The following is a 57,671-nucleotide window of genomic DNA, read 5'->3' on the forward strand; positions in this document are numbered from 1 at the left end:
AATTGTCAGAATGGCTCATTGAAAATTATCGAATTTCTGTAAGCAGAGCTTGTATGTGTATGTTATTGGCTCGGTCGATATATTATTATACATCCAAACCTAGGGAAGATCGTTTGCTGAGAATGCGGATACATGAAATTGCCAATACACGTATTCGATTTGGTTTTAGAAGAATCTGCACAGTGCTTCGTCGCGAAGGATTTGCTGATAATCATAAGCGAATTTACCGCATCTATAAGGAGGAAGGCTTGAATTTAAGAAGAAAGCGTCCTCGCAGGAATAGATCAGGTGCTCATCGATTAGAACGAGTAGAAAACACAAGTATTAACAAGGTTTGGAGTATGGATTTTTTGCAAGATGCATTGTATAATGGAACGCGATTTAGAATTTTAAGTGTAGTGGACAACTACAGTAAAAAATGCTTGCAATTATTCGTAGGCAAATCGCTTAAGGGACAGGATGTGGCTGACCAATTGGAGCAAATAAAACAGGATGAAAATTGTATTCCAGATCGGATTCAATGTGACAACGGTAGTGAATTTATTTCCAAGGAGGTGGATAGATGGGCATATGAAAATAAGGTGACTATTGATTTTTCTAGACCAGGAAAACCCACAGACAATCCGTATATTGAGTCGTTTAATGGAAAATTTAGAGATGAGTGTCTTTCCATCAATTGGTTCTTAAATTTAGAGGATGCGAAAGAGAAAATTGAAGCATGGAAATGGGATTACAACCTTTTTCGACCACATAGTTCATTAAATAATTTAAGTCCGCAAGAATTTATTATATTACATGAAAATAACCCCGAAACTCCAGTTTAGGTTGTACATACCACGGGGAGCAGGTCAGCAGTCACTTAACTACAATGCAAACCTCATCATTATATCGTAGGCAAAGCAACTTAGATGTACTAAAAATTGTATCGAAATCGGAAATCAAGCCAAATCGCCTGTACTTAAATTTTATTTGGGAACATTTAGGATAAAAAATGACCGAAAACTAAACGTTTTGAGGATTTTCCAGATTTAGAGTAAATCTAGCGTTAGATGTGTTATATGCGTTATTTCGCATATCATTTCAACTGAAAAAGCGTTTTCTACTTTTTATTGTGGTTAGCAAGAAACTCGGAAGGCGTTAGTCCCATAACCTTTTTGAAGGCCTCAACAAAATTAGCGCGTGAAAGGTAGCCGCATTGTAAAGAGATAGACTCTAGTGTTAATTGATCTGCATGGCCCGCGTTAATTAACTCGACGGCATGCTTGATACGTTGTTCATTTTTCCACTCGTTAAAAGTCAAATCATACTGATGTTTGATGTAATAAGAAATTTGATGAACGGGTAGTTTTGTTCCATTTGAAATCATATTCAATGAAAATCCAGCTGACAAATAGGGCTTTGTTTCGATGTACTCAGTGAATAATCGATCAATTTCAACCAGATCATATTTCGCAGCTTCAGGATCCAATGTAGGATTCTTTTTTCTCAATGAACGGAATTCCGGCTTTGACTTTTCGATAAAATACTTCTCAAAAACTAATTTGGGGTGAAACAAAGCTGTCAAGATAAACATCGCATTTAGGAATCGTGGAGATGCAATTAAGGTATTCATGGCACCTACACTTCCAAAATAGGACCTATTGCTTGGATTAATATTAATTCCCACGTAGATAAACATACCATAAAATCCAAAACCAAATAGAAAGCACATACAATAGTATCCATAATGATAACCTTGTGCATTCCTGATACGAAAATGATTGGAACGAAAACTATTGAAAAACATTTGAAAACTTAATAGCAAATAAAGAAACGATTGTGTCATTCGAAAAACGACATGGAAATAGTAAGGAACTAGCAATGTGGGTACATTAAAACCGATGGAATGATCATTTAAAAAGGCATTGACAAAGGCATTTTTTTCGGCATCTCCCATATATAGATAGGGAGATGCGTTAATGAAAAACAGTACAGAAGGTAAAAAATGGAACAGATATTTCTTCCTAAACTTAAAATTGGGTTGGAATACGGAGGCAAAGTAAAGGTAGAGTAAGGGGCCTGCCGACATATTCATCAGCACCGTGAATGGATATATCCTGGTAACAAGCCAACGAAACTCCGATGATAAAAATGCAAAAGAGGTTATTGCAAAGAATGAATGACAAAAAATAAAAAGTGCTAAATAAAAATTGGAGCCAAATCGCTCCGCACGATTTAGAAAAATTAATATAGATAGTACTATACCAAGTATGGTTACGAAAAATATCATATGATTAGAACACTAAATAGGAGCTGTAAATAATATAAGGCAATAAACAAATCTCAAAACTAATATAGGTCAAATTTGACCTTAGCCAAAAAAAATGTTTTCCAAAATGCACAAATACGCTCAAACAGCTTAATTAATTATTAAACGGTCGATATTTCTTTACGACATGCTCAAGTACATCCTTTTTGTAGAATAAAACTAACTTAAATTTCCCTTGGGTATAATTTTCTGCTTGATCAAAAAAATGTTCGGAGTTTGGATCTCCGCTTTGGCCACCGGCCAACAAACTATAAGCTTTTACCTTAGGCCCAAATTCAATCGCTGCGACAAAACTATTTCCATTCACACCATACCACTTCTTAGATCCCATATAGGGCTTACTGGTGTAGGATGGCAACTGTCCCCAAGCGGAAGAAGTAAATGCCACAGGAAGACTTGGCTTCAAATCATCGAACATAACGCTATTCGATATACGTTGGAACCGGTTGACTTCTCCCCAAGCTATTTTCCATGTTCCAAATTGCTGTTCTACATTCAATTTTACCTTCAACAAGGCGTCCAATAAAACGTCTGATGTTGCTTCATTCGCAAATCGAGTAAAATTAATTACCGGATCTGTTTCGCCACCAAAAGTTCTGATTTTCGGAATGGAGGGGAGAAGTAATGAAGCCCAACGGATTGCCATATGTTGGGAAATCGAATTTACCTGTGCATTTCGATCCCAGGCCGCAAGGCTGTCGACCAATTCTTTCAATTCAGGTCTAGGACTTTTCGCATGGGCATTTATTAGACTAGGAATGAGCACATCAAAAGCCGCTAAATGTCGATCGTAACCAACCTTGATTAAATCATTTACATCTAAGCTGGCCCGACTTGAAAATAAGCGAACCGCATTTTTATCCCGGAAGTTTTCTCCATCCGGTGCCATGTAAGACGGATAATTCGATCGTAAAGGACTTGCGCTACCCGAAACGGTAAAAGGTGTCGAATTGCAATTTTGAATCCAACCGGTAACGGGGTTTACTACATGAACTAATTCGTTCACCGGATGTAATCCTTTCCAATCATTTGCTGAGCGCGTTCCATCCTGCACGAGCCCCCAATCTTTTTTAGGATCTCGAATAGGCACAAAATTCCCATGCCAATAGGCTATATTTCCTTTATTATCTGCATAAACCGTATTATTGGAAGTATTGGCACGCATGTCCATCACCTTTTGGTAGGACTTCAAACCTGTAGTTTTGGTTCTCAACCAACTCTGCTCCAGACTTAGCAATGAGCGATTATAGGAACGGACCGAAATCCATTTTCCATCCCGTTGGGCCATAACCGCACCTCGATGCGTAAAATAAGCGCTAATTTCGCGCGGTTTAATTTCACCTTTTACTTGCAAACTGATTTTTTTGATTTGCATTGGACGCCAATTACCGTCCAACAAATAATAGGGGATACCCTCACGCATTTCGACTTGCTCCTGATACATATCGGATACATCCACTTGGCTAGACGTATGCATCCATCCACCATATTGATTGAAACCCTGATAGACAAAAAATTGGCCCCAAGTAACCGCGCCATACACATTCATCCCAGCCTCACTATTCACATGTATCTCTGGACGGAAATAAAATGTCACATGGGGGTTAATATACAATAGCGCATTTCCCGATTTGGACAACGACTTTCCCACTGCAAAACCATTAGAACCCGTTAAATCTTCATCGGCAACATGTTCTCGTTGCGACGCGATAGCGGTATTTAAGCCATAAAATGCACCAACTTCTTTCTCCGTAACATCTCCAGTAGATATCGCTCCAATCGAACCATCCGTCCATAGTAAGGGATACCAGGGTTCAAAGTGCGTCAATAAGGCAGGTTTAACTTCGGGATGTTTGAATAGGTAATAATTGATCCCATCTGCGTAAGCGACCAACAATTTCTTCAGCCAGTCAGGACTTTTTTTATAATCTGCTTTAGCCTCAGATGGATCAATGATTAATCGCAAGTATAAATCATTCGCTAACTGTTTTTCTCCATCCACCTCCGCTAATCGGCCTAATTTTTCGATGTAATTACGTTCCACACGAGAAAAATCATCTTCACATTGCGCATATAACATTCCAAAAACAGCATCCGCATCCGATTTTCCGTAAATATGCGGAACGCCAAAATGATCCCGGTAAATCGTGACACGTTTAGCTTGTGCCTGCATTCTTAAAAGTTCAGGGGAGGCGACGATTTGCAAAGAAATCAGCAAAAGAAAGATTAATGTTTTCATAGCAATCAGTGATGTAAACAAAAGTATCTTTTTTATTGAATCTACCTACCTTGAACAAAAAAAAAGCACGCCGAAGCGTGCTTTAAATCAATTAAATGACACTTATTGAATTTCTAAATATGCTCGCTCAATGAGACCATTTTCTTTAGCAAGTCCCTGAACTCCAGTCACTAAGCTACTTACTCGGCGAGTGACTTTTTTCGTTTTACCTTCATGTGAAAAACTTAAAATTAAATCGAAGGGTACTGCCGATGAAATTTTGGTTTGCAACAAAAGATTTGCAGGGGGGCCCTTCATTTCCTTATCGGCAGCTAATAAAGTTTCTAAAACCTTGCCCGTCGTATCTGCCACCTCTACGGTAACACCCGAAAATGCAGTTTCTTTTCCTTTTTGAATCAATAAAACAACGGCATGCCCTTGAGTTGAATCCAAGGTTTTCTTTTCAGCGAAATTAACCGTTTGGGGACGCTTATCTCCACTTGCAAAAATACGACCAAATTCAGCAACAGGTTCTAACACTTCAGTGACGGATAATACTAAAATGATTCCCGTAATTAAAGACGCAACCACTAATTCCTTTTTAATTGAGCCACTTTTGCGATCTTTTGAATAGGCTTTGATAGAATCCCAATTGTTCAAAATATGAAATATCGCAAATCCAATAAAGACCAAACCAAAAATGGTGTGAGTCATTTCAATGAAATGCGCCTTTTGTTTGACAAAGAGTAAAATACCTGTCATCGACAAGAGAACAAATGCGATGGCAACGCTTAAACTAATCAGGTTTTTGTTTTTCATGGGTTTATTTTTTTTCAAAATTGGTAACAGAATATTAATTTCAGGTAACAAATTCGACAAAATGGGGAAATTCTCCAACATAAACCGACAAATAGGTATAAAAACTTGGTACATGTCTTTTTAACTTGCAAGTCTATTTAAACCTATCCTTTTGAAACATATATACTTATTATTCTTATTGGGAATTTCGTTCCTAGGCCTAAGCCAAAGTACACCTAAAGGGAAACTTAGCGGCCAAATCATGGAAGCCAACACCCAAATTCCAATTCCTTTTTCAAGCATCCGCATTCAGACTGACAAGCCCGTTAAATTGATAACGGGGGCTATTGCCAACGAAAAAGGGGAATTTAGCCTAGAAGTAAACCAAGGAATTTATGATGTAATCATCGAAAGTGTAGGCTTTGAGATGCAGACACTTAAGCAAATACAAATTAGTAAATCAACGAACTTAGGTCAAATTGAAGTTAAAGCTAGTACACAAACCTTAGCAGAGGTAACCGTTAAAGGTCAAAAATCTAGCATGGAGCTATCACTAGATAAGCGAATCTTCAATGTGGGAACTGATGCAGCCAATAAAGGAGCTACTGCCGCGGAAATTTTAGGCAATTTGCCATCGGTCCAAGTCAATGGAGAAGGTGGTGTTAGCCTTCGTGGAAGTGAGAACGTACGTATTTTGGTTGACGGTAAACCTTCGACGTTAGTAGGTATTAACGGTTCTTCGGGATTACAATCTTTGCAAGGAAACCTCATCGAAAAGGTTGAAATCATCACAAATCCTTCCGCGCGTTATGAAGCAGAAGGCATGGCTGGAATCATAAACATCGTTTTAAAGAAGAATCAAAACCAAGGATTTAATGGTGCCATCGAATCAACATTGGGTTATCCTGAGAATTTTGGAGGCACTGCGATCATTAATTACCGGAAGAACAAATTGAATTTCTTTTTAAATTATGGCCTATTCTACCGCAGAACACCCGGAAGAGGAAATTTATATCAAGAAGTTTATACGGGTGAACAAACCAATTACCTCCAACAAACCAGCTCGAACAATGTCACGGGATTAGTGAATAACATCCGAGGTGGAGCAGACTACTTTTTTAACGACAAAACAATTTTAACAGGATCCTATATTTTCCGAAGTACACATGTTCGTCGAATTACAGATTTCTACTATTTAGATTACCGTAAATCCTTGAGCAGTCTTTATTCGAATACGTATCGCCAACAAGACGAAAAAGAAACGGAACCAAATGCTGAATATGCCTTAACTTTTAAGAAATCCTTTGCGAAAAAAGGGAAAGAGTTTACTGCAGATTTGCGGTATTTGGACTACTGGGAACAGTCAGACCAAATTTATACGCAAACAAGTCGTTTCGGAGACGGTTCTCCATATCCAGCAAATTCATTAGTCCAAAAGGCTTTAAATGATGAATATGAACGTCAATGGATTCTTCAAGCTGATTACACGAACCCCATCGGAAAAGATGGTAAAGTGGAAACGGGTTTACGAACTAGTTTCCGGGACATGACAAATGATTATACCGTGACGCAACAGCAAGCGAATGGCAGTTTTACCGTCATGCCAGGATTACAAAATTTATTTGTGTACAATGAAAATATCTCTGCAGCCTATTTGATTTTAGGGAATAAAAAGAACAAATTTTCTTATCAATTTGGACTTCGTGGTGAATTAACTGACATTCAAACGGAGTTAAAACAAACGCAAGAAAAGAACCCTCGGAACTATGCAAACCTATTTCCTAGTGCGCATTTCACCTATGCAGTGAATGCGAATAGTTCATTCCAATTAGGTTATTCACGCCGGGTTCGTAGACCTACCTACAATGAACTAAGTCCTTTTGTGACTTTCTCTGACAACCGTAATTACTTCTCCGGAAACCCAAATTTGAACCCTGAGTTCACAAATTCATTTGACTTAGGACATTTGAAATATTTCGATGCGGGAAGTTTAAGTTCGTCAATTTACTATCGCTACACAACGGGTAAAATCGATCAAATTAGAACCGTAGACGCACAAGGATATTCGAAAAGTTTACCTCAAAACTTCGCGGACCAACAATCCATGGGAATTGAATTAACGAGTTCATTTAATGTTTCGAAGGCTTACAAGGCAGATTTGAGCTTCAATGGATTTCGAGCGATTATCGATGCAAGTAATATAAATGCCAATTATCTCGTGGATACTTATTCTTGGTTTGTGCGACATACCTCAAGAATAAAAGTAGGATCAGGGATAGATGCACAGGTACGTGCCAATTATGAAGCTCCCCAAAAAACAGCTCAAGGAACACGTGGAAATATCGCTTGGGTTGATTTATCTGCGACAAAAGATGTGATGCAAGGTAAAGGAACTTTGAGTTTAAATGTCCTTGATGTATTCAATTCCAGAATCATGCGTACAGAGACAAATGGAGGAACATTTTACACAAACCGCGAAATGCAGGGCAGATTAAGACAAATAAATATTACTTTTAACTACCGATTTAATACCACCAAGCAAGCGGCGAAACAGCGTCGCAGCATGATGGACGAAGAGAATTAAGCTTTAAACCTATGAAACAAAAGATTTTATTAGCTGCAGGTCTGATGCAGTTATTGGCGATTGCATGTACAAGCACCCAAGAAAAAACCACGTATCAAGTCATTTTTGAGGATCAAGATCAAATCGCAGAACGTGCAAAAGCTGCCAAAGAGAAATTACCAATTAAAATCACCCCCGGCATGGTTATTACCCGTTGGGCTTCCGATAGTTTAGCACCCGATCCTGTTGCAATTGATATTGATGACCAAGGCGCTATATACTTGAATAGTACCAACCGAGGTAAAGTATCTGAATTTGATATTCGTGGGCATCGGGATTGGATGACTGAATCCATTGGATTTAAATCCGTTGAAGATCGCAAAGCATTTTTGCATAAAACATTCGCACCTGAAAACTCAGATAAGAACGCTTGGTTACCTGATTTAAATGGTGATGGCATTCATGATTGGCATGATTTAACCATTGAAAAAGAAGAAATCTGGAAACTAGAAGACAAGAACGGGGACGGATATGCGGATCAAGGAACGCGCATATTAAATCAATTTAATCAAGAAGTCACAGACGTAGCCGGCGGATTATTGGTTCGCAAAAAAGATGCATTCGTTGCTGTGGGACCTGATTTATGGCGTTTGGATAATACAAATAAGAAAGGACTTTGGACAAATGCCAAATCAATCGCCACTGGTTTTGCCGTGCATATTGGTTTTGGTGGGCATGGCATGTCGAGTGTCATTGAAGGACCTGATGGAAAAATATACTGGCAAATTGGTGACATTGGTGCGAACATCACAACCGTAGATGGACGCAATTTACCTAATCCCAATTCGGGCGTATTAGTACGTTCAAATCCTGATGGAACCGACTTTGAAATTGTCGCATACGGTATTCGAAATACGCATGAGTTTGCTTTTGATCACTATGGAAATATCATCAGTTCAGATAATGACGGCGATCATCCGGGTGAAAGTGAGCGTTTAGTTCATATTGTTGAGGGAGCGGATATTGGTTGGCGTTCCAACTGGCAATATGGTAAATACACGGATCCGAAAAACAACTTATATAAGGTTTGGATGGATGAAAAATTGTATTTGCCTCGTTGGGAAGGCCAAGCAGCCTACATCATTCCACCGATTCGCAATTACCACAATGGACCAACGGGGATGGTTTTTAATCCGGGAACGGCATTGGGTAAGAAATGGCAGAATAAGTTTTTCTTGGTTGAATTCGTGGGCAATGCGAACAATTCACACATTTGGGCTTTTGATTTAAAGCCAAAAGGTGCATCGTTTGATTTCAAATCTGAAGTGGATGTGGTAAGTGGCATTTTACCTACGGGGATTCGATTTGGTCCAGAAGGTGCATTATATGCGGCCGACTGGGTAAATGGTTGGGATGCGAAAAATTTTGGACGCGTTTGGAAATTGGATGTAACAGCAGAATCGAATGATTTGGCCGCAGAGCGTCAAAAAACGAAGGAATTAATTCAAATGGATTATGCCAAAGCACCTGTCAGCCAATTAAGTGAATTATTGTTTTACGGCGATATGCGGGTTAGACAAAAGGCTCAATTTGAACTTGTGGCACGAGGAGAGTCCAGCATATTAAACCAAGCAATCAGTCAAAAAGACAATCAATTAGCGCGTGTGCATGGAATTTGGGGGATAGGCCAACTGGCGAGAAATAAGCCTGCTTTAAACGAAACATTGGTTCCTTTAATTCAAGATGCTGATGAGGAAATACAAGCGCAAGCAATTAAAGTATTGGGGGACAATAAATTCAGTTCAGCTTCAGCGTCTATTATTCCTCGTTTAGCATCTAGCACACCGCGTGTGCAATTCTTTGCCGCACAAGCTTTAGGTAGAATGGGAGCTTCCCAGGCGGTAAATCCATTACTTGATTTAATCAAACAAAATCAAGACCAGGATGTGTATTTACGTCATGCGGCTGTATTAGCATTAAGTCGGATAGGGCAGGTGGAACCAATTGCCGCATTAGCTACATCGACAAATCGTTCTTTACGCATTGCAGCCGTATTGGTATTACGTCGAATGAAAAATCCGGCTGTTGCACAATTCCTACAAGATTCAGATGAATACATCGTTACAGAGGCCGCGCGTGCAATTCACGATGATGAATCGATTGTGGAAGCATTGCCGGCCTTAGCTCAGACTTTGGCAGTGAACAAATGGACAAGCGAAGCGTTAATTCGTAGAGCTATCAATGCCTGTTTACGCGTAGGCACAGCGAAGGAAATTGACTTATTGGTCGCTTATATTCAGCGTCAGGATATTCCGGATGCATTGCGTGCAGAAGGTATTGCGACTTTAGGTACCTGGGGAAATCCATCGGTATTAGATCGTGTGGATGGTCGCTACAGAGGCCAATTGGATCGGAAGTCGGCAGATGTTGTTGCCAAAGTTTCAGGGATCATTCCTAGATTTTTGAATAGTAAAAACTTAGAAGTATTGACAGCAACGGGCCAATTAATCGCTGAATTAGGGATTCAAGATGTTAAATCGGAGCAGACTCAGTTATTCCTAAATCATCCAAGCCCGAAGGTTCGTGCAAGTCAATTAAGTTCGCTTATCGCATTGAAAGACCAAAATCTACCTTTATTGCTTACAAAAGGTATTGAAGATATAGACCGAAATGTGCGCGCTTTGGCATTAGGATCCTTGGATAAAATTGCCATTTCGAAAAGCCAACTTCCTGGCATCATTAATCCTATTTTTGAGAAAGGTAGCGTACCTGAGCAACAACAATTATTACAAAGTATTGCCAAAATGCCTGCTGATCAAACGCAGGATGTTTTGGCCGATTTAATTGCTCGGATGGTTGATAATAAATTACCAGCAGGTATTAAATTGGATTTAATGGAAGCCGTAGAAGCGACTAAATCGGAGATGTTGGTTGCCAAATTGGATGCTTTGAAAACCAAAGGAACTTTGACAGATGAATACAAAGACGCATTATACGGTGGAAATTTACAAGTAGGAAATGCTATTTTCTATCGTAATCAATCGGTTGAATGTATTCGTTGCCATAATGCAGGAGGAGAAGGAGGTGTCGTAGGACCCTCATTAAAAGGTATTGCCAGTCGCTTATCCCGTGAGCAAATTTTACAGGCCTTGATTGAACCTAGCGCACGAATTGCCCCCGGTTACGGAATGATTTCGTTGGTTTTAACCGATGGCCAAGAAGTAACGGGAACGGTAATTCAAGAGACGGAAGGGGAAATTCAATTGAAAACGAGTGAGGCAGAACCTTTACGCATTGCTACGGCTCGTATCAAATCGCGCGAGAACTATCCGTCAAGTATGCCACCAATGGGCTCTTTGATGAGTAAGCGTGAGATTCGTGATGTGGTGGAGTTTTTGTCGTCATTAAAATAGAAGTTAGACGTTAGACGTTGGATGTTAGACGTTAGACGTTGGACGTTAGTCGTTGGACGTTAGACGTTGGACGTTGGAATTGAAAACCTATTGTAGAGACGCGATACTTCGCGTCTTTATTTAGGTGAAAACCAGGAGTGAGGAGTAAGAGGTAAGAACTGGTGGTAATAATACCTTCGGACTAACAACAGACTAGAGACTTCGGACTGACCACTGACCACTGACCACTGACCACTGACTCCGGACTGACTACTGACCACTTCACTCCGGACTTCGGACTTCGGACTGGTCACTGACCACCGACTACTCGCAACTATTAACAAACCTTAACATCAACTAACTCGCCATTTTTTGCTTATATTTGCACCATGCGTTTGTTAAAACTCTTCATATTATTTGTTTCTGTGTGCTTCTTTACGACGGTAGCGTCGGCAAAGCAGGTATTCGGTTTACAAGAAGTAGCATCAACAAACAACCAAAAACAAATTAAAAAAACAGAGCCTAAAGAGCTCTCGTTCATTAATTTAATTTTTGAAGAGTCGGACAATAGCGAAGATGAAGATGATTCTGATGAGCTTAGTTTCTTCCTTTTACCCCTTTCGAGCGAATTTACCTACCCACAAGTGGGGGCGATTGCCGTAGCAAATGCCCATCTTACCTATTCGAAGGTAAACCACAATTCAACTCCCTTATTTATTCAATTCAGGAATATCAGGCTGTAAGAGTTCCCATACAAGGAATCCTTTATTCATTCGCCTAAACTAGTGGAATTATTGCCACGATATTCTTATGCAACACAAATTTGATTTGCATCAAGTGATTCATGAATTGAAACACTTTTTGCCAGCACAAGCTCCTCTAATGGATTTTGTGCATCATAATACTTTACATGCTTTCCAAAAATTACCTTTTCACGAAGCCTTAGAAACGGCACATGTGAAACTAGGCTATCAAGTATATTTCCCTCTAGAGACGTTTCGCGCCTTGCACCAAAATGGCCGTATCTCAGATGAAATCATTGATCGTACGATAGCTCAAAAAAAGGGAAAAGAACAAGAAATTTGGAAAGGGAAATTACTTCACGGACAATATAAGGCCGTGGATCATGCGCGCGTGGGTGCCATGCGAGGTCTATGGAAGAAGCAATACAACATTGATTTAGATTCGTTAGTGCATCCAACTTTATTTCGTTTGCTTGGAAGCTACCTCGATCAAGGTATTTCTATATGGAATTTTCCAATTGACGATTTATCGTTCTTAGATGCAATTCGTAAACTTGAATCGAACAGTTGGATTAGTATTTTCAAAATGAAAACAAGCCGCGCCTTGTTGTTAAATGAAAATACCCGAATTCAAGATATTTTAGTATTGTTAGTTGGCAAAAACGATGCATTCTACGAACAATATTTATATGACCAACAATTCGCGCACCAAGGCTGGTCAGGGATGGTATCCACGGTTGAGGACCTTCCACAAACTCTATTAGATAAACGCCAGATCAAATTAGAGGAATTAATTCTGTTGGAATTATTACTCGAATTAGATGCGCTTGATCATAAGTTAGGATCTGAATGGAAGCCCTTGGATCAGCATCTAACAGAAGCTATTCCAGGATTACATGATCCGATTATTCGCTCTGAACAGATGGAAGTATTGTCACTTTGGCAAGAAGCATTTGAATGGACTTATTATGATCAGGTATTAAAAGGTATCCAAGCTGAACGGATTGAATACATCGCCCCGCATCAGAAATCTTTCCAAAGTTTATTTTGTATCGATGACCGAGAATGTTCATTCCGACGTTATTTGGAAAACATTGACCCTTCATGTTCGACCTTTGGTACACCGGGTTTTTTCAATGTTGAATTTTTCTACCAACCGGTTGGCGGGAAATTTTACACCAAATTGTGCCCAGCTCCTGTAACTCCTAAATACCTGATTAAGGAAATTGGAGAGGATAAAAAGCGTCCGACAGACCTGCATTTTTCTAAGCATAATCACAATTTTTACAGCGGTTGGCTTTTCTCACAAACCCTTGGATTTTGGTCGGCAGTCAAGTTATTCATCAATCTCTTCAAACCAAGCATGAGTCCAGCGACTGCATCTTCTTTGCGTCACATGGATAAGTTTTCTGGTTTACAGGTCGATTTTGATGCGTTGCATGCGGAGGAAAATGGACTCCAACTCGGCTTTAAAATTGACAAGATGGCGAATCGGGTTGAAGCACAATTACGTAGCATTGGCTTAGTTGACAATTTTGCTCCCATCATTTATGTGGTAGGCCATGGCGCGAGTTCCGTAAATAATCCACACTATGCAGCCTATGATTGTGGGGCTTGTTCAGGACGCGCTGGATCTGTAAATGCACGTGTGATTAGCCAAATGGCCAATAAACCGGAAGTTAGACGCATCTTAGCGGAGCGTGGGATACATATTCCTGAAACGAGCATTTTCGTAGGAGCTTTGCATGATACGACACGAGATGAGGTTGTTTTTTATGACGATCAAATTTCTTCCCCGGAATATAAATCCATGCATGCAAAACATGAGGAGGTATTCCGTAAGGCATTGGATTTAAATGCCAAAGAACGCTCAAGACGCTTTGAATCGATTAATTCAAAAGAATCTCCTGCATCGATCCATGAAAAAATTCGGACACGTTCGGTTTCCATCTTTGAGCCGCGTCCAGAATTGAATCATGCGACAAATGCCTTAGCTATTGTGGGTAGACGTGAATTATCGAAGGGCTTATTCTTGGATAGGCGCTCGTTTTTGAATTCCTTCGACTACCGTGTAGACCCAGCGGGCGATTACTTATTTGGTATTTTAAAGGCAGCTGCACCGGTATGTGGAGGAATTAACTTGGAATACTATTTCTCACGAGTAGATGGAGAAAAACTAGGTGCTGGCACCAAATTACCACATAATGTCATGGGATTATTTGGCGTAGCGAATGGTATTGATGGGGATTTACGTCCTGGATTACCTGCACAAATGACCGAAGTTCACGACCCTGTTCGTTTATTACTTATTGTAGAGCACTTCCCGGAAGTCGTTTTAAAAACGATTCAAAGAGCGCCGGAAACCTATGAATGGTTCATCAATGATTGGGTCAAATTGGTCGCAGTTCATCCAGAAACAAAAGCATTATTTGTTTTTGGAGGCGGAGAATTTACGCCTTATGAACCATTAGTTAAAAACTTGGAGGTGATAAAAGATGTGGAATCTGTCATCGAAAGCCATCAAGAGAATTTTCCTGTTTACTTATTAAATCAAGACTAATATGACCATAAACACCTTATTGCCCTTATTTATTTGGGTACCGATTGTAGGTTTTTTGGTAAGTCTGATCTTACCTAAAAACAATGAACGGCTAATCTCCGGAGCAGCCTTCATAACGATGACGATCCAAATGATTGCTGCAACGATTTATGTAGCAGATTGGATATTGACAGGAGCAAATACCTTTCAAGTAAAGGAGATCATCTTGTTTCAAAACGAGGATTACATTTTCCAAATTGATTTCTTGTTTGACAAAATCACGGCTGTTTATTTGCTTGTGGGAGCTTTGTTGACCTTCATGGTGACGATGTATTCGCGCACTTATTTACACCGTGAAGCCGGTTATAAGCGCTTTTTCAATACAACCTTGTTCTTTTACCTCGGATATAGCATAACAACTTTATCAGGAAACTTAGAGACCTTGTTTGTGGGTTGGGAAATTTTAGGAATTTCCTCTTTCTTATTGATTTCCTTTTATCGGGAACGCTATTTACCCGTTAAAAATGCCGTGAAGGTATTCTCGATTTATCGAATAGGGGATGTGGGCTTAATTTTGGCAATGTGGGCAAGTCACCATTTGTGGGGGCAGAACATCACGTTTTACCAATTAAATAATGCGGAATTAGTGCACGAACAATTGCAGCAGCATAGTTTCATTGGCGTATTTATCTCCGCGATGATATTATTGTCGGCAGCTGCTAAATCTGCTCAATTACCCTTTTCGTCTTGGTTACCACGTGCCATGGAAGGTCCTACGCCGTCAAGTGCTATTTTTTATGGAAGTTTATCTGTTCACATAGGGGCATTTTTGTTGTTGCGAACATTTCCATTTTGGGAATATCAAAGTTCGGTGCGCATCTTAATTGTTGCCTTGGGACTCTTAACAACCCTGATTGCTACTGGTATTGCTCGTGTACAATCATCGGTAAAAAGTCAGATTGCCTATGCCTCGATTGCACAAATTGGCATTATTTTCATTGAGATAGCATTAGGTTATGAATCGCTAGCTTTATTCCATTTTGCGGGAAATGCATTTTTACGTACGTACCAATTATTGGTTTCCCCATCCGTGGTAAGTTATTTGATTCGTGAGCAATTCTATTCCTTTGAGCCACGTGCGAAAACGATAGAGGATTCATTTCCCAAGCGTTTACAACATAGTATTTACGTATTGTGTTTGAAAGAATGGAATTTGGATACAATGATGTACGAGTACTTCTGGAATCCATTGAAATGGGCAGGCAATAAATTGAATTTCATTAACGGAAGAAGGTTGATGTTGTTCTTTATTCCTGCATTTGCTTTGGGATTTTATTTGATGAAGCAAACGCATTTGTTGCCAGAAAACTTACAGGAAGCTACTCCCGTGGTATTTGCTTTTTTTGGATTGATCCTGGTTTTCAAATCCTTTACGCAAAGACATTCCGTTCGTTTAGCTTGGATATTAGTGATTATGAATCACTGTTGGATCGCGCTTGCAATCTCATTCAATGAAAAATTTGATCAATTAGAAAATGTCCTATATCTAAGTGGAATCCTAGTCGCAGGTTTGATCGGGCATTTAACGCTTCAACGCTTATTCCGCATCGAGGGTAAAATAAGTTTGAGTCGTTTTCAGGGACTTTCTGAGACACATCCCAAAATAGCTTTGGTCTTTTTATTGGCTTGCCTCGGATTGACAGGCTTTCCAATTACCCCAGCATTCATTGGTGAAGACTTAATTTTCTCGCATATCCATGAAGATCAATTTGCTTTGGCGGCTATTGTGTCGTTGAGTTTTATTTTGGATGGCTTAGCCGTTATCCGCATTTACGCGCGTGTGTTTATGGGACCAAATTCCAAAACGCATGCTGAATTTTCAAATCGCTATTTTTAAAATACCTTACCCATGAAAAACAAAAATATAGTACCTCAAGATGGCTTCGCGGGCCTAAAAGAAAATTTCGCTAATGATGCAACCTCAGGGTTCATCGTATTTTTATTGGCCTTGCCACTTAGTTTAGGCATTGCCAAAGCATCTGATTTCCCACCGATTATGGGATTGATTACCGCCATTATTGGGGGTATGGTTGTGAGTTTCTTTGCTGGCTCCCGATTAACGATTAAAGGCCCTGCCGCTGGCTTGATTGTCATTGTTGCTGGCGCTGTGAGTGAATTTGGCGGTGGCGAAACCGGTTGGCATTTAGCCCTTGGAGCCATGGTCGTTGCGGGCATTGTGCAAATCCTTTTCGGCGTTTTCAAACTCGGAAAATTAATGGATTTCTTCCCTTTGTCGGCCGTACATGGTATGTTGGCAGCCATCGGATTAATCATCATCGGCAAGCAAATTCCGGTTTTATTGGATGTAAATCCTGCTTTGACGAAAGGGAAGGAGCCTTTGGAATTGTTTGCATCTATTCCAGAATTTATTGCGAATTGGGATCCTAAAGCGACGTTAATCGGTGTAATTAGTTTAGCTATCATGATGGGCTGGCCATATATTAAGAACAAGGTCATCAAAAAGATTCCTGCACCATTAGTGGTTTTAGCTATCGCTATTCCTGCGGAATTGTATATGGATTTTCAAACAACGGAGCCTAAATATGCGTTAGTTCATATTGGAAACTTGATGGATAATATTCACATTAATGCAAGTTTTGATGGCTTTGCACAAACGGGCACCTTCATCAAATATGTGATCATGTTCGCTTTGGTAGGTTCTTTGGAATCATTATTGACCGTGAAGGCGATGGATATGTTGGATCCATTTAAACGTAAATCAAATGCGAATAAGGATTTAATTGCAACCGGAATTGGTAACACATTTGTTGCATTTTTAGGTGGATTACCAATGATTTCAGAGGTAGCGCGTTCATCGGCCAATATCGCAAATGGCGCGAAAACCCGTTGGGCTAACTTCTTCCACGGATTTTTCATTTTGGTTTTTGTATTATTAGCCTCCCATTTAATCGAGTTAATTCCCAATACAGCTTTGGCAGCCATGCTAATTACAGTAGGTATTAAATTAACCCATCCCAAAGAATTCATTCACACCTTGAAAATAGGAAAGGAGCAATTACTCATTTTCATCGTGACTATTTTATTCACATTAGGAGTTGACTTATTAGTTGGTATAGGCGCCGGTATCTTAACCGAAATTTTGGTGAATTTATTTAATGGAAAACCTTTAAGTGCCATTTTCAAAGCACCTACACAGGTATCCTTTACAGATGAAGCATATTTAGTAGAAATATCAGATGCCGCTGTATTTACCAATTTCTTAGGTATCAAACGAAAATTAGAAGCAATTCCACCAAGTTTTCAAGTGACGATTGACCTGTCAAAAACACATTTGGTGGATCACTCGGTGATGGAGAACTTGGAACATTTCAAGCATGATTATGAGCGTGAAGGTGGAACAGTGAACATCGTCGGATTAGACGCACACCGAGCCGTTTCTGAGCACAAAGCCGCTGCACGCAAGAAAGTCAAATAGATTATAAAATATTGAGTTTAATGAATGTCGAAAAATACGTCTAGTTTAGGCGTATTTTTTTTGGGACGGTGGACATTAGGTAAGAATTAAGAGTTAAGAGTTAAGAACGAAGAGTTAAGAGCGAAGAGGTAAAGAAACCTTCGGACTAACAACTCCCTCCGGACTTCGGACTAACGACTCCCTCCGGGCTTCGGACTGACAACAGACCACTAACTACTGTCTCCAGACTTCGGACTAACCACTCACTCCGGACTTCGGACTTCGGACTAACGACTCCCTCCGGACGCCGGACTGACAACTGACCACTGAATACTGTCTCCAGACTTCGGACTCCGGACTAGTATCTAGCGACTACCGCCTACAACCCTGCAATAATTTGATTTTTTTTGAATATATTGAAGACAATTTAAACCTATTGCATGAAACGTTTTATTGGGCTCACAAGCTTAGCCTTTGTTCTTAGCTATTTTTCAGGTTTTGGCCAAGTTTGTATTTCACAGGCTGAAAGCCAACAAATGCTGAAAGAACAAGTTTTGCCATTGTCTACTCAAGGCAATTCAGGCATTCAAATCCATGCAAATAACAAATTCCAGACCATTGATGGCTTCGGTTATACGTTGACAGGGGGTAGCGCCCAACTGATTTTGGCACTAGCGCCTACACAAAGGCTTGCCTTATTGAACGAACTTTTTGGAACAGGAAAAAATAGTATCAATATTTCCGTTTTACGCATTGCAATTGGGGCTAGTGACTTAGATGCCAATACGTTCTCCTATGACGATGTACCTTCAGGCCAAAAGGACGAAAATCTTGCACATTTCTCCCTCAAAGCATCTGAAAAGGATTTAATCCCTTTGATGCAAGCCATCAAACAAATCAATCCGAGCATTAAATTCATGGCGACTCCTTGGTCTCCTCCATCTTGGATGAAAGATAATCAAGCCTCCAAAGGTGGTTCACTATTACCTCAATATTATGGGGTTTATGCCCAATACCTTGTCAAATACCTGCAATCCATGAAAGCACTCGGCTTAGAAATGGATTATTTGACACCCCAAAATGAACCTTTACATCCCGGAAATAATCCGAGTTTATTGATGCTTGCAGCCCAACAAAATGAATTCATTAAAAACCATTTAGGGCCAGCATTTAAAAAGGCGGGATTGAAGACCAAAATTTTGGCCTATGATCATAATTGCGATAAACCGGAGTATCCGATTGAAATTTTAAATGACCCCATTACGCGCCAATATGTGGCAGGATCTGCCTTTCATTTGTACAATGGGGATATTTCAGCCTTGAGTGTGGTTCGTAAGGCACATCCCGACAAAGAAGTGTATTTCACAGAACAATGGACAGGAGCAAAGGGTGAATTTGCCGGCGATTTCAATTGGCATATCAAAAATATCATCATCGGATCACTCTTGAATGATGCCAAAACTGCTTTGGAATGGAATTTGGCGAATGATCCGCAATGGGGACCGCATACGCCCGGTGGATGTACGGAATGCAAAGGGGCAATTACCATTCAATCAGACGGGACACTTATTCGAAATCAAGCCTATTACATTGTAGCGCAAGCTTCTAAATTCATCCCAACGGGATCTCAACGAGTTGAAATGTCTGGACTACCTAAAGGATTAGTTGGCGTTGCGGCCTTACGCCCCGACAAACAAGTGGCGGTACTACTGCAGAATGAAACAAAAGATATGATTAAAACGACAATTTCCTATTATTCAAAACAATGGGCTATTGAGATTCCTAAGGAAGGAGTGGCAAGCATGGTTTTGAGGTAAGAGGTAAGAGTGAAGAGTGAGGCAATTGACTTTGGACTTTAGACATTAGACGTTAGACGTTAGACGTTTGACGTTGGACGTTTGAATGATTATCATGTAGAGACGCGATACCTCGCGTCTTTCCCTCAGGCTGAAGCCTGAGGTTTAATAAAACTGATTTCCTTAGGCTAAGGCCCAGAGCAATAAAAAAAAGATTTACAAAAGACTAGCGACTAGTGACTAGCGACTGAAACCTGAAATAACCTATGAAAACATTCAACATCAACCGTCGCCATTTCCTAAAAGGCGCATCCGCAAGTTTGGCATTATCCTCTTTTGGAGCCTATGGACTTGATTTAGTAAATCCGTCTAAACCGCTAAAAGTCGGTTTAATCGGTGCAGGTTGGTATGGGAAAAGTGATTTGTTCCGACTGATGCAAGTCGCTCCCGTGGAAGTTGTTGCGCTCTGTGATCCCGATCGACATATGTTGACGGAAGCGGGTAAGCTCGTTGCTGCCCGACAAAAATCCCGTAAGACACCACGCTTGTACGGGGATTACAAGAAACTTTTGGCAGAAAATGTCCTGGATATTGTCTTGATTGGTAGTCCGGATCATTGGCATCCTCTGCAAATGATTGATGCAGTCAAAGCGGGAGCTCATGTTTATGTTCAGAAACCCATTTCCGTCGACGTTTTAGAAGGGGAAGCCATGGTAGCTGCCGCTCGGAAATACGGGAAAACGGTACAAGTTGGGACCCAACGAAAATCAACACCTCATATCATCGAGGCCAAAAACAAAATCGTTGATACGGGTATGTTGGGTAAAATCGCACATGTGGAAATGTATTGCTATTACCACATGCGCAATAATGGAAATCCTCCGGTTCAGGCGGTTCCAGACTTCTTTGATTACGAAACTTGGACAGGTCCTGCACCCATGCGCCCTTATGATGGTTTACCTCATACGCGCTGGTGGAGAACGTTTAATGAGTATGGTAACGGTATTATGGGTGATATGTGTGTTCACATGTTTGATACTACTCGTTGGCTTTTAGGTCTTGGATGGCCCAAACGCATCTCTTCCGAAGGAGGAATTTACGTCCAAAAAGAAGGCAAATCGAACATCGCAGATACCCAAACAGCCGTTTTTGAATATGATGGCTTGAATTGTGTATGGCAACATCGAACCTGGGGTACGCCGCCAGACCCAGAATATCCTTGGGGCTTAACGATTTATGGCGAAAAAGGGACTTTACGTTTAAGTACCATGCAATACGATTTTACTCCTGTGGATCCGAAAGGCCAAAAAATCCATGGTACATGTCTATTTGAACGTGAAAAATATCCGGAGGATTTAACGGAAGATCGCATTGAACTCAATGCCGCCCCGGCCACGCGCTTACACATGCTTGATTTCTTAGCAGCCATCGATAAAGGAACTAAACCGATTGCTGATATTCAGGAAGGACATATCTCGACGGCATCCTGCATTTTGGCAAATGTATCGATGAAATTAGGCCGACCGCTTTCCTATGATCCCACTACAAAAACGGTTTTAAATGATCCAGAGGCAACAGCCTTATTAGCAAGAACCTATCGCCAACCTTGGTCGAGAAATGAACTAAACGCATGAAAAAACTAATCCTCGCTTGTTTATTAGTCCCTAGTATCGCTTGGGCACAAAACGGCCTCCAATTATTGGAGAACCTAAAGCGCATTGAATCAACAGGCACTGTGCTTCATGTAGCAGCACATCCCGATGATGAAAGCACACATATGTTGGCATGGTTCGCCCAAGAACAACACTGGGAAACCAATTACTTTGCATTCACACGAGGTGATGGAGGCCAAAACCTTATTGGAGACGAACAAGGAATCCCTTTAGGACTAATCCGAACGCAGGAATTGTTGGCTGCCCGCCGAATCGATGGGGCCAACCAATACTTTTCACAGGCTTTTGATTTTGGATTTTCAAAGTCGACCGACGAGGCTTTGAGTTTTTGGAACAAAGAATTAGTCCTTTCTAACTTGGTATATGTCATTCGTAAATTACGCCCAGACATTATATTTACGCGTTTTCCACCGGATTCGCGTGCGGGACATGGCCATCATTCAGCATCTGCGGCTTTAGCGATTGAGGCCTATCAAGCTGCGGCTGACCCGAAACGTTTTCCAGAACAATTGAAAGGAGATATTAAACCATGGAAAGCCACGCGCTTATTATGGAATACCTTTCGATTTGCGGGAACATCAACAGTTTCAGAAGATCAGTTTAAGGTTCAAATTGGCAATTTCTTGCCGAGTATTGGACAAAGTACGGGGGAATTGGCGGCTTTGAGTAGAAGCCAACATAAATCACAGGGCTTCGGATTTGCTGTGGATCATGGAAAATCAACCGAATATTTTCAAACCTTGGCAGGAATTGCTCCCAAAAAATCGATTGATGAGGGGGTTGTCGATCACTGGCAAAGTAGTGCGGCAGGAGCGGAGATTGAGCGCATGATTTTATTGGTTATTCGAAATTACCAAGCTGAAAAACCCTATTTAAGTATACCCGACATGATTCAGGTTCGTCGGGCTATTAACAAATTAGGGGATTCCTATTTGCAATCGAAGAAGATTAAGCAAATCGATGAATGGATTGTCCAAGCAGCTGGCATTCATTTTGCTGGCAATACCAATCGGGGAACAGTAGCGCAAGGCGATCCATTGAATATTAAAACGGAATTCATTGTTCGCAGTCCGATTCACTTGGGGAATTTACGCATTTCAGTAGGGGAGAAAGACACCTTATTCAAAGAAAGCATCATTCCTTATACGCGAATGAATTGGTCTTCAAACCAAATCGTTAGACAATCCATCACGCAGCCATATTGGTTGGTGAATACCAAAGAAACCGGCCATTTTGTGGTTAAAGATCAATCAAAAATCGGTCAAGCAGCACCCGATCCGGCGATGTATGTTCAAGCACAATTTACAATTGAAGGCGAGCAGATACAGGTGAGTCGGCCGGTACAAGAACTTGTCGTAGATCCGGTTAAAGGGGAATATTTCCAACCGATAACGGTTACACCTCGAAGTGTTTTCCAGATTAATCATCCGAATATTTTATTGCCTAAAGGTTCAGGGGAAAGTAAATCATTGGAAGTGCAGATTAAGGCTATAGGCAAAATAGAGGCTGGCCGAGTACGCGTTTTAAATCAAGCGGGGGAGACCTTGGGAACCTTGGCATTGGACAACGGAATTGAGGCAGGAACAAGTCAAAATTTGGCATTTACTGTGCGTGAAAAAGATCAGAAATTTGATGGAAAAGAAACTTGGCAATTGCGTTTGGCTTATGAAACAGCGCAAGGAAACTGGATTGATTCGTTGCAAATGGAGAGTATCAATTACCCACATATTCCGGTTCAACGCTACTTTTCACCTGTTTCGGTAAATCTGTTGCACATCGATTTCAAGAAAAATGGAAAACGGATTGGCTACATCAAAGGGGCTGGAGATAAAGTTCCGGAGAGTTTAGAGCAGATGGGCTATCAAGTGGATTTCTTGCAAGAGGCCGACTTGAAAGCGAGCCATTTGGCACAATATGATGTGGTGCTGACAGGAGTTCGTGCGCACAATACCTTGGATTATTTGGGAAATGCACACGCCGAATTGATGAAGTATGTGGAGCAAGGCGGAAATTATGTGGTTCAATACAATACAGCAAGCTTTGTTGGGCCACTCAAAAGCACCGTTGGGCCTTACCCTTTAACCATTTCTCGGAATCGAATTACGAAAGAAGAAGCTACGCCAAAATTCTTGATGGATCATGCGTTATTTCATGCACCTAATGAAATTACGGAACGTGATTTTGACAACTGGATTCAGGAGAGAAGCATTTACTTAGGCGAATCGAACGATACACATTATCAATTCCCTTTAGCCTTTACGGATCCGGGTGAGGCAGAGCAAAAAGGAAACATTGCGGTTTGTCGGTATGGAAAAGGCCAATTCATCTATACAGGATTAGTTTTCTTCCGGGAATTACCGGCGGGAGTTCCGGGGGCCTGGAGGTTGATGGCCAACTTGTTAGACGTTAGACGTTAGACGTTAGACGTTACACATTGGACGATGGACGATGGACGATGGACGTTGGAAGTTGGACATTGGACGTTAGACTAGGTCTTTAGAGTTGCGTCCGCTTCTTTCCCTAGGCTGAAGCCTAGGGCTATAAAAAACTTAAAACCCCAGACTTTAGTCTGGGGATAAACAAAAAAGATATGTTACATCACAGTGTATTCTTAACATTCAAGGCAACAACCTCCGAAGTAGAAAAAGCCTATTTCATAGCAGAATCAAGAAAATTAGCCCAAATTCCGGGCGTTATGAACCTTAAAGTATTAGAAGAATTCAATGCAACAAACCCGTACACACACGGCCTAGGAATGGATTTTGAGGATCAAGCGGCCTATGATTTGTATTCGAACCATCCTTTGCATAATCAATTTGTGCAAGAGGTGTGGTTACCACGGGTGGAGAAATGGCAAGAGATAGACTATAGAGAGGTTTGAGGTAAGAGGTAAGAGTTAAGAATTAAGAGTGAAGAGTGAACAGTGAAAACAGACTACTAAAACAGTCTACTGACAACTGACAACTGACAACTGACAACAGACAACTGACAACAGACAACTGACAACTGATTTCCATGATTCAAATTTTTCAAAATTCCCTTCCATACGCCGAAAAAACGGCCATCATATCCGAAGGTAAAACATATTCCTACACAAATTTACATCAGGCATCGGCCAATTTTGCTCATCTACTGTTGGATGATTCAGATGATTTAGCCGAGGGTCGCGTGGCCTTTATGGTGAATCCGGGCTTCGATTATGTTAAAGTTCAATGGGGTATTTGGCAGGCAGGAGGGATCGTGGTTCCCCTTTGTTTGAGTTATCCCTTGCCATCATTGCGATATACAATAGAGAATTCAGGGGCCTCCGTCATTGTTGTTTCACCTGAATTTGAAGGTATGCTTGCTGATTTAGCCCAAGAACTGAAATGTCGGTTCATTGTTTTGGGCAAAAACGACACTGCGAAACATTCGAAAAAGCTGCCTGAAGTAATCGATGAGCGCGGTGCCATGATTCTTTATACGAGTGGTACGACGAATTTACCTAAAGGTGTGGTTAGTACCCATGGCAATTTAAATGCTCAAATTTCTTCACTGATTGAAGCTTGGAAATGGACATCTAAGGATTCGACGGTTTGCGTATTACCATTGCACCATGTACATGGTGTGGTTAATGTTGTTTCCTGTTCATTATGGGCAGGAGCGAGCTGTGAATTCATGCCAAATTTCAGCGAAAAAGCTATATATGAACTCATTGAGAATCAAAAAATCAATGTGTTCATGGCGGTTCCAACCATCTATTTTAAGTTAATTACGTATTGGGAAGCTTTGGCAAAAGATAAACAAATTGATTTAACGAATGCCTTGGCGAAGCTCCGACTAATGATTTCAGGTTCAGCGGCATTGCCCGTTTCTGTGATGGAGCGCTGGAAAGAGATCTCAACGCATTTACTACTAGAACGTTATGGCATGACGGAAATAGGAATGGCTTTGAGTAATCCTTACGATGGACCACGCGTAGCGGGACATGTAGGTTATCCATTGCCTGGTGTTTCAGCACGTTTATCCGAGGAAGGTGAGATTCAAATTAAGGGACCTACAGTCTTTAAGGAATATTGGAACAAACCTGAATCCACAGCAGAGTCCTTCACCGAAGACGGTTGGTTTAAAACGGGGGATATCGCCGCGATTGATGAATTGGGAGGATATCGTATTTTAGGGAGAAATTCGGTCGATATTATTAAATCTGGGGGCTATAAGATTTCAGCTTTGGAAATAGAAGAAGTTTTACGCCAATATCCTGGAATCTCAGATTGTTCCGTTGTTGGATTACCTAATGACGAATGGGGCGAATTAGTTGCTGCCGCCATTGTAACAAAAGGTCCAGTGGATGAAAAAGCGTTAAACACTTGGATGCGGGAACAAATGCCTGCCTATAAAAGTCCTCGAAAATATACCGTATTAGCCGAATTACCGCGCAATGCCATGGGCAAAGTGACGAAAAAAGATGTTGTTAACTTAATTCAATAGATATGTTATTACGTGGAGTAGCCCTTTTGGCGGGTTGTTATATCATTGGCCAAATCATTGGCGAAAGTTTAGGTCATTACTTGGGAATCAATAACAATGTGGGGGGCGTAGGATTTGCCATGCTTTTATTAATCATTGCACAAAACGAATTAGAAAAGCGCGACTTATTTCATGTAGAAATGGGTGAGGGGGTAATGTTTTGGAGCAAGATGTATATTCCAGTAATTGTGGCGATGTCATCCATTCAAAATGTGCGTGTAGCTTTCAACAATGGGTTTTTAGCCCTTTTAGCTGGAATTCTACCCGTGGCGATTTGCCTCATATTTATGCCAATTTTATCCAAATCAAAGAATAACTAACATGGAATACATCATCGAATTATTGGATAAAAATGGATTGATTGTGGCATTTTTGGTCACAGGTATCATGGTTTATTTTTCAGAAGGGATCTCGGTCAAATTAACCAATAAAAAACTACCAGGTTCAGCCATCGCCATTTTCATGGGATTGGTTATTGCGTACCTAGGTGGAATATTGACAGAAGGGAAAAGCGGTATCGCGGATATTCCAGGATTAACGGGCTTTAAAGTGATGGGAGGGCCCATGTTCCGCGACTTTGCCATCGTTTCCACGGCCATGGGCGCTAGTTTTGCCGTGATTAAGAAAACGGGGTCCGTAGGTATCTTGTCTTTATTCCTAGGAGTAATCTTTTCATTTATTGCTGGAGTTGGCATTGCTTACGCATTTGGGATCACAGATGTGGAAAGTTTAACGACAATTGGTGCGGGCGCTTGCACCTTTGTGGTAGGTCCTGTTACAGGAACCGCAGTAGGAGCAAGTTCAGATATTATTGCAATTAGCATCGCGGCAGGAGTGGTAAAATCGATTCTTGTGACGATTGGAACCCCTTTTATCGCACCTTATATTGGCCTGAACAATCCTAAATCTGCGATGATATTTGGTGGCTTGATGGGAACCACAAGTGGCACGGCAGCAGGATTAGCCGCGACAGATCCCAAATTAGTTCCTTATGGAGCGATGACAGCAACGTTTTATACGGGATTGGGATGCTTGATGTGTCCGTCGGTGTTGTATTTTGCGCTGAAAATTATTCTGTAGAGACGCGATACTTCGTGTCTAAATCCCCAGGTTAAAACCTGGGGTTATAACCCTAGGCTTTAGCCTAAGGACTATCGAGCCAACGCCCGCAATCCACCCCCAATCACCATCACAGCTGCATAAAACGTAAAGGCCAAGGTAAACAATCCATCCGCAGCTGTTTGGCCAAAAATGTGGTAAGGCGCCCAAAGCAATACAAGCGTGCTGATAAATAAGATGCCAATCAAAGCAATTTTAATCCAGTTGTTCCGACGCGTTTTTTTCAATTCAAAGGCCAATAAAATTCCTTCACTCACATAGCTGAAAAGGAAAATAATCAATAGACTGTAGGCAAGGGTTTTGATGCTGTTCATATTCATATCTGTTTGTTTTTCTTGAACCAAAATTAGATTCATTGTCCGCCAAAATTTGGCGACTTACGAGGAATTTACGATATTGGTCAAAAAAAAGATGCACCCATCCGAACGCCTCCGCGAAATCAATGGCCTCCTCCTGCAAAAGTCCTTTCAGGTGAATCATCAAACGGTTTCCGCTTATTTAAACGAGTATTTTGACATTTCCAACTATGCAGAACGCTCATTCAGTCGGGACCTGAAAGAACTCAAAGAACTCCTGCAAATTCGCTATCCCCAATTACACGATACGGCTGGAGAACTCATCAAATTTTCAAGGGGACAGAATCGATTTTACCTGATTCGAGATGATATTTCGGCATTTCCGAGTATCTCCGACAAAGAACTCAGCCAAATCGCCTCCACGATTGAACAGAATAAACACTTGTTCAGTGGGGGAGCAGGCGAGGGACTTGTCAATAAATTGCGAGCAATCGCTTTGGAAAACAGCATGGCACGCCATCATGAGATCTTAGGCTGGTCGGCGATTGAACTCGTGAAGGATGGGGAGCGCTCAGGCGCCGACTTAATGCCGATCATTTTGGAAAACATCTATGCCAAAAAAGTCGTTCTTTTCACCCATCGTGGTTTAGCAACGCACTCGAAACAGAAACAAACACTCGGTCTGCCCGTCCTATTGAAAGAATATAATAACGGTTGGTACACCGGTTGGTATGTCTTATTCCAACCCGTCGAAAAAGGCGCAACACAAATCAAAGTAGACATCGACCAACTCCAGTTGTATGCGCTCGATCGAATTGTTCAGGTAAGTAAAGTGCAAGATCAACCCCGCGTGCGTATTCATCCAGAATTCAGACCTGCTGATTATTTCAAGAATTGCCTGGGTTTATTCCGCAGCAAAAGTCTCAAAGCTCAAACCATTCGATGCCAAATAAACAAGGATAATTGGATGTTGAACTACATCGAGAAATACCCCATACACACAAGCCAAGAAATAATACCTGAAAATGAAAGCGCAGTCAGGGTCCAATTGAATGTAGAAATAGACCAAGAAGTGGAAAATTTCTTTTTACGTTTCGCGAAGGAAATACGGGTTTTAGAACCCGAATCCTTGGTGGAGAAAATTAAACGGGGAATGGAAAAAGGAATCGAAAACTACAAAAACACGTCGGCAGGTAATTGAAAAAAATCTCTTAGCTTTTTGGCCATCTTCAACGTTATCTCGCGCTTACCTGAAAGAACAGCTGATACATGTCCTTTGGAACCAATCAAAGGAACTAAATCCTTGGATTTGATTCCCATTTCATCCATTTTTTGAATAATCACTTTAATGGGATCCGTATTTAGATAAGGATAATTCCGATCATCATAATCCTTAATCAATACGATCAATAACTCGAGCTCATCGAGTAATGGACCTTCTTCCTCCGTATGAAAAATCTGCATCATGCGTTTTGCGGCTTTTTCATAATCTTTATCGGTTTTTAAAACTTTCCATTTCATAACATTACTTTTTAATAATTTGGGGGGCAAAGGAGATTCGTTCAGCATCAATTGAATCATAAGATTGGTGGTTTCCAAACCAAATGATATAACAAGCTCCCTGAATAAAATTCATCGAAACAATCAAACGATAAGCATTTCCTTTTATATTGAATACAACGCAATTATTTCCAATGATACTTGCGGAACGATAAACAGCCTTGATTTCATTAAAGTTTGAAAACTTATGTAATGCAAATTCATGATTCCAATTAAATAATGCATGAGATGCATCAGGGTATGATTGCATGTAATGATTAATCGTTCTTTTAAGTAAAATCTTCATAGCAAAATTACCACAAAGTTTGCAAAATGCAAACTAATTTAAATCTTGCATGAAGATAAATACTAGGCTAAACGAATGATCAATTAAAACTGATAATCTAAATATTTATCAATTTATTGAAGCCAAATCCCCTCATCGAACCGAAGAGATTTCGCCTTCGAATAATCAATTCCTTTACCAGAATCGAGTATAAATTTCAAACCCTGCCAAAGATGATTTTGAAAAACAGGATCCTGGTAATTTGACTTATCATGTCCGAGTGTTGTCACCCAAACATGGCCACCCTGAAAATTTTGCGTCCAAACAGCAGGAAAATATCCCTTAAACGAACCGGCGTGTTGATTCACAAGCTCCGATTGCTTTCCATCCAAACTGCTCAAATCATGCATCATCAATACCTGAATGCCGGGATATACCTCTTTCCCAAAATAACATTCATCCTCCTTGGTCCATGACATAGGCACGTCCTTCATGGATGGATGCGATGAGGCTATGTTGATTATCCGAAAAGGCTGAAATTTGGCATGCCAGGAGAAGGTTTCGCCAACGAGCATTTTGAACCAGGTCCAATTGCGTTCCGTACCTGTCACGGAATGGACTCCAACAAAACCGCCTCCGCCTTCGATGTAGCGTCGGAAAGCCAAGCGCTGGGCATCCGTAGCAAACACATCATTATTCGTACTCGTGAAAATCAGTGCCGCATATTTCGCCAAATTCGCCTCCGCAAACACCGCAGGATCATCCGAAACATCAACCTGAATCTGATTTGTCTTGCCTAAACCTTGAAAGCAAGCTACGGCAGCTGGAATATTATCATGCACGTAGCCAGGGCCATTTTTGGTATAAACCAAAACACGTGGTAAAGGCTTAGCAAGGCCACTAAAAAATGCAAATAGACATAAAATTAGTAATCTCATAAGATTAGGGTTTAACGCCGTATTGGTCAACTAAGTAGATAATAGCGGCAATATTAATGGCTCCCAGTAACAATTCCCGCTTATTCACATTTTCGAACACATCCGTCTTGGCATGGTGTAAATCAAAATAACGCTGGCTGTCCGGTACCAAACCTGCAATAACAGTACTCGGATTAACTTTAGCCAAAGGCCCAATATCCGTTCCACTTCCTCCAAATGTCACCTCACAACCATAAGGTTTTAACAGCGACGACCAAGATTGAAATTTCTTAAATGCCTCCTTAGATGCCGTCATACCAATCGACCGAGGTGTAAATCCGCCCTCATCACTCTCCAAGGCCAAGATGTGATTCTCATTATTCAATTTTGCTTGATTCGCATATTCATTGCCTCCGCGTACTCCATTCTCTTCATTGGCAAACAACACAAAACGTATCGTACGCTTAGGCTTATAATTCAATGCCTTCAACACACGTAATACTTCCATCGTATGAACGACACCGGCGCCGTCGTCGTGTGCACCTTCGTTGACATCCCAACTATCCAAATGCCCACCTAAGGTAATGTATTGATCAGGAAACACAGACCCTTTCAATTCCGCGACCACATTTTGATCATTTACATCGGGTAAGAATTGACCATAGGTTTGCAACTGAACTTTCACCTGACTTTTCTTGGCTAAAGCATACAACATTTTCGCATCGTTTGGCCCCAAAGCAACTGCAGGAATCTTGGGATATGCTTCATCATATACCATGCTACCCGTGTGAGGTGCATTATCAGGCGCCGTACTAAGCGAATGAATCATAATACCAAGCGCTCCATATTTAGCGGCACGAGAAGCGCCCGACCGACGATAGGCTCCGCTTTCCCCATAAGCACGAAAAGTCTGAATTTTCGTTTCATCAAAGGCACTGTGGAAATACACAATCTTGCCTTTCACCTCATCCTTCCGCTTCTCCAATTCATCAAAGTTGGCCACCGCCAACACCTCCGCCTCAATCATTCCATTTGATCCCATGGAATTACCCAAAGCCAACGCAGCTAAAGGTTGAATACGTGCTTCTCCCTGAACACCTACGATTGCAGCAAAATCAGTTCCTCCTCGCTTCCAATTGGGCGACTTACAAGCCTGAAGGAAAACTCTATCAGCACCCAAAAGTTCTAGATTACGCTTTCCCCAAACAGCAGCTTGTTGCTGCTGCGGCGAACCCGCTAGACGACCACCAATCTTCTTCGTCAATTCATATAAAAGATCATAGGCTTTGCCGTTGGTCATAATCTCATCCGACATGCGTTTTATGAATAGACTATCTTGTTGGGCGATAGCAGAAAAGCCAACGAATAATGTCAGGCACAGGGAAGTAAGGATTCTCATAGAAATTTAGATTTGTAATGAATATTAAATATAAGCATTTTCAAAATTGGGAAATGCATGACAAATCCTTAATTTTTGGATAAATCTATATTCCTCCATGCACAAATTCCTCTTCATTAGCTTACTCTTCATCTCAAGCACAATCTCAGCACAGAAAAATCAGGAGAAACCCGCAATCAAACAAGTCATTCAGAACATGTTCCTTGCTATGCAAACCGGCGACACGACTTTATTTCGTTCTTGCTTTGCGCCTACAGTTATTTTTCAAACCATTGTGACGAAAGACAATCAAACAAAAGTGAAATCGGAAGAATTTGAAGCCTTTTTAAAAAGTCTGACCAAATATCCCAAAGGTGCCCTCGATGAACGAATCAAATTCAAAAGTGTACATGAAGATGGTACTTTGGCCATCGCATGGACACCTTATCAGTTTTATTACCAAGGGAAATTTTCGCATCAAGGCGTGAATTCATTCCAATTGGTCAAATTGGGTGATGCTTGGAAGATTCAGTACTTGATTGATACTCGGAGAAAATAACAAACAAATTGTGCCCAACACCGTTAAGCTTTAAAACCATTGAACATGAAATACCTCATTGCCATGCTATTTCTGTGCATCTTCCAAATCCATGCACAGCAACCCAATATCCACACCAATCAAATCAACATCGCCCGCGACAGCTACGGCGTTCCGCATATTTTCGCTCCTACAGATCCTGAGGTGGCCTATGGATTAGCCTGGGCACATTCCGAGGATGATTTTAAAACCATACAAACCTTGATTCTGACGGGGAAGGGGAAACTCGCGACCTACTTAGGCAAGAAAGGCGCACCGGTTGATTATGTGTTTGGTTTATTGAATACGCGTAAGGTGGTTGACCAACAAATTAAAGCGATGGATCCCGCATTCATTCAACTGGTACAAGGTTACCTCATGGGACTTGAAGCTTATGCCAAAGCGCATCCGCAAGAAGTATTAAACAAACATGTATTTCCGATTCAATTAGAGGACTATATCGCCACGACCATGTTTTCGGTTGCCATCTTCTGCGGCGTCGATAAAACCTTACCCAAAATCCTCGAAGGTTCCATCCCGCATCTTCCGAGCTTTACAGGGGAAGGCAGTAATGCCTTTGCGATTAAGAGTAATAAATCGGCAACGGGCGAACCGATGTTGGTGATTAACGCACACCAACCCATCGAAGGCGCAACGGCATTTTACGAGGCCCATGTACAAAGTGAGGAAGGTTGGAATATCTTGGGCGGTTTATTCCCGGGTGGACCATTAATCTTTCATGGCGTTACGCCAAATTTGGCTTGGGCGCATACGGTGAATTTTCAAGATAAAATCGATGTATATCAGCTACATACCGACAAAGCACATCCAGGCCAATACGAAGTTGATGGAACTTGGATGAATTTGGAGAAACGTAAAATCAAATTAAACATCAAAGGTATTCCGTTTCCTGTGAGTAAAATGGCATTTAATTCAATCTATGGGCCCACAGTGAAAACGCCGAAAGGGGAGTATTTCTCCATTCGTTTGCCGGCCTTGTTTGATGCGGGAGCATTACAGCAATGGTATGCAATGAATCGCTCGACGAATTTCCAAGAGTTCAAAGCGGCATTGGGACAAAATCATTTGCCGATGTTTAACATCATGTATGCGGACAAGCAGGATAATATCTTCTACATCTCGAATGGTAAGATGCCTTATCGCAACGCGGATCCGAAATACAATTGGGCTTCAACCATCCCGGGAAATACGCGTGCAACGCTTTGGGATACGTTTAAACCCTTAGATGCCTTGCCGCAATATACTAATCCGGCAAGTGGTTATTTGTTTAATACGAATCATTCACCCTTCCTGGCGACCAGCACAGATGAGAACTTAAATCCGGCGAAATTCGATAAATATGATGGATATGAGACCTATCATAATAATCGGAGCCAACGGGCCAAAGAGCTCATAGATAGCTATGATAAGATTTCCTGGGAGGATTTGAAGCGGATTAAGTTTGACCGACAACTACCTGCGAAGATTTTGTATCCCTATGGTTTAGATGCATCTGTGCTTTTCAGTTTAAAAATGACGGATTACCCCGCTTTAGCGACGATTATTCAAGGTATCCAACAATGGAATCATGTGACCGACACGGAAAGTGTGGGCGCCTTGTATTATAACATCGCCTATTATCAGGCTTCAAAGATTCGTACGAATGGGTCCAAAGAACCTTTGACTGAGGCAGAAGCTCTTCAATTATGCCAATATGTGCATGATTTCTTGATGAAGCATTATGGCAAATTGGATGTGAAACTAGGTGAATTTCAGCGTTTGGTGCGTGGGCAGGAAGATTGGCCACAGGCGGGTATGCCGGATGTTTTGGCTGCGGTTCAAACGGAAGCCTGGGGTGAATCCAAGCGCAAGATGAATAGCGGTGATGCATATATCGGTTTTGTAAAATTTCCAAAGGATGGCGGTTTACCTTTGATTGAGACCGTAAATACCTTTGGGGCGAGTTCACTTCCAGAATCGAAGCACTTCGCGGATCAGCGGGCGATGTACCAGGCGCAGCAAACGAAGCGAATGACCTTGGATAAGGCCGAGGTGCTAAAGGCGGCGGAGCGGGTGTATCATCCGGAGTAAATTACGCGTGCAACAATTTCTTTAAGGTATCATAATGGACTTCGGCAATGAGGTAAACAGAGAATCGTTTATCGTCATTAGCCGTTTGTCGGACGATGACATCATCCATTCGATAATGCGCCCAGAAATAGCTGTTGATTCCTTTGATCAACTTCGCACGCACCTGTCTTTGGGTTTCGTAGGCGTATGAACCATAGCCCATCATTTCGGTAAAATGCTGCGAACTGAAGGTATGACCTTTCGGATAGTGCAAACAAGCATTTAGGAATTCAGATGCACCGGCCGGCAGACCATCTAAGGGTTCAATGATACTTTCAGGAGCTTTCCGAGGCTTTCTTTTTCGATATGCATAAATTCCTCCAGCCGTCAGGATTAGAACAGCGGCAACACCGTAGCCAATAAGATCAGCAGGGTAGGGCTCGATGTAAAATGGCCCTTTTCGAGTGCTGAGGGATTTGAGTTTTTCGATGGAGATGGAGTCGATTTTGATAGCAGGCGAAATGTTATTTTCACTTTTATCAGGTACATAGATATAGATCCAATTATTCTTTTCGCTCATCTCATAGTTGAAATTTAGATTTGAAAGCACATAATTCAATTGGTAAATCTCATTTTTCACAGGATCAGCTATTATTACCAAAGGTCCTTTTGTGAAAATATATTTGCCTTGAAGAAATATTGAATCAAAGTTTGTTAAGCCCAACTTAACCAACAAATCAATGTTAATATCCCCCATATAATTCCAAATGTTCGATTTAAATGATTTTTCAAAGTATCGGTATGGTTGAGAAATTTTACCTTCATGATACAAAGATGGGAATTCGATAATGCTCAATACATCACGTTTGGAATCAAATCCACCAAAATCACAACTTATATACTTCGGACCCTTTTCACTTGGAATATTTTTCAATTCCCATTCTTTAGATTTAGGAGAAAAATAGGTTTCAATATTATTGGCATGCCAAAAACCATTTCCCCCTACACTATACAAAGTGTCGTTTCGAACAAATTGTATCGCGCCAAAATTAAATCCACGATAAAAGGTCTTGTCCAGGCGAGTAATTTTCTTTTGATCCATATTTAATTGATATACTTGACCAGTACCGGCAATGGTCAATAGATAATATGGATGCGTGTAAAATGTATTAATAAGTGCATTGGCAGGGATTTCACTTATATCTACATTGACCAATTCGAATTGACCCATGTCTTGCCATACGTGTGAATTTTTCTCCTTCCAAAGAGACCCATCTTTAAAATCAATTCGATGATGAAGAATTTCATTGGGTAATTTAAATTGAATCTGACCAAAGGAATAAATTCGAATAATAACGAATAAAATAAGGAGAATCAATTGGCGCATAGATGAACAAAAATCTGTTGAACATCAAATTAATTAATTGTCTCTGACTTTCATTTAAATACCGATTAAAAGGTTAAGAATTTGTGTGTATTGCGTGAATTACGTAATAGGGTCATTTATTCTTCGAGCAAAATAATAGGTTTGGGAAAATTCATTACGAGCTATGCCAAGAAAAGAATTAGAACGCTTTGATTCAGAATTAGATATTAATCAGTCTGAAACGGCTCGATTATTAAGCAAAAAAAGAGGGTATTATGTCTATTATAATATGCCAAATCGCGAAACTAAGCCTTTGAAAATTCACAAACACACTTGCGGAGAATGTTTTTACGGAATAGGGAAACAACCGAATGCTTTACCAGGTAGAATGGTGTATGGATTGGGCCAAGCCATTCGATAGAAGCTATGATCACAATTATCCAAGACATTTTCAGAACAACTCCTGAGATTTGTACGTGTTGTCAATAAAATATTCATTTAAACAAAATCAAATAATATGGAAAACGTAGTCAGTAATTTTGAAAGTCCTGAAATCAGCATAAAACTAACCGATGAAAAACTTTACATCAAGACCTTATCATCCTCAGAAACTTTTGCTCTTAGATCAATTAATGGTATCGGTATAGTTGATTTGATTGAAAAATATAATTTAGAGTTGGCAGCTCAAAAAAATGCAAAAAAACCTACGGGTTTATATATTTTGGGTGGATTACTAATGCTAGCAGGCATTGGAAACTTGGCTGTTTCCATAGGACCTGCATTGATATTTATTCTCTTAGGTGGGGGGGTGATTTATTGGGCTTCTACGCAGCAGGCACCTGATCCCATTCTAAATTCTGCGGTTCGGATAATGATCAGTGGCATGAATCGAGACTTTGAATTCGACAAATCAGGTCCATATCTCAATCAAATTGCAGAATTAGTAGTAAAAGTGGAGGAGACCTTGACCGCTTATCATAAAAATAATAAATAATGGGATTCTGGGACACATTCGTGCGTGTCTGGCAGGTTCGGACTTCAGTTCGAATCCAACAAAGCATTGAAAATTACCTGCATGAACGAAAACGAGTCAATGAGTTAAATGCTAATATTCCGAGCATTCTAAATGAATTAGAAAAAAAGAATGAGTCTTGGGAAAATCAAATGAAAAAATTAAGGAAGTAAAATATGATTAGCCTTTAAAAGACTGTTTGACTTGGAAAAAATTACAATTGAATGTAATCAATGTCAATCAAAGATTGATTCAACTTATGTATTCTGCCCTAAATGCCAACACCCAACTGAAAATTATGGCAAGCCCATAAATTACAAAAAGAATTTTACACAACTATTAATCATCTATGGCGGAATTTTTATTGTAGGCAGTAGTTTCTATTACCTGTCAGGTAACCTTGGATTAAAAATACATAAAATTGAAATGGGTAATAATGAACTACAAAATGTCACAGACAAATGCGCTGGATTTGGGACAGAATCTTGTATTGATAGAGTAAGATCAAACTTTGAAAATACGAACAAAACAATTCTCGGAGAAGTATATCTCGGCAATGGCAATTTTGGCATCACTTACATTGATCGAAATAGACCTGGTTCATACACTACCAAGGTATCTACTGATTGTAATTGAACAATAACAAATGTTCAAACTTGGAAATAGACAAATTTGAAGTATATATTTTTTATAACCGGCAGTTTAGTAAAACAAGATGAGCTCTACTTTTTCAAAAAGTAATTATATCTCAAATTGCAATTTCGAAATCAAAACAAACATGACAGAAGCATACATTTTTCTTTCAAGCTTTATCATTTTAGGGGGAACTTTTATAGTTGATTATTTAAGTAACCGAAATTCAAAAAATAATAATAAATACGTTTTGGGAATATTGTATTTATTAGTGTCATCTGGACTTATTATTCAGCTTACAAACTATTTACACTTTAGTTCAGATACCATGTTGAAAATCAGTTTTTTAAATAAAACATTGACTATAATTTTCAAATAATATGGGCATGAAAAATCAATTTACAATTTCAGCTGCTTATCAATGGGCAAATTCTAAATCAGATTCAACTAATTCTGAGAAAGCCATAAAGAAAATTGCAGAAATGATCAAAAATAGATTTTCAAATAATGAGAATGGTAAACACAATTATAATGTAAATTTCAGGCGACTGCGTGCTTCAGCTGGGAGAACAATGTTAGAGAGCATTTACAAAAGAATTGAAAACTCACAAGTCGTTATAATTGATATTACTCGGCCTAATTCTAATGTCTTTATTGAAGCTGGAATTGCTATTGCTCTATCTAAAAAGCACGCCTTTTTATCAGTATATTTTATAAAAGAAGTTAATGTTAGCGATGATTTACTTTTGAATCTTCCTAGTGATTTACAAGGGTATTTTATTTCTGGTTATAAAATGGACAAATCTGGAGAAGCGATTTTTCAAGACTCATTATCACTTAGAATGAGTATTGAAAGTGATGTAAAAGAGTATTTTAATGCTTTTGAAAAGCAATTTGATTCAATTGATGAAATCACTGACAATGATATAGTGAATTTAAACTCCAAATCAGAGAACTAATTTAATATTTAATATATCCTAACAAATCTAAAATAATGCAATTATTTTCTCTAAAAGGCAAATCTAGTTTTTTTAAAATTTTCTTAATATTCCTAGTCATATTAATTATGACTTTAATCTTCCAAATTTACCAGTTTAACTATTTGTCAATAATTGACATAGTCTACATTTTTATTTTTTCAATAATCTGTTCAATTGTTACTTATTTTATCTTAAAAATATTACAAAAATTGATTGAACTTTAAATTACCAGAACTGTATCTAGTTTGCTAGTTGAAAACAAAAAAATCCCCACGATTCCTCGTGGGGATTTCCATTTAAAATAAGTTGAGTTCCTATTTGAACCCAATCTCACCCAAACCTTTGTGCGAAATAACGATCGCCTCCAATGGAGTTTCGTTCACACAAGCATCTTGTTCTACGTAGTAGTATTTCATGCCTGCAAGGTCCTTATTGGCCAACACACGTTTGAAATCGATATGTCCTTTGCCTACTGGCGCGAAACGACCTTGATCATCCATGTCCTTCACATGCCATAATTTGAAACGGCCTGGATAGCGTTTGAAGTAATCAACTGGATCAGCACCTGCTTTCGTTACCCAATAGATGTCCATTTGGAAATTCACATATTTCGGATTGCAATGCTCTAATAAATAATCAATCGTCACAATGCCTTCAGCATCCTTCACATATTCAAAATCGTGGTTATGGTACAACAACTCCAAACCTGCTGCATGACACTTCTCACCTAATTTGTCCAGAATCTCTGCCAAATTCTTCGCGCCACCTTTCATGGCCATTTTCTTATTCACAGCATCAAAAGTAAATAAGCCCATTGGAGGAACTGGAACAACAAAATACTTGAAACCCGCCGTTTTCAAATCAGCAATTTGTTGGTCGATGTTCTCAAAATTAACCGATCCTTGGTGTGCTGAAATCGGATTCAAATGCATTTCGTCCAACAAAGCCTTGAAATCAGTAGGAGATAGGTTGTAAAACTTTCCATTGTTATAACCTGCAGATTCGATGTTCACATAACCCGCATCCGCAACCGCCTTGAGCGTCGCACGCGCATCTTTGCCCATCTCCGTACGCACGGTATAAAGCGCTAATCCACCAAAAGGTTTATCTGCAAATTTAAAAGATAACAGTGCAATCGATACGACCGCACAAAGGCCTAGCACAAAGCCCAGCGATTTGTTCATTTTCATCGTTAATAGTTTTAGGTTAAAATGAGTTACAAAAATAAGAGAATGTTTGAAGGGAAAAAATGATTCTCTGAATTGTAGGGACTTTTTATCAAAAAGATACAATTGATGGGAGATAAGAGTGAAGAGGTAAGAGTGAAGAGTGAAGAGTGAAGAGTGAAGAGTGAAGAGGTAAGAGGTAAGAGGTGTCGTCACATTTAAGAGATCAAATAGATAGACGCAATTAATAGGCATATCCCTAACCAATGATAAAAACTTAACTTTTCTCGGTATAAAAACCGCCCCACCAGCAAAGAAATAATCATTTGGAATTTTCCTGCAAATACAATCTGCGTAATTCTCGCATATTGATAGGCTACATGCAAAAGCACGGAACCCATCACTAGACAAAGTGCCAAAATCTGAATGGGTCTTTGATGTAAATATTCCAAACGAACGCCCTGAACCCATAAAAGCAAGCCTACCAAACAGGTGACACTGAACTCCAATAGAAAAGTAAATCTCAAGACACCCAACCACGCTATAGGATACTTAAATAGGGTATAGGACACCCCCCAAAAAAACGAAGCCAACAGACCTCCCAACAAGGACCGAAAAAGCTGTTGGGATGATTTAAATCGTAATTCCTGCCAATATATAGCAGACAAACCTAATAAAACAGCTAAAAAAGCCCAATTATAGACGTATTTCCAAGTCTCACCCAAAACCAAGACAGCTGTCAGTAAACCAAAAACGTTTAGAGAAGATAATGGAACCACCAGCGAAACATCAGATTCTTTGACCGATTTGACAAAGAAATACAATCCCATTCCACTGAAAAGACATAGTGCTATGCTTAAACCTACATGCGAAATTGATAAGGCTGGAGAAGCTCCCAACCAAGGTTCGAAAACGCTAAAATTTTCATCTATCAGACAACAAATTAAAAAGAAGCTACTCGAATAAATTCCCCGGTTAAAAATAATGGGCAGAAAGGGTCGATCGGCAACGACCATTTTCCAATAAGCATTGCTAAATCCATAGAAAAAAGCACTCAAAAAAACCATGAATATTCCTAGCATCGACTACAGATTAGCATTTAAATCATTCCATTGCTTATCTAGCCATGGATATAAACAAGAATATTTATACAAGGGATTAAATTTCTGCAATGCCAAAGCCATTTGACCTTTATTATTTTTCAAAAGCCAATACCTCGCCCTCAATAAATAATAGACATTTAAATTTTGCTTCTCAACGAACGTGAAAATAATTCTTAATTCATCAAAACGATAATGTTCAATCAAATCTATTCGTGTAATTTCTCTCCCAAAAACCTCCTGCAATCGATAAAAAAACACCAAAAAAAACAATTTGTCTTTTACTGTTTGAAGGCCTTCAAACAAGCTTAAACACATTTCACTGTCATCTTTCAGCATTAAATTCCATGCAGCCAATCGGCCCTTAAGAATCGGATGATAAACAACCTTATTTTCCACTATAAGCACATTACAACGATCTAATAATTCCATCGCAGGTGCATTTTGTTGCTGCAAAACGGCCAATTGAATTAAAAGTAATTGCTGGAATAGCTCCATATCTTCCACGAGGCACCAAGAAGCAAGCTTAAGCCAACGCCCATAATATCCCGTCAGCGCCTCCTCATCTACATAGAGTTGTAACAAAATTCGCTGAGCCATTTCATTCTCAGGCATTAACTGAGCAACAAAATCTATCACTGATTGATTACCTTGTTTGCTCTGAATGAAAATCGACTGAAAAGCTGCGCAGAGCTTCCATGTCGTTTCAACATTTTGTAGGTCAAATTTAGTTTCAAAAATAGCCTTCAATAAATCAAAGTTCTCCACCTCGATACACAAATCCACGATGGATTTCAATTGATAGACTTCATCCGTTGACTCAAACTGAAAATCTTGAACGATGCGTAAAATGAGCTGATCGTCATGTTGGATTCGTAAGCGATTTAAAATCAAGACATCATTAAAGAAATCGACTTCAAATTGATTCACGGCTAGCTGAAAAGCAGCAAAATCAGCATATCCTAAACTTTTACTGATGCTGTCCAAGGTAAATCGGGAGGCTTGACTGGAACCTTTAATAATCCCAAAAAGTCGACGAAGCGTATTATATGAAATTGAGATTCGAGCACGCGTTAAAAGTTCCTCACTGAAGCGTTGGCATGCATAGGCATCAACTAATTGAATGCCGTAAACTTCATGAATCAATTTTAAAAACCACTTTTTCTCATGGACAGAAATCGGAATTGATGCTGGCATAAATCATTTTTAGAACCTCCAATCAAGATACTATTTTTCATGATGATTTTGCTAAAAATTAAAAATAACAGAAGCTAAATAGCTGATAATTAGACCCGAAATTTTGCACTTGAACTCATTTGGACAAGCTTGGACTCATTTGGATTCTCTATTGTATGAGTCAAATGCTGCTTACCCTTTCGTGATTTTGAGATAATTTTGATAGGCTAGCACTTGAAAACGTTGCAATCCTCCCGAAACACTGTTTGAGCTACATGACACAACATTTACCTCATTAACATTGTAGGAATTCCCATGATTATCGCACCTAAAACGACCATTTACAAGGTCCCATGCACCTCGAATTCCTTGATGAGGACAACAATTGCTGAAGGCTTTAAGGGTTTTTTCATCGGTTCGAAGGAGTAGGACCCCAGCATCCAATATATTGACGTATCCTAAATTGTTTCCTAGTTTTGAATAGGCTGGATTTGAAAGGTTCACAAAAACCTGATTTCCTTCCTGAAAATACCCTTCATCGTTGTATTTGGTCGATACCCGTTCGAATTCTTGTATTTCAGACGTAGACAATACCATTACAGGTTCATCCGCTTGCACACATGCATTCGCAAGGGTCAAAACCGCCATGGAAGGGCATAAATATTGAACAAAATCGCGTCGCTTCATGTCGGCAAGAAACAAAATTATTTGATAAAATGAATCAAAACGTTCCAACGGACAAAATCAAACAACCCGACTTGGTTTCACTTTTCCAAAAGGAAAATGTGTCCTGGGAAAGCATCGGCCTCCAAAAAGACCGAAGCCTAAATTCCACCAAAGGCCTTAACGTTTACACGGGAGAATTTGGCGCTTCTCAAAAAAAACATTTACTCCAACGAACATTGATTGGTTATCGTCATGCTAGTTTTACCCAAATTCAAAACCTATCCTTGAGCGCTTGTGTAGACATGCTGCTAAGTCCCGAAAAAGCCTTTGACCTACCCATTAACGATTATTATTTGGATATTATCGACAACCCCGATGAGGTTAAAAATGATGTCGCGAGAGGTGCTGTTTGGGTAAATGCCTTGGAAGTTAATCAAGGGGGTGCGCGATGGGTTTCGTTGAAATCCTGGATGTTGAAACAATTTAACCAGCAGTCGACCTCCATACATTGGCGCATGGTGCTGTTCTACAACAACCTTTTGGTTAGCTCTATTCAAAATGCAGGTATCTCTAAAAATGCCTTTTATTATGTAAATACGTTGTTCAACTTATCGTTGGGCAATTTCAAGGAGTTGATTTACCAAGTTACGATTGATCCTTCCATGCTGATTTACTTGAACGGAAATCAAAATAACAAATATGCTCCTGACGAAAATTATGCACGTGAATTGCAAGAATTATTTACAGTAGGAAAGGGCCCCAATTCAAAATATACGGAAAAAGATGTGTCCGAAATGGCACGTCTGTTAACGGGTTGGCAATTCGATTGGGAGAAAACCAAAACGACTGAGGGACGGGCTATTGTCAAAAACAACCTGAGTGCCCACGATACGGGCGATAAACAGTTCTCAGAATTTTATGGTAACCGAAAAATCAGTGGCTCCACAAATCCGGATCGGGCCGATGGAGAATTGCGAGAAGCAATCGATATGATTTGTGCTACTGATGAAATGTCAAAATATATTTGTCGGCGCATCTACCGTTTCTTCGTCAACCCAAACATCGATCAATCTACGGAGGATCTCATCATTACGCCGCTTGCCAAAATTTTCAAAGATGCCAAATTTGAAATTTTGCCTGTCTTGCGAACACTATTACTCAGTGAACATTTCTATGACAGCATGTATTTCAAATCCATGGTAAAATCACCACTCGATTTCGTGGTAGGACTATTGAAAGAATTTGATCTTCCTTTGCTTGATAACAATTATAATCCTTTTCCAAAAGGCAGCGATGGTATCTATTATGAGTTCAAACGCTTTAATGGATTACAAAATGCCATGATAAGTTTAGGAATGAACATAGGTGACCCTCCCGGTGTGTCCGGTTGGCCTGCTTATTACCAAGAACCTGCATACGACTTGTTTTGGATCAATTCAGAAACGATTATCAAACGTGCGCAGTTTACTGACAGTTTATTTAACTGGGGACAAGGAGTCTACTACAATAGCTCAACAAAAACCTATGGACAACTCCGAGCAAATTTGGCGAACTATTTACGCCAATTCAACAATCCTGGCGATTTAGAGGGATTAGTAGACCAACTCGTCGATAGGCACATCGGAATGAGTATTAGTGCTAATAATCGCCAACTCATTATCAGTCAAATCATGCAAGGAAATGTAAATTTGAATTATTGGACTGAGTTATGGAACACATATATCGCCAATCCATCAACAGAAAATAGCGCCACGATTCAAAACCGGATGGCAAAAGGATTAGGTTTCATTTATCAAATGGGAGAGTCCCAACTATTTTAATGCAGGGAATGAACAGACGGAAATTTTTACATAACATGGCCCATTTGGCGGCTATACCTTCATTTTTGCCCGGTTTAGGTCAATTAGAACTTTCAGATTTATTGAGTAGTACCGCGGAAGCAGGTAAAATTTTAGTGATTGTAAGACTCAATGGAGGTAACGATGGCTTGAATACCCTGATGCCCATGGAACAATATGGCTTACTGAAAACCATTCGGCCGAGCGTTATTTTGCCTGAAAACAAATACTTACCTGTCGAGGGTACTAGCTTAGGCTTTCATCCATCCATGGCAGGGATGAATACACTTTTGAGTGAAAAAAGACTGGCGGTTGTTCAATCTGTTGGCTATACTAAACCCAATTTCTCACATTTTCGATCAACGGATATCTGGATGTCGGGCACTGATACGGATCAATATGTAAGTTCAGGATGGATGGCGCGTTATTTGGAAAAACTACATCCTAGTTACCCAAACGCCTATCCAAATCAACAATATCCACATCCGCTTTCAATCGAATTAGGTGGCGAATCAAGTTTATTATTTCAAGGCCAAAACTCCTTCACTAGTTTAGTCTATTCCAATCCAGATCAATTCTATAGTTTGATGAATCCCTTTGTGAATAGCTATCCGGCCACCATTCAGGGTTCGCGTTTGGCTTATTTACAACTCATCGGAAAACAGTCACAGGTGTATGGTTCAGTCGTTCAGTCCGCCTTTCGTTCAGGTACTACACCTTTCGCCTTTGCAGAAAATGACCTGGGAAATCAGTTTAAAATTGTCCAAAAATTAATTTCGGGCGGATTGCAGACGCGGGTTTACATGGTCCAACTGACAGGATTTGATTCGCATAGCAAACAAGTCGACACGCAGGATTCGACCAAAGGACAACATGCTTATTTGTTGAAACAAGTGAATGATGCCATTGTAACTTTCATGAAAAACTTGGACGCCCAAAATTTAGGAGATCGCGTTGTAGGGGTTACGCTCTCAGAATTTGGGCGGACAGTTCATTCTAATGGAAGTACGGGAACGGATCATGGTACAGTGGCACCGATGTTTGTTTTTGGAAACTCAGTGAAAGCCGGGGTAATAGGAGATAATCCCAAAATTCCTTTGGATTATAAAATCAGTGATGAATTAAGTGCTAATTATGATTTCCGACAAGTTTACGGCTCCTTGCTGAATCAATGGATGGGCAATGATTCAGCGGCAACCAATCAGGTTTTATTCCGGGAATTCCCAAAGGTTCCACTCATCAAATTATTCAATGATTCAGACGGTGACGGAGTACCCGATACACTCGATCTATGTCCAGCAACACCGATTGGGGCAAAAGTCGATGTTAATGGCTGCGAAGTATTTAATATGCCAGTGAATAACTATGTTTTACAAATGCTCGCTACCACCTGTCCAGGTATGAGCAATGGAGCAATGAAAATTGATTTTGTAGATAAGAAATATACGTATCTATTGGATGTCAAAGGCCCTTCAAATTTCACTCAAACGATCAAATCAAGTGTCGGTGTAAGTCAATTATTAGACAAATTGGCTATTGGTACCTACCAGTTGAACATCAGCATTGAAGGACAAAAAAACTACAGCCAACGATTTGATTTTCAAATCACAGAACCGGCTAGTTTGATCGTGCAATCCGTTATAAGTGCGGATAAAAATAGTATTGAATTAGCATTATCAGGGTCCAAACAATATTACATTCAATTGAACCAAAAGATCTATGAAGTTAAAGGAGATACATGGTCTGCTGCATTAGAAAAAGGGTCCAACCTGATTAAGGTTTGGACTGATCATGCCTGTCAAGGAAACTTTTACAAGGAAATATTCCAGTCGGAGCAAATCCGCTGCTTCCCCAATCCCTGCGAAAATGACTTAAACATTTATATAGGTGGCCAAGATCGCGAGGTTCAAATTACCATGTTTAATCTGAATGGGTCCCAAGTCGTTTCGATGCCTCTTCAACCTGATGGGAATCGGGAAGTCAAATTAGACCTAAGCGGTCTATCCGCTGGTATTTACCTCGTTCAGGTAAATGGAAATACTGTCAACCAACAAGCCAAAATTGTCAAAAAATGATTCGATATAGCATTATCCTAGTTTTCTGTTTTTTCATGATTTCTTGCGGGTCGGCGCCATCAGAAGCGCCAACCCCAGTTACACCAGCGCAGCCGGAAAAAGCACCTGATGCAGTGGAATTAAGCAAACCCTTGAATAATACGACCTGTTTGGAGGCGGTGAATACAAATCAAGTTCAGCTAACATGGACACCAGTAACATCTGCAACAAGTTATGAAATCAAGATTACGAATCTTAAAACGAATGTAACGGAAACGAAGGCAGCAACGACAAGCCCAGCATTAATCAGTTTAGTAGCAGGGGAGACCTATGCTTGGTCGGTAGTCTCTAAATCAACCAAAACAAGCCTTACAGCAACATCACCCGTTTGGAAATTTTTCTTTGCAGGTACTGGAGAGAGTTCGCTGGCACCCAATCCGGCTCAACTACTTTCTCCCGCATCAGGGGAATCTGTTGATGCGGTCAGTGGCCAAATAAAGCTTAGTTGGAAAGCCACAGATGCCGATACCCCTTTTGAATCTTTAACCTATGAAGTCTATGTAGGAGAAGATTTCGCCAAGGTCGCCTTGGGTGAAGTGCCTAAGATAAAGTCTACCTCAAGTACTATATCTGTACCCGTACAATCAGGTAAAATATATTATTGGATGGTAAAAACCATGGATAGCAAATCGGCGAGTTATTCGTCGGTGAATGGTTTTCGCGTGAATTAAAAGGCTTGGAAATTTCCAAAATAGACTGTAAAAACAAACACAATGGTCCGATAATAAGCAAAATGACCGTAAAAAGCGACCAATAAATAAATATCAGAAATCTTTCTTTTTTTATTTACTATTTTTTTTGCAATTTGAACTCCCCGATGAAAAAATAAATTCATCGGAATCTACAGAGTAAGCAGTTCAGCTGTTTGACTCCCTAGTTCCTCCCTTAAAACATGTAAAAAATGGCCTAAAAGCCCATTATCACAGCGATGTGGTCGTTTTTACTATTCCCCCTAGTTCAGTTTTAATATTTTTTATTTTTTTTTCAAGCCAGCGCATGAAGCATCATGCTATGCTTGAATGTTTACCTCAAAAAATGAAAAAATGGCATTTTTTGAGGGTTAAAAAATATAGCCCTAAAAAAATTACTCCATGTTCAACCAAAATCGTATGAAAAAGCACTTCACACAGCTTATTGCCGTATTTGCACTAACCATTAGTGGATTATTCGGCTTCCAAAATCATGTGCATGCACAAGGATTTACTGTTTCAGATCCCACATTAACAGAAAGCGGGGATTACACTGTCATTGTTTGGAAAGTAGAACAAACGACAAACAATACCGGGCTGAGTCATTTTGTGATACAAAATTTCTGTCTGCCCACGGGAAGTAACTTAACGGTAGAGAACTCTGCCGACAATGTCAACTGGAGTACAATCCCAAGCACAACAGCTGATGGAAGTACACAGGCTTGTCAAACCTTTGGATCTTTCTTGAAATTTTCAGGATCTTCAAATGCTAAAATCAATTATTACCGGGCGACCCTAAAAGGCAAATACATCCTTGTTGATGGCCAAAGTATTCTCAAATTTGGAAACGGCCAAGGAAGAAACAATGACGAATCATGTATCGTTGTCTCTACCAAAGTACCAAAATTAGCATCCAATATCGCTGAAACTCAAATCAAACAAATTTGTGAAGGCGGATCGATTAATTTACAATCTGCTTCTGGGTTTACGAATTATGTCTGGAAGAAGGATAATGCTAGTGTATCTAATAACTCCAACACATACAGCATCACCAATGCAATTCCGGGAACCTATCAATACCAGGTTACCTATCAAGTAAGTGATTGTGAATCATTTACCGAGAAATTTACGGTGATTGTTGACGCCAAACCGAGTATTAGTTTAAGTCCTGCAAGCTTTTGTAAAGGAGGATCTACCAACTTAAGTGCGCTCATTACTTCAGAGAAAAAAGATGGAGTTTGGTCAATTGCAACCGGAACGGGCACTATTAGTGATGGCAAACTATCTTCATCAACTGCTGGAGAGGTTAATTTAACTTATACAATTTCATACGGAAATGGGTGTACGACCTCAGAAAATGTGAAGGTAACTGTGTTGGCATTGCCGACTGTCGTAGCCAATGCTTCTAAATCAGAAGTTTGCGACGGTAACAGTGTTACATTATATGGTTCAGGCGCAGCCACTTATTTTTGGAGTCCCTTTGTTACCGATAACGAAGCATTCAAACAAAACGTTGGTACCGTAACCTATACCGTTACAGGAACGGATGGAAAAGGTTGTGTGAACACAGCTACAACTAATGTGACTGTGCTTGCATTGCCAACGGTCGTAGCCAATGCCTCTAAATCAGAAGTTTGCGACGGCACTAGTATTACATTGTTTGGATCTGGTGCATCCACTTATTCTTGGAGTCCCGTGGTTACTGATAACGTTGCATTCAAACAAAACGTTGGTTCCGTAACCTATACGGTTACCGGAACGGATGGAAAAGGTTGTGTGAACACAGCAACAACCTCTGTGACTGTACTAGCTTTGCCAACTGTAGTAGCCAATGCTTCTAAATCAGAAGTTTGCGACGGAACAAGTGTTACTTTGTATGGTTCGGGTGCATCCACTTATACTTGGAGTCCTGTTGTTACTGATAACGAGGCCTTTAAACAAAACGTAGGTACCGTGATATATACCGTTACCGGAACAGACAATAAGGGTTGTACAAATACAGCAACTAAAACGATAAAAGTAAATGAATTACCTACAATCAGCCTGACTTCCGATTTAGCTATTTGTTTTGGAAAATCAGCGACACTTACTGCTGGTGGGGCTAATTCTTATCTTTGGTCAACAACTGAAACAAATGCATCCATTAGCGTTTCGCCTGAAACAAAAACGAAATATACTGTAACAGGTACCGATTTAAACTCATGTTCAGCGTCAAAAGATGTTGAAGTAACAGTGAACGAATTACCTAAAGTCGTTGCAAATGCATCTGAAACTGAGGTATGTGATGGTACAAGTGTAACCTTATATGGTTCTGGAGCCACTTCATATACTTGGGATTCTTTGGTTTCGGATAATGTTGCTTTCAAGCAAAACGTAGGTACCGTGATATATACCGTTACTGGAAAAGATAATCTAGGCTGTACCAATACAGCAACTAAAACGATAAAAGTAAATGAATTACCAACAATAAGTCTGACTTCGGATTTAGCTATTTGTATTGGAAATTCAACTAATCTAGTTGCATCTGGCGCTAATTCATATGTTTGGTCAACAACTGAAACAGGTGCTATTATTAGCGTTAAGCCTGAAACTACAACGAAGTATACCGTAACGGGTACGGATAATCACTCTTGTTCTGCTTCAAAAGATGTAGAGGTAACAGTAAATGTCTTGCCTATAATCAGTCTTACTTCTGATTTAGCTATATGTATTGGAAATTCAACTAATCTTACCGCTTCTGGCGCTAATTCATATGTTTGGTCGACAACCGAAACAGGTACTACTATTAGTGTTAAGCCTGTAACAACAACGAAGTATACCGTAACGGGTACGGATAATCACTCTTGTTCTGCTTCAAAAGATGTAGAGGTAACAGTAAATGCTTTGCCTATAATCAGTCTTACTTCTGATTTAGCTATATGTATTGGAAATTCAACTAATCTTACCGCTTCTGGCGCTAATTCATATGTTTGGTCGACAACCGAAACAGGTGCTATTATTAGCGTTAAGCCTGAAACAACAACGAAGTATACCGTAACGGGTACGGATAATCACTCTTGTTCTGCTTCAAAAGATGTAGAAGTAACAGTTAACGAATTACCAAAAGTCGTTGCCAATGCCTCCGCAACGGAAGTATGCGATGGAACAAATGTAACTTTATACGGTTCAGGGGCATCGTCATATACTTGGAGTCCCGTGGTCACAAACAACGTGGCATTCAAACAAAACGTAGGTTCCGTAACATATACGGTAACGGGAACGGATGCAAATTCGTGTCAAAACAGCAATAGCATCACCATCAAGGTAAAAGCGCTCCCTACAGTATCAGTCTCTCCAGATAAATCAATCTGCGTGGGAGAAACCGTAACGATTACTGCGTCGGGTGATGCAACATCTTACCTTTGGACGCCTGGAAGCCAAACAAGTGCTGAAATAAGCGTAAAACCTGTAACAAACACAACTTATACAGTTGCGGGAACTTTGGAAGGCTGTACATCCAACGCAAGCACGATAATCACAGTGAAAGCTCTTCCAAACATCCTTATCTCCGGAAATAATACCGTATGTGCTGGTGAAACCGTTTCGCTAACAGCAACGGGAGCTACAAGTATCGTTTGGTCTACTGGAGGCCAACAAGGAAACTTGCTTTCTGTGAGCCCAACAAATACGATTACGTATACAGCAACGGGCACAACGGATGGTTGTTCCGCATCGGCTAGTTTTACGGTAACCGTAACTGACTGTGCCAAATTTGCCACATATACACAAGGCTATTATGGTAACGTGGGAGGAATTGCTTGTGACGGATCAACTACCAAAAACAAATTGTTGGCCGCATTTTCAGGTGTAACATCCGTTACATTTGGGGCAGCGGGAGGAAAGTCATTTACTTTATATCCAACCGACATCACAAGTGATAATATTTTCAAAATGTTACCTGGTGGTGGAACTCCGGCGGCTTTAAGTCCAAATAAAAGCATTGGCTGGTCTTATAGCAAAGATTATTTAGGTGCCAAAGGGTCTCCATTGAATTCAAACGGAAAGATTACCAATAACCTTCTTTCTCAAACGATTACTTTGTGGATCAATAAACAAACTTCCACTGGTTTAGCTGGATTCAGGATGCCAAGTTCATTTGTAACGGCCAAATTAATCTGCCCAACAAGCAACATTAACTATTCAGATACCAAAGAATTTAAAGTGGCATCGAAATTGGTTAATAAAACAGTTGGCCAATTATTAGATTTGGCTAATTCGGCACTTGCGGGAACATTAGGTTCGAATGATCCTAGCTTATCGGATATTTTCACGACGGTGGATATGATTAACAATGCTTTCGACCAAGGAAGAGTCGTAATTAGCAGCCAAACAACGAATTCCGTTGAAATCAAAACCATGTCGCGTGTGGTGCAAGAACAAACAGAAACGATTCAATCCGTTCAAGCATACCCGAATCCGTTTAAAGGAACATTAACTTTCACTATGACACCACGTTACACGGGACAAGCAAGCCTAGATGTATACAATGTTTCAGGAATGAAGGTATCAACTGTTTTTGAAGGCTTATTACAAGCAGGGGAGGAACAAAAAATTGAGTTCACAATCCCTGAAGGCCAAATTTCCCAAACGTTTATCTTCCTTTTCCGCCAAGGAAATGATGTCGTACAAGGAAAATTGGTGAGTCTTTAGTTAATTCAGCTATGGCCATGATGGCCGAGTGATCAATTTTGAATCCCAACAGCTATAAGGTTGTTGGGATTCTTTTTTATTACAAAAACATTCAAATTATCACATAAAGAAAAAAGCATGTCAGCAGTATAAGCATGATTAAAGCCGACTTCCAATGGAAGGTAACATAGGCTCGGTTCACATAGGCCAAAAGCACAATAGCCATCAATGTGACCAAATGCACATTTAATTTTGGCGCCTCAAAAACATGCCCACGTGGAAGCGTTAGGCTAATGAGTGAATCCAGGATAACGCAGAAGGTGATGCTGTATTTGCGGAGGAATAACATGGAGGATATGATTTAATAGGTCATCAAGGTAGCCAACATAATACTAGATTGTTATTCGGTTTTTGAATATTTAGTTAATCCCATAATATGGGAATAAACCATAATCTGTTACAAATTGACTACATTTGAAAAAAACCTATTTAAAATGAAAAGAAACAAATTCAAGCTTTTGGCTGCGCTAGCAGCATGTCTGTCGTTTCAAACTTTTGCCCAGGAAGTGGGGCAAGTGGAACGTTTAATTTCGCCAGAAATTACCCAATCAAACGATGTTATTTTCCGATTGAAAGCTCCGGCAGCTTCGTCTGTTAAATTATCTGGTAACTGGATGACCATGGTCCCAAATCCCAATGGGCAAGGGGCTAGTCGGCAATTAGTCGAACTCGTAAAAGACGCTTCAGGTGTTTGGTCTACCAAAATTCCTGCCATGGCGCCGGAATTATATGGCTATTCTTTCATCGTGGATGGGGTGACAACCTTGGATCCATCCAATTTAAAAGTTGCCCGTGATGGTACATTTAGAACGGAAAGCCTACTTTATGTAGCAGGCCCCGCATCCGATTTATATTGGGCCAAAACGGGTCCCAAAGGGAGTATGCAACAAGTTTGGTATGATTCCAAAACCCTTAATTTAACGCGCAGAATGCAGGTGTATACGCCTCCGGGATATGAGGATTCCAAAGCGTCTTACCCCGTTTTATACCTCTTGCATGGGGGAGGGGGCGATGAGGAAGCCTGGCCAACGTTAGGTGTAGCTGCCAACATTTTGGACAATTTAATCAATGCGGGTAAAGCAAAACCGATGATTGTGGTGATGACAAATGGTAACCCGAATCAAGTGGCAGCCAATGTGATTAGCCCTAACATTCCTGTGGCTAATTTGCCAGTAGGAGGCATGGGAAGCATGTTATTCGAAAAAAGTTTGGTAGGGGATGTAATTCCATTCATCGAAAATCACTACCGCGTGAAGAAAAATAAGGAAAGCAGAGCCTTAACGGGCCTCAGTATGGGCGGATTACAAACCATCAATACGTCCTTTGAACATCCCAATTTATTCAATTACATCGGTGTCATGAGTATGGGATTTGCGGATTTAAGTCGGTTTGGCGTGAAAGTAGACGCATCCCAACGAGACCAACAAATCGAAGGCTTAAAAAAGGCTAATCCGGCACTTTACTGGATCGCATGCGGAAAAGAAGATTTCTTGATCGAAAGTGTGGTAACCATGCGTAAAAAATTGGACGAGCATGCGTTTCGTTACGTATACCGCGAAAGTGAAGGGGGACATACCTGGACGAATTGGCGGGTTTATTTATCCGAATTTGCGAAGATGATCTTTTAAATAGGTTTCAGAGCCTTCCGTTTGGGAGGCTCTTTTAAAATTAGTACACTCGAGCAAAAAGAAAATAAATAGATAATAATACCAACAGAATCAATGCAGCTTTCCAATGTATCTTAACATAAGCGCGATTTACATACGCCAAAAGCGTTATGGCTAACAAGGTGACAAGATGCACATATAATTTAGGAGCTTCAAATACATGCCCACGCGGAAGCATCAGACAAATGAGTGAATCCAGGATAACGCAGATGGTAATACTGTATTTGCGTAAGAATAACATGGCAATTATATTTTGATAAGTCATCAAGATAGGCAACCTAATCACAAATTGTTATTCGAAAAGAGAATGATCTATCGAATTAAGCAGATATCCGCCAATTCTTGCCCGATTTGTTGGACCCCCTGAATAATTTTCTCAGACTGCTTTTGGGAAGGCTGCTTTTTCCCACGGACATATTGCGATAAAAGCTTAGGATTCATCCCAATTCGTTTGGCTAAGAAATTGGCATTCAAAACCTTATAAAATTGGAAAAACTGTTTAAAATCTAAATTCAGTTTGATTTGATCCATCGTCACTTCTTTTCCCTCTTCCGCTAAAACCAAGTTAATCGCCTCAAGTAAATTTTTATACAATTCGGTTATGGTCTGAGCCGACGTAAAAACAGATAAATATTCCACATAAGCAGAATAACCTGTGTTCGTTTTCTCTATACAAACTTCTATCTTCTTAGCTAATTTCTTCATAGCGAATTATTTTATTCTAGCTTGCTTAAATAATGCTTTTTCCAATCCTTTTCCCAACTCTTGACTTCCATGATTAGGAAAAATGATTATTCCAGGTTTTAATTTGTGCCTCAACTTCATGTGGGAACCTTTTTGAGAAACGGGATACCATCCATCCGATAACAAAATTCGATAAGCTTCCGAACATTTCATAGCAAGGTAAATTATAATTTACTTTTTGTCAATTAAACACATACTAATCAGTTGATGGATAAGAAGAATTTCACGCAATACAACGATTTAATTTACAGCTCAGAGGAACTCGAAAAGGAATCGTGGGATCGATTGGTCATCGGCGCGACAAAAAGTAAAGATGCCTTTCACACACCGTGCATCGCAACGCTAAATCAAAATGAAGTCAGCATGCGCACGGTTGTTTTACGTAAGGCTATTCCATCTGAAAGAGAATTGCGTTTTCACACCGATATTAGAAGTAATAAATGGCTGGAATTAGCCCAAAATGATTCAATCAATGCCTTATTTTATGATGCATCCGAACGAATTCAATTAAGGGTAAAAGGGAAAGCTTTACTCCATTTTAATAATGAAATTACTTCCGAAGCATGGAATAAAACGACCTTAAGTAGCAGAAAGTGTTACCTAACTGATTTTAGTCCCTCGAGCTTCGCATTAGCGCCCACAAGCGGATTAGCAGAACATATTGAACAAGAAAACTTCACCATGAAGGAAAGTGAAGCAGGTCAAAAGAATTTTGGTATCGTTTCCATCAGGGTTGAATCCATCGATTGGCTGTGGCTACACCATTCAGGCCATCGTAGAGCTTTCTTTGATTACAAACTAGATTCTTTTCAATGGATGATTCCGTGATAATTACATTTAATTATTCCAAATCCCGAAGACACAAAAAAGCCTGCAATATCTTGCAGGCTTTTTAATTTTAGAAGTGATCCCGCGGGAACACTTACCAGCTAGTAAATAGCACTAAAAACTCCGAAATCGTAGAGAAATCGGAATTTTTTCAGGTACTTATGGTACGGTTTTGTAGTCTTTTGTATTGAATTATGTAGCTCGATTTGAATTAATATAATCTTTCGATTGAAACAAAGTTATTGTTATAAGAGGAATCACCAATCATCAATATAATACGATATACTTTATTATTTGTAGTATCGTTTAATATATAAGTTGATTGTTGTCCTGGTAAAAATCCCCAACCATTCCATGAATTACTTGCGGTGGTTGTGTAAGAAGTACCAGTAATAGTCTGCCCACCGATAGTACTATTTGAATACATTGCACTTACATCAGCAACAAATGTAGTTGATACTGCACCAATACTTAACCCCGCATATCCTCCACCAGCACCAGTTCTTGTAGGGCCTGCCTTGACATTATCTAATAGAACAAATGAACCTGCATTAACCTTTCCACTTGCCCTCTGTGCGTTAATGGGAGCGTTTCCACTAATTTTTTTCCAAGTAACTCCAGTTCTTCCATTTCCATCTGTTGTTACATTATATGGATAAGTTGGAGCACCAGAAGCCCATGCTTTTAATTTATAAGTTCCTGCACCTGTAGTAGTAATAGTTATTGCACCAGTTCCCGTTGATCCAATTTGACCATATGCAGGCAATATTTCAGAATTAGGCACTAAATTACCTGATGGATCATATAGCGCAAATTCTGCTGCATATCCAGCGCTTGAGTATTGAACTCTCACAACTGAGATTACTTCCCAAGTTCCTGCACTTGGGAGAGTAAAAGATAATACATCAATAGGGGCAACAGTGTTAATTAATACATTTGATCCAATAAATTGTGATCCATATTCAGCTGCAACACTTCCGCTACCACCAGCAGTTGCAATTGTTGCCCAATTTGTGCCGTTCCAAAAATAATAACCTGCATTTAATCCTGCTCCACCATTACAATAAACCAATAATCCTGTAGCAGGGGATGGAATTGTAGTTTGGTCAAATGCATCTGTAAGATTTATTCTTGGAGGTAAGAATCCTTTATTACTTGCTGCTACGTCTAATTTAGCTGATGCATGAGGTGTGGTGGTTCCAATACCTGTTTGTGCAAATATCGTAATAGTTGAGAATTGAAATAACAAAAATAAAATTGAGGTTCTCATAGCTTTAATATCAACAGTATGCAAGTTATATGGATTAAACCTAATAGTAAAATTTGTTCTGATTAATTCATCAAATAGGATAGTAAACCCATAAAATCACTTTGCCTAAAGACAATTTAATGGACAATTAATGCTAAATTTATTACTGTAAGCAAATTAGATTATGCTCATGAAAGACATAAATAACAGAGGAGTGAGTACACCTCAACTCTCATACACTTAAACAAGTTTTATCTAGAATAGAAGCTGTATTGTGTAATCGAAAGTAACAAAATGAAAGTAGAGGAAAAAACGATTTGTTGTACCTAAGTTGTACCTGTAAAACAAAATAGCCCGTAACATATTGTGTTACAGGCTATTAAATAATCTAGAAGTGATCCCGCTGGGATTCGAACCCAGGACCCATACATTAAAAGTGTATTGCTCTACCAACTGAGCTACGGAATCATCAAGCCGAAGCTTGTATATCAATTGACTCACTCTGGAGTCGAAAGGAAGTTCGATCACTGACCGACCTTCATTTGCATTTCAAGCATTTTATTGCCTTATTGCGATGCAAAAGTAGTAGTGTTTTTCGAATTATGCAAGCAAGGCTTCTAAATAAAGTTATATTTTTTTGTTTTTTTTATCTGGGCGTAACACAATTTGCTTATTCCCAAATAGATAGAAAGCAAATTCATTTGGCAGATTCTTTATTTAAATCCAACCGACTGCTCGAAGCCGAACGCATTTACCTGAAGAACTTGAATCCAAATTCCAGTGAATTCGAAAATATTCAGTTCAAATTAGCCTACATTGCCAAAGTAAAAAATGACTGGGTCAGCGAATTGTATCGCCTTTCAAGCATCCACGCGAAACAAAATACACCTGCCATCGCGAATCGTTTGGCCGAAATAGGAGAGAAGCAACAACTCGACGGTTACGCCGTGTCTCTCATCGATCAAATCGAATGGATCTATTTCTCCATTTTCCCTTACTTATTGGGCATTTTATTACTCCTCGGCCTATACGCCATCATCATTCTGTTTCGCAAATACCTGCGCAATAGTCGGATCCCGCGTACTCAATTGGTCTTCCTTAGTGCTTACCTTATATTTCTAGGTTTATTCACGAACCTACCCGGCTTATTACGTTTTGGCATTATTACCAAGGATAAAGCCTACCTGCGCGCACATGCATCTTCAGCCGCGCCTGTCATGCAGATTCTCAAGAAAGGAAATAGGGTGAATTATTGGAACACCCAAGATATTTGGGTGACCTGTATTGTAAACGGCCAAGTGGGCTACATCAAAGCCAGCGATTATTCGGCGATCAACTAAAGATGTAAGAGCTCAAAGCTCAAATCCATCAAAATATCTCGGTCTGATTCCGCCGCACCGATGATACCCTTGAATTTCAAGTCAGCATTTTTAATCGCCTCCAGCATCCTTACCACCTTCGCAATCGGATAATTACGCTTCGCCGTGACATAATCTCGGACAAAATAAGGATTAACACC

48 protein-coding genes and 1 tRNA gene (1 of these 49 running past the window's edge) are annotated in these 57,671 nt (G+C 40.0%); 29 read left to right on the plus strand and 20 right to left on the minus strand.

What is annotated here, in order from left to right:
- Nucleotides 1–824 (plus strand): IS3 family transposase (locus tag SKC38_RS10130; protein WP_377974053.1); only part of this gene is annotated, 824 nt, incomplete at its 5' end.
- 275 nt (nt 825–1,099) lie between these two features.
- On the opposite strand, the gene SKC38_RS10135 is transcribed toward SKC38_RS10130, so the two are convergent.
- From SKC38_RS10135 to SKC38_RS10145, 3 genes are all read right to left on the minus strand, one after another.
- Nucleotides 1,100–1,936, minus strand: coding sequence for a helix-turn-helix domain-containing protein (locus SKC38_RS10135; RefSeq protein WP_377977029.1), 837 nt, complete (start codon nt 1,934–1,936; stop codon nt 1,100–1,102).
- Nucleotides 1,937–2,402: 466 nt separating this feature from the next.
- Nucleotides 2,403–4,547 carry a penicillin acylase family protein gene (locus SKC38_RS10140; RefSeq protein WP_377977030.1) on the minus strand — a complete coding sequence of 715 codons (2,145 nt, stop codon included), beginning with the start codon at nt 4,545–4,547 and terminating at the stop codon, nt 2,403–2,405.
- Nucleotides 4,548–4,649: 102 nt separating this feature from the next.
- Nucleotides 4,650–5,345 (minus strand): DUF4405 domain-containing protein, encoded by a 696-nt coding sequence (locus SKC38_RS10145; RefSeq protein WP_377977031.1) that lies wholly within the window; start codon nt 5,343–5,345, stop codon nt 4,650–4,652.
- 151 nt (nt 5,346–5,496) lie between these two features.
- On the opposite strand from SKC38_RS10145, the gene SKC38_RS10150 reads away from it, so the two are divergent.
- From SKC38_RS10150 to madM, 13 genes are all read left to right on the plus strand, one after another.
- Nucleotides 5,497–7,908: a TonB-dependent receptor gene (locus tag SKC38_RS10150; RefSeq protein WP_377977032.1), complete on the plus strand. Its 2,412-nt coding sequence runs from the start codon at nt 5,497–5,499 to the stop codon at nt 7,906–7,908.
- 11 nt (nt 7,909–7,919) lie between these two features.
- Nucleotides 7,920–11,300 carry a HEAT repeat domain-containing protein gene (locus SKC38_RS10155; protein WP_377977033.1) on the plus strand — a complete coding sequence of 1,127 codons (3,381 nt, stop codon included), beginning with the start codon at nt 7,920–7,922 and terminating at the stop codon, nt 11,298–11,300.
- A 368-nt stretch (nt 11,301–11,668) separates the two neighbouring features.
- On the plus strand, nt 11,669–12,022 hold the full coding sequence (locus SKC38_RS10160) for a hypothetical protein (protein ID WP_377977034.1): 354 nt from the start codon (nt 11,669–11,671) through the stop codon (nt 12,020–12,022).
- Between the two features lie 67 nt (nt 12,023–12,089).
- Entirely contained in the window at nt 12,090–14,582 is a 2,493-nt protein-coding gene (locus SKC38_RS10165; protein ID WP_377977035.1) for a YbcC family protein, read from the plus strand.
- Between the two features lies 1 nt (nt 14,583).
- Nucleotides 14,584–16,458: a proton-conducting transporter transmembrane domain-containing protein gene (locus SKC38_RS10170; RefSeq protein ID WP_377977036.1), complete on the plus strand. Its 1,875-nt coding sequence runs from the start codon at nt 14,584–14,586 to the stop codon at nt 16,456–16,458.
- A gap of 12 nt (nt 16,459–16,470) precedes the next feature.
- Complete coding sequence (locus SKC38_RS10175; RefSeq protein WP_377977037.1) at nt 16,471–18,057, plus strand: SulP family inorganic anion transporter; 1,587 nt, start codon at nt 16,471–16,473, stop codon at nt 18,055–18,057.
- A 419-nt stretch (nt 18,058–18,476) separates the two neighbouring features.
- Complete coding sequence (locus tag SKC38_RS10180; protein WP_377977038.1) at nt 18,477–19,853, plus strand: glycoside hydrolase family 30 protein; 1,377 nt, start codon at nt 18,477–18,479, stop codon at nt 19,851–19,853.
- A gap of 245 nt (nt 19,854–20,098) precedes the next feature.
- A complete protein-coding gene (locus SKC38_RS10185) occupies nt 20,099–21,466 on the plus strand; it encodes a Gfo/Idh/MocA family protein (RefSeq protein ID WP_377977039.1) in 1,368 nt (455 codons plus the stop codon).
- Nucleotides 21,463–23,922: a PIG-L family deacetylase gene (locus SKC38_RS10190; protein WP_377977040.1), complete on the plus strand. Its 2,460-nt coding sequence runs from the start codon at nt 21,463–21,465 to the stop codon at nt 23,920–23,922. Before SKC38_RS10185 ends, SKC38_RS10190 begins: the two co-directional genes overlap by 4 nt.
- Nucleotides 23,923–24,095: 173 nt before the next feature.
- Nucleotides 24,096–24,386: a Dabb family protein gene (locus tag SKC38_RS10195; RefSeq protein ID WP_377977041.1), complete on the plus strand. Its 291-nt coding sequence runs from the start codon at nt 24,096–24,098 to the stop codon at nt 24,384–24,386.
- A 134-nt stretch (nt 24,387–24,520) separates the two neighbouring features.
- Nucleotides 24,521–25,975 carry an acyl-CoA synthetase gene (locus SKC38_RS10200; RefSeq protein WP_377977042.1) on the plus strand — a complete coding sequence of 485 codons (1,455 nt, stop codon included), beginning with the start codon at nt 24,521–24,523 and terminating at the stop codon, nt 25,973–25,975.
- A gap of 2 nt (nt 25,976–25,977) precedes the next feature.
- Complete coding sequence (madL, locus tag SKC38_RS10205; RefSeq protein ID WP_377977043.1) at nt 25,978–26,334, plus strand: malonate transporter subunit MadL; 357 nt, start codon at nt 25,978–25,980, stop codon at nt 26,332–26,334.
- A 1-nt stretch (nt 26,335) separates the two neighbouring features.
- Nucleotides 26,336–27,094 (plus strand): malonate transporter subunit MadM, encoded by a 759-nt coding sequence (gene madM, locus SKC38_RS10210; protein ID WP_377977044.1) that lies wholly within the window; start codon nt 26,336–26,338, stop codon nt 27,092–27,094.
- Between the two features lie 71 nt (nt 27,095–27,165).
- Here madM and SKC38_RS10215 read toward each other — a convergent pair whose 3' ends face one another.
- Complete coding sequence (locus SKC38_RS10215) at nt 27,166–27,489, minus strand: hypothetical protein (RefSeq protein WP_377977045.1); 324 nt, start codon at nt 27,487–27,489, stop codon at nt 27,166–27,168.
- Between the two features lie 55 nt (nt 27,490–27,544).
- Between SKC38_RS10215 and SKC38_RS10220 the strand changes: the two genes are divergently transcribed.
- On the plus strand, nt 27,545–28,630 hold the full coding sequence (locus SKC38_RS10220) for a helix-turn-helix transcriptional regulator (RefSeq protein WP_377977046.1): 1,086 nt from the start codon (nt 27,545–27,547) through the stop codon (nt 28,628–28,630).
- Here SKC38_RS10220 and SKC38_RS10225 read toward each other — a convergent pair.
- The 4 genes from SKC38_RS10225 to SKC38_RS10240 form a co-directional block, all read right to left on the minus strand.
- Nucleotides 28,603–28,950: a helix-turn-helix domain-containing protein gene (locus SKC38_RS10225; RefSeq protein WP_377977047.1), complete on the minus strand. Its 348-nt coding sequence runs from the start codon at nt 28,948–28,950 to the stop codon at nt 28,603–28,605. The genes SKC38_RS10220 and SKC38_RS10225 overlap by 28 nt on opposite strands.
- Before the next feature lie 4 nt (nt 28,951–28,954).
- Nucleotides 28,955–29,239 carry a type II toxin-antitoxin system HigB family toxin gene (locus SKC38_RS10230; protein WP_377977048.1) on the minus strand — a complete coding sequence of 95 codons (285 nt, stop codon included), beginning with the start codon at nt 29,237–29,239 and terminating at the stop codon, nt 28,955–28,957.
- Nucleotides 29,240–29,388: 149 nt separating this feature from the next.
- Complete coding sequence (locus tag SKC38_RS10235) at nt 29,389–30,192, minus strand: ThuA domain-containing protein (protein ID WP_377977049.1); 804 nt, start codon at nt 30,190–30,192, stop codon at nt 29,389–29,391.
- 4 nt (nt 30,193–30,196) lie between these two features.
- On the minus strand, nt 30,197–31,570 hold the full coding sequence (locus tag SKC38_RS10240; RefSeq protein WP_377977050.1) for a M20/M25/M40 family metallo-hydrolase: 1,374 nt from the start codon (nt 31,568–31,570) through the stop codon (nt 30,197–30,199).
- Nucleotides 31,571–31,667: 97 nt separating this feature from the next.
- On the opposite strand from SKC38_RS10240, the gene SKC38_RS10245 reads away from it, so the two are divergent.
- The gene (locus tag SKC38_RS10245) at nt 31,668–32,108 is read left to right on the plus strand and encodes a nuclear transport factor 2 family protein (RefSeq protein WP_377977051.1); all 441 of its coding nucleotides are present in this window, start codon (nt 31,668–31,670) and stop codon (nt 32,106–32,108) included.
- Nucleotides 32,109–32,153: 45 nt separating this feature from the next.
- Complete coding sequence (locus tag SKC38_RS10250) at nt 32,154–34,217, plus strand: penicillin acylase family protein (RefSeq protein ID WP_377977052.1); 2,064 nt, start codon at nt 32,154–32,156, stop codon at nt 34,215–34,217.
- 1 nt (nt 34,218) lies between these two features.
- Here SKC38_RS10250 and SKC38_RS10255 read toward each other — a convergent pair whose 3' ends face one another.
- Nucleotides 34,219–35,583: a hypothetical protein gene (locus SKC38_RS10255; RefSeq protein ID WP_377977053.1), complete on the minus strand. Its 1,365-nt coding sequence runs from the start codon at nt 35,581–35,583 to the stop codon at nt 34,219–34,221.
- 163 nt (nt 35,584–35,746) lie between these two features.
- On the opposite strand from SKC38_RS10255, the gene SKC38_RS10260 reads away from it, so the two are divergent.
- The 5 genes from SKC38_RS10260 to SKC38_RS10280 all read left to right on the plus strand — a co-directional run bounded on the left by SKC38_RS10260 (nt 35,747) and on the right by SKC38_RS10280 (nt 38,166).
- A complete protein-coding gene (locus SKC38_RS10260) occupies nt 35,747–35,983 on the plus strand; it encodes a hypothetical protein (protein WP_377977054.1) in 237 nt (78 codons plus the stop codon).
- A 96-nt stretch (nt 35,984–36,079) separates the two neighbouring features.
- Nucleotides 36,080–36,556 carry a hypothetical protein gene (locus SKC38_RS10265; protein WP_377977055.1) on the plus strand — a complete coding sequence of 159 codons (477 nt, stop codon included), beginning with the start codon at nt 36,080–36,082 and terminating at the stop codon, nt 36,554–36,556.
- Complete coding sequence (locus SKC38_RS10270; protein ID WP_377977056.1) at nt 36,556–36,747, plus strand: hypothetical protein; 192 nt, start codon at nt 36,556–36,558, stop codon at nt 36,745–36,747. Before SKC38_RS10265 ends, SKC38_RS10270 begins: the two co-directional genes overlap by 1 nt.
- Before the next feature lie 31 nt (nt 36,748–36,778).
- Nucleotides 36,779–37,210: a hypothetical protein gene (locus SKC38_RS10275; protein ID WP_377977057.1), complete on the plus strand. Its 432-nt coding sequence runs from the start codon at nt 36,779–36,781 to the stop codon at nt 37,208–37,210.
- A gap of 383 nt (nt 37,211–37,593) precedes the next feature.
- Nucleotides 37,594–38,166 carry a hypothetical protein gene (locus SKC38_RS10280; protein ID WP_377977058.1) on the plus strand — a complete coding sequence of 191 codons (573 nt, stop codon included), beginning with the start codon at nt 37,594–37,596 and terminating at the stop codon, nt 38,164–38,166.
- 335 nt (nt 38,167–38,501) lie between these two features.
- On the opposite strand, the gene SKC38_RS10285 is transcribed toward SKC38_RS10280, so the two are convergent.
- From SKC38_RS10285 to SKC38_RS10300, 4 genes are all read right to left on the minus strand, one after another.
- Nucleotides 38,502–39,371: a sugar phosphate isomerase/epimerase family protein gene (locus tag SKC38_RS10285; protein WP_377977059.1), complete on the minus strand. Its 870-nt coding sequence runs from the start codon at nt 39,369–39,371 to the stop codon at nt 38,502–38,504.
- A gap of 200 nt (nt 39,372–39,571) precedes the next feature.
- Complete coding sequence (locus SKC38_RS10290) at nt 39,572–40,435, minus strand: EamA family transporter (RefSeq protein ID WP_377977060.1); 864 nt, start codon at nt 40,433–40,435, stop codon at nt 39,572–39,574.
- 3 nt (nt 40,436–40,438) lie between these two features.
- On the minus strand, nt 40,439–41,650 hold the full coding sequence (locus SKC38_RS10295) for a hypothetical protein (RefSeq protein ID WP_377977061.1): 1,212 nt from the start codon (nt 41,648–41,650) through the stop codon (nt 40,439–40,441).
- Nucleotides 41,651–41,821: 171 nt separating this feature from the next.
- Nucleotides 41,822–42,316: a Rieske 2Fe-2S domain-containing protein gene (locus tag SKC38_RS10300; protein ID WP_377977062.1), complete on the minus strand. Its 495-nt coding sequence runs from the start codon at nt 42,314–42,316 to the stop codon at nt 41,822–41,824.
- Between the two features lie 29 nt (nt 42,317–42,345).
- Between SKC38_RS10300 and SKC38_RS10305 the strand changes: the two genes are divergently transcribed.
- From SKC38_RS10305 to SKC38_RS10320, 4 genes are all read left to right on the plus strand, one after another.
- The gene (locus tag SKC38_RS10305; RefSeq protein ID WP_377977063.1) at nt 42,346–44,115 is read left to right on the plus strand and encodes a DUF1800 domain-containing protein; all 1,770 of its coding nucleotides are present in this window, start codon (nt 42,346–42,348) and stop codon (nt 44,113–44,115) included.
- Nucleotides 44,116–44,123: 8 nt separating this feature from the next.
- Entirely contained in the window at nt 44,124–46,208 is a 2,085-nt protein-coding gene (locus SKC38_RS10310; protein WP_377977064.1) for a DUF1501 domain-containing protein, read from the plus strand.
- The gene (locus tag SKC38_RS10315; RefSeq protein WP_377977065.1) at nt 46,205–46,918 is read left to right on the plus strand and encodes a hypothetical protein; all 714 of its coding nucleotides are present in this window, start codon (nt 46,205–46,207) and stop codon (nt 46,916–46,918) included. The genes SKC38_RS10310 and SKC38_RS10315 overlap by 4 nt, the downstream gene beginning before the upstream one ends.
- Nucleotides 46,919–47,356: 438 nt before the next feature.
- Nucleotides 47,357–51,625 carry a hypothetical protein gene (locus SKC38_RS10320; protein WP_377977066.1) on the plus strand — a complete coding sequence of 1,423 codons (4,269 nt, stop codon included), beginning with the start codon at nt 47,357–47,359 and terminating at the stop codon, nt 51,623–51,625.
- 91 nt (nt 51,626–51,716) lie between these two features.
- On the opposite strand, the gene SKC38_RS10325 is transcribed toward SKC38_RS10320, so the two are convergent.
- Nucleotides 51,717–51,953, minus strand: a complete 237-nt coding sequence (locus tag SKC38_RS10325) for a hypothetical protein (protein ID WP_377977067.1) — start codon at nt 51,951–51,953, stop codon at nt 51,717–51,719.
- Nucleotides 51,954–52,098: 145 nt separating this feature from the next.
- Between SKC38_RS10325 and SKC38_RS10330 the strand changes: the two genes are divergently transcribed.
- Nucleotides 52,099–53,292: an esterase gene (locus SKC38_RS10330; protein ID WP_377977068.1), complete on the plus strand. Its 1,194-nt coding sequence runs from the start codon at nt 52,099–52,101 to the stop codon at nt 53,290–53,292.
- 40 nt (nt 53,293–53,332) lie between these two features.
- Here the strand turns inward: SKC38_RS10330 and SKC38_RS10335 are convergent, their stop codons facing one another.
- From SKC38_RS10335 to SKC38_RS10345, 3 genes are all read right to left on the minus strand, one after another.
- Complete coding sequence (locus SKC38_RS10335; RefSeq protein ID WP_377977069.1) at nt 53,333–53,572, minus strand: hypothetical protein; 240 nt, start codon at nt 53,570–53,572, stop codon at nt 53,333–53,335.
- 71 nt (nt 53,573–53,643) lie between these two features.
- Nucleotides 53,644–54,036 (minus strand): hypothetical protein, encoded by a 393-nt coding sequence (locus SKC38_RS10340; RefSeq protein ID WP_377977070.1) that lies wholly within the window; start codon nt 54,034–54,036, stop codon nt 53,644–53,646.
- Between the two features lie 6 nt (nt 54,037–54,042).
- Nucleotides 54,043–54,228, minus strand: coding sequence for a type II toxin-antitoxin system HicA family toxin (locus SKC38_RS10345; RefSeq protein ID WP_377977071.1), 186 nt, complete (start codon nt 54,226–54,228; stop codon nt 54,043–54,045).
- 54 nt (nt 54,229–54,282) lie between these two features.
- Here SKC38_RS10345 and SKC38_RS10350 point away from each other — a divergent pair, with 54 nt between their 5' ends.
- On the plus strand, nt 54,283–54,903 hold the full coding sequence (locus SKC38_RS10350) for a pyridoxamine 5'-phosphate oxidase family protein (protein WP_377977072.1): 621 nt from the start codon (nt 54,283–54,285) through the stop codon (nt 54,901–54,903).
- Nucleotides 54,904–55,114: 211 nt separating this feature from the next.
- Here SKC38_RS10350 and SKC38_RS10355 read toward each other — a convergent pair whose 3' ends face one another.
- Entirely contained in the window at nt 55,115–56,173 is a 1,059-nt protein-coding gene (locus tag SKC38_RS10355) for a hypothetical protein (protein WP_377977073.1), read from the minus strand.
- A gap of 374 nt (nt 56,174–56,547) precedes the next feature.
- Nucleotides 56,548–56,620: transfer RNA gene (locus SKC38_RS10360), tRNA-Lys, on the minus strand.
- A gap of 233 nt (nt 56,621–56,853) precedes the next feature.
- On the opposite strand from SKC38_RS10360, the gene SKC38_RS10365 reads away from it, so the two are divergent.
- Nucleotides 56,854–57,492, plus strand: coding sequence for a hypothetical protein (locus SKC38_RS10365; protein WP_377977074.1), 639 nt, complete (start codon nt 56,854–56,856; stop codon nt 57,490–57,492).
- On the opposite strand, the gene holA is transcribed toward SKC38_RS10365, so the two are convergent.
- On the minus strand, nt 57,489–57,671 hold the end of the coding sequence (gene holA / locus SKC38_RS10370) for a DNA polymerase III subunit delta (RefSeq protein ID WP_377977075.1). 858 nt of this gene lie beyond the right edge of the window; 183 of the gene's 1,041 nt are visible here — the last part of the coding sequence; its start codon lies off the right edge, out of view; the stop codon is at nt 57,489–57,491. The genes SKC38_RS10365 and holA overlap by 4 nt on opposite strands.

The sequence above is a fragment of the Aquirufa echingensis genome, from assembly GCF_042714525.1.
GTDB lineage: Bacteria > Bacteroidota > Bacteroidia > Cytophagales > Spirosomataceae > Aquirufa > Aquirufa echingensis.

Excerpts from the sequence above, each read along its gene's own strand:
- SKC38_RS10340 (WP_377977070.1), bottom strand. The coding sequence starts at position 54,036 with ATGAAGAAATTAGCTAAGAAGATAGAAGTTTGTATAGAGAAAACGAAC.
- SKC38_RS10350 (WP_377977072.1), top strand. The coding sequence starts at position 54,283 with ATGGATAAGAAGAATTTCACGCAATACAACGATTTAATTTACAGCTCA.
- SKC38_RS10165 (WP_377977035.1), top strand. The coding sequence starts at position 12,090 with ATGCAACACAAATTTGATTTGCATCAAGTGATTCATGAATTGAAACAC.
- SKC38_RS10190 (WP_377977040.1), top strand. The coding sequence starts at position 21,463 with ATGAAAAAACTAATCCTCGCTTGTTTATTAGTCCCTAGTATCGCTTGG.
- SKC38_RS10200 (WP_377977042.1), top strand. The coding sequence starts at position 24,521 with ATGATTCAAATTTTTCAAAATTCCCTTCCATACGCCGAAAAAACGGCC.
- SKC38_RS10220 (WP_377977046.1), top strand. The coding sequence starts at position 27,545 with ATGCACCCATCCGAACGCCTCCGCGAAATCAATGGCCTCCTCCTGCAA.
- SKC38_RS10180 (WP_377977038.1), top strand. The coding sequence starts at position 18,477 with ATGAAACGTTTTATTGGGCTCACAAGCTTAGCCTTTGTTCTTAGCTAT.
- madL (WP_377977043.1), top strand. The coding sequence starts at position 25,978 with ATGTTATTACGTGGAGTAGCCCTTTTGGCGGGTTGTTATATCATTGGC.
- SKC38_RS10310 (WP_377977064.1), top strand. The coding sequence starts at position 44,124 with ATGAACAGACGGAAATTTTTACATAACATGGCCCATTTGGCGGCTATA.
- SKC38_RS10325 (WP_377977067.1), bottom strand. The coding sequence starts at position 51,953 with ATGTTATTCCTCCGCAAATACAGCATCACCTTCTGCGTTATCCTGGAT.
- SKC38_RS10140 (WP_377977030.1), bottom strand. The coding sequence starts at position 4,547 with ATGAAAACATTAATCTTTCTTTTGCTGATTTCTTTGCAAATCGTCGCC.
- SKC38_RS10240 (WP_377977050.1), bottom strand. The coding sequence starts at position 31,570 with ATGAGAATCCTTACTTCCCTGTGCCTGACATTATTCGTTGGCTTTTCT.
- SKC38_RS10135 (WP_377977029.1), bottom strand. The coding sequence starts at position 1,936 with ATGGGAGATGCCGAAAAAAATGCCTTTGTCAATGCCTTTTTAAATGAT.
- SKC38_RS10225 (WP_377977047.1), bottom strand. The coding sequence starts at position 28,950 with ATGAAATGGAAAGTTTTAAAAACCGATAAAGATTATGAAAAAGCCGCA.
- SKC38_RS10280 (WP_377977058.1), top strand. The coding sequence starts at position 37,594 with ATGAAAAATCAATTTACAATTTCAGCTGCTTATCAATGGGCAAATTCT.
- SKC38_RS10355 (WP_377977073.1), bottom strand. The coding sequence starts at position 56,173 with ATGAGAACCTCAATTTTATTTTTGTTATTTCAATTCTCAACTATTACG.
- SKC38_RS10170 (WP_377977036.1), top strand. The coding sequence starts at position 14,584 with ATGACCATAAACACCTTATTGCCCTTATTTATTTGGGTACCGATTGTA.
- SKC38_RS10265 (WP_377977055.1), top strand. The coding sequence starts at position 36,080 with ATGGAAAACGTAGTCAGTAATTTTGAAAGTCCTGAAATCAGCATAAAA.
- SKC38_RS10245 (WP_377977051.1), top strand. The coding sequence starts at position 31,668 with ATGCACAAATTCCTCTTCATTAGCTTACTCTTCATCTCAAGCACAATC.
- SKC38_RS10300 (WP_377977062.1), bottom strand. The coding sequence starts at position 42,316 with ATGAAGCGACGCGATTTTGTTCAATATTTATGCCCTTCCATGGCGGTT.
- SKC38_RS10250 (WP_377977052.1), top strand. The coding sequence starts at position 32,154 with ATGAAATACCTCATTGCCATGCTATTTCTGTGCATCTTCCAAATCCAT.
- SKC38_RS10295 (WP_377977061.1), bottom strand. The coding sequence starts at position 41,650 with ATGCCAGCATCAATTCCGATTTCTGTCCATGAGAAAAAGTGGTTTTTA.
- SKC38_RS10330 (WP_377977068.1), top strand. The coding sequence starts at position 52,099 with ATGAAAAGAAACAAATTCAAGCTTTTGGCTGCGCTAGCAGCATGTCTG.
- SKC38_RS10335 (WP_377977069.1), bottom strand. The coding sequence starts at position 53,572 with ATGTTATTCTTACGCAAATACAGTATTACCATCTGCGTTATCCTGGAT.
- SKC38_RS10235 (WP_377977049.1), bottom strand. The coding sequence starts at position 30,192 with ATGAGATTACTAATTTTATGTCTATTTGCATTTTTTAGTGGCCTTGCT.
- SKC38_RS10255 (WP_377977053.1), bottom strand. The coding sequence starts at position 35,583 with ATGCGCCAATTGATTCTCCTTATTTTATTCGTTATTATTCGAATTTAT.
- SKC38_RS10145 (WP_377977031.1), bottom strand. The coding sequence starts at position 5,345 with ATGAAAAACAAAAACCTGATTAGTTTAAGCGTTGCCATCGCATTTGTT.
- SKC38_RS10270 (WP_377977056.1), top strand. The coding sequence starts at position 36,556 with ATGGGATTCTGGGACACATTCGTGCGTGTCTGGCAGGTTCGGACTTCA.
- SKC38_RS10285 (WP_377977059.1), bottom strand. The coding sequence starts at position 39,371 with ATGAACAAATCGCTGGGCTTTGTGCTAGGCCTTTGTGCGGTCGTATCG.
- SKC38_RS10195 (WP_377977041.1), top strand. The coding sequence starts at position 24,096 with ATGTTACATCACAGTGTATTCTTAACATTCAAGGCAACAACCTCCGAA.
- SKC38_RS10305 (WP_377977063.1), top strand. The coding sequence starts at position 42,346 with ATGAATCAAAACGTTCCAACGGACAAAATCAAACAACCCGACTTGGTT.
- SKC38_RS10315 (WP_377977065.1), top strand. The coding sequence starts at position 46,205 with ATGATTCGATATAGCATTATCCTAGTTTTCTGTTTTTTCATGATTTCT.
- SKC38_RS10185 (WP_377977039.1), top strand. The coding sequence starts at position 20,099 with ATGAAAACATTCAACATCAACCGTCGCCATTTCCTAAAAGGCGCATCC.
- SKC38_RS10215 (WP_377977045.1), bottom strand. The coding sequence starts at position 27,489 with ATGAATCTAATTTTGGTTCAAGAAAAACAAACAGATATGAATATGAAC.
- SKC38_RS10345 (WP_377977071.1), bottom strand. The coding sequence starts at position 54,228 with ATGAAATGTTCGGAAGCTTATCGAATTTTGTTATCGGATGGATGGTAT.
- SKC38_RS10290 (WP_377977060.1), bottom strand. The coding sequence starts at position 40,435 with ATGCTAGGAATATTCATGGTTTTTTTGAGTGCTTTTTTCTATGGATTT.
- madM (WP_377977044.1), top strand. The coding sequence starts at position 26,336 with ATGGAATACATCATCGAATTATTGGATAAAAATGGATTGATTGTGGCA.
- SKC38_RS10175 (WP_377977037.1), top strand. The coding sequence starts at position 16,471 with ATGAAAAACAAAAATATAGTACCTCAAGATGGCTTCGCGGGCCTAAAA.
- SKC38_RS10230 (WP_377977048.1), bottom strand. The coding sequence starts at position 29,239 with ATGCAATCATACCCTGATGCATCTCATGCATTATTTAATTGGAATCAT.
- SKC38_RS10260 (WP_377977054.1), top strand. The coding sequence starts at position 35,747 with ATGCCAAGAAAAGAATTAGAACGCTTTGATTCAGAATTAGATATTAAT.
- SKC38_RS10320 (WP_377977066.1), top strand. The coding sequence starts at position 47,357 with ATGAAAAAGCACTTCACACAGCTTATTGCCGTATTTGCACTAACCATT.
- SKC38_RS10155 (WP_377977033.1), top strand. The coding sequence starts at position 7,920 with ATGAAACAAAAGATTTTATTAGCTGCAGGTCTGATGCAGTTATTGGCG.
- SKC38_RS10160 (WP_377977034.1), top strand. The coding sequence starts at position 11,669 with ATGCGTTTGTTAAAACTCTTCATATTATTTGTTTCTGTGTGCTTCTTT.